The sequence below is a fragment of the Micromonospora sp. DT62 genome (genome assembly GCF_049847285.1).
Taxonomy (GTDB): Bacteria; Actinomycetota; Actinomycetes; order Mycobacteriales; family Micromonosporaceae; genus Micromonospora; species Micromonospora reichwaldensis.
Window position 1 is genome coordinate 55,970 of record NZ_JBNCOB010000027.1, and the last position, 43,956, is coordinate 99,925.

General features: G+C 75.3%; 45 protein-coding genes and 2 pseudogenes (1 of these 47 running past the window's edge). 22 read left to right on the forward strand and 25 right to left on the reverse strand.

Going from position 1 to position 43,956, the window contains the following annotated elements; genetic code table 11:
- Nucleotides 1-908, reverse strand: the 5' portion of a protein-coding gene (locus tag ACPXCB_RS26550) for an ABC transporter substrate-binding protein (RefSeq protein ID WP_425878423.1). It extends 700 nt beyond the left edge of the window; only the first 908 of its 1,608 coding nucleotides appear in the window; the start codon lies at nucleotides 906-908; its stop codon lies beyond the left edge, outside the window.
- Between the two features lie 301 nt (nucleotides 909-1,209).
- Here ACPXCB_RS26550 and ACPXCB_RS26555 point away from each other — a divergent pair, with 301 nt between their 5' ends.
- The gene (locus tag ACPXCB_RS26555) at nucleotides 1,210-1,746 is read left to right on the forward strand and encodes a helix-turn-helix domain-containing protein (RefSeq protein ID WP_425878424.1); all 537 of its coding nucleotides are present in this window, start codon (nucleotides 1,210-1,212) and stop codon (nucleotides 1,744-1,746) included.
- Between the two features lie 360 nt (nucleotides 1,747-2,106).
- Here the strand turns inward: ACPXCB_RS26555 and ACPXCB_RS26560 are convergent, their stop codons facing one another.
- From ACPXCB_RS26560 to ACPXCB_RS26580, 5 genes are all read right to left on the reverse strand, one after another.
- Nucleotides 2,107-3,210 (reverse strand): magnesium and cobalt transport protein CorA, encoded by a 1,104-nt coding sequence (locus ACPXCB_RS26560; protein ID WP_425878426.1) that lies wholly within the window; start codon nucleotides 3,208-3,210, stop codon nucleotides 2,107-2,109.
- A 64-nt stretch (nucleotides 3,211-3,274) separates the two neighbouring features.
- Nucleotides 3,275-3,895: a class F sortase gene (locus tag ACPXCB_RS26565; RefSeq protein WP_425878428.1), complete on the reverse strand. Its 621-nt coding sequence runs from the start codon at nucleotides 3,893-3,895 to the stop codon at nucleotides 3,275-3,277.
- A 112-nt stretch (nucleotides 3,896-4,007) separates the two neighbouring features.
- A complete protein-coding gene (locus ACPXCB_RS26570) occupies nucleotides 4,008-4,496 on the reverse strand; it encodes a hypothetical protein (protein WP_357580070.1) in 489 nt (162 codons plus the stop codon).
- Between the two features lie 413 nt (nucleotides 4,497-4,909).
- Entirely contained in the window at nucleotides 4,910-5,749 is an 840-nt protein-coding gene (locus tag ACPXCB_RS26575; RefSeq protein WP_425878430.1) for an ArsR/SmtB family transcription factor, read from the reverse strand.
- A 111-nt stretch (nucleotides 5,750-5,860) separates the two neighbouring features.
- A complete protein-coding gene (locus ACPXCB_RS26580; RefSeq protein WP_425878432.1) occupies nucleotides 5,861-6,178 on the reverse strand; it encodes a hypothetical protein in 318 nt (105 codons plus the stop codon).
- Between the two features lie 77 nt (nucleotides 6,179-6,255).
- Here ACPXCB_RS26580 and ACPXCB_RS26585 point away from each other — a divergent pair, with 77 nt between their 5' ends.
- Complete coding sequence (locus tag ACPXCB_RS26585) at nucleotides 6,256-6,792, forward strand: GNAT family N-acetyltransferase (RefSeq protein WP_425878434.1); 537 nt, start codon at nucleotides 6,256-6,258, stop codon at nucleotides 6,790-6,792.
- Here the strand turns inward: ACPXCB_RS26585 and ACPXCB_RS26590 are convergent.
- A complete protein-coding gene (locus tag ACPXCB_RS26590) occupies nucleotides 6,765-7,907 on the reverse strand; it encodes a hypothetical protein (protein ID WP_425878436.1) in 1,143 nt (380 codons plus the stop codon). The two genes, ACPXCB_RS26585 and ACPXCB_RS26590, sit on opposite strands and share 28 nt — an antisense overlap.
- Before the next feature lie 170 nt (nucleotides 7,908-8,077).
- Here ACPXCB_RS26590 and ACPXCB_RS26595 point away from each other — a divergent pair, with 170 nt between their 5' ends.
- Together ACPXCB_RS26595 and rnhA are read left to right on the forward strand one after the other, a co-directional pair.
- Nucleotides 8,078-9,325: a lycopene cyclase family protein gene (locus tag ACPXCB_RS26595; RefSeq protein ID WP_425878438.1), complete on the forward strand. Its 1,248-nt coding sequence runs from the start codon at nucleotides 8,078-8,080 to the stop codon at nucleotides 9,323-9,325.
- A gap of 103 nt (nucleotides 9,326-9,428) precedes the next feature.
- Nucleotides 9,429-9,908 carry a ribonuclease HI gene (gene rnhA / locus ACPXCB_RS26600; protein WP_425878440.1) on the forward strand — a complete coding sequence of 160 codons (480 nt, stop codon included), beginning with the start codon at nucleotides 9,429-9,431 and terminating at the stop codon, nucleotides 9,906-9,908.
- A 29-nt stretch (nucleotides 9,909-9,937) separates the two neighbouring features.
- Here the strand turns inward: rnhA and ACPXCB_RS26605 are convergent, their stop codons facing one another.
- The 4 genes from ACPXCB_RS26605 to ACPXCB_RS26620 all read right to left on the reverse strand — a co-directional run bounded on the left by ACPXCB_RS26605 (nucleotide 9,938) and on the right by ACPXCB_RS26620 (nucleotide 12,742).
- A complete protein-coding gene (locus ACPXCB_RS26605) occupies nucleotides 9,938-10,168 on the reverse strand; it encodes a hypothetical protein (RefSeq protein WP_121398427.1) in 231 nt (76 codons plus the stop codon).
- Nucleotides 10,169-10,217: 49 nt separating this feature from the next.
- A complete protein-coding gene (locus tag ACPXCB_RS26610; protein ID WP_425878442.1) occupies nucleotides 10,218-10,454 on the reverse strand; it encodes a preprotein translocase YidC in 237 nt (78 codons plus the stop codon).
- 408 nt (nucleotides 10,455-10,862) lie between these two features.
- Nucleotides 10,863-11,753, reverse strand: coding sequence for a pentapeptide repeat-containing protein (locus tag ACPXCB_RS26615; protein WP_425878488.1), 891 nt, complete (start codon nucleotides 11,751-11,753; stop codon nucleotides 10,863-10,865).
- A 257-nt stretch (nucleotides 11,754-12,010) separates the two neighbouring features.
- Nucleotides 12,011-12,742, reverse strand: coding sequence for an SDR family oxidoreductase (locus ACPXCB_RS26620; protein WP_425878444.1), 732 nt, complete (start codon nucleotides 12,740-12,742; stop codon nucleotides 12,011-12,013).
- 10 nt (nucleotides 12,743-12,752) lie between these two features.
- On the opposite strand from ACPXCB_RS26620, the pseudogene ACPXCB_RS26625 reads away from it, so the two are divergent.
- From ACPXCB_RS26625 to ACPXCB_RS26635, 3 genes and pseudogenes are all read left to right on the forward strand, one after another.
- Nucleotides 12,753-13,052, forward strand: a pseudogene (locus ACPXCB_RS26625) (sugar ABC transporter permease); the annotation flags it as partial.
- Nucleotides 13,053-13,139: 87 nt separating this feature from the next.
- Nucleotides 13,140-13,754, forward strand: a complete 615-nt coding sequence (locus ACPXCB_RS26630; protein WP_425878490.1) for a GNAT family N-acetyltransferase — start codon at nucleotides 13,140-13,142, stop codon at nucleotides 13,752-13,754.
- 28 nt (nucleotides 13,755-13,782) lie between these two features.
- Complete coding sequence (locus ACPXCB_RS26635) at nucleotides 13,783-15,201, forward strand: RtcB family protein (RefSeq protein ID WP_425878445.1); 1,419 nt, start codon at nucleotides 13,783-13,785, stop codon at nucleotides 15,199-15,201.
- A 25-nt stretch (nucleotides 15,202-15,226) separates the two neighbouring features.
- On the opposite strand, the pseudogene ACPXCB_RS26640 reads toward ACPXCB_RS26635, so the two are convergent.
- Nucleotides 15,227-15,490: pseudogene (locus ACPXCB_RS26640) on the reverse strand (archease); the annotation flags it as partial.
- A gap of 73 nt (nucleotides 15,491-15,563) precedes the next feature.
- On the reverse strand, nucleotides 15,564-17,165 hold the full coding sequence (locus tag ACPXCB_RS26645) for an LLM class flavin-dependent oxidoreductase (RefSeq protein WP_425878447.1): 1,602 nt from the start codon (nucleotides 17,163-17,165) through the stop codon (nucleotides 15,564-15,566).
- Between the two features lie 163 nt (nucleotides 17,166-17,328).
- On the opposite strand from ACPXCB_RS26645, the gene ACPXCB_RS26650 reads away from it, so the two are divergent.
- From ACPXCB_RS26650 to ygiD, 3 genes are all read left to right on the forward strand, one after another.
- Nucleotides 17,329-17,931: an MBL fold metallo-hydrolase gene (locus ACPXCB_RS26650; RefSeq protein WP_425878448.1), complete on the forward strand. Its 603-nt coding sequence runs from the start codon at nucleotides 17,329-17,331 to the stop codon at nucleotides 17,929-17,931.
- A gap of 78 nt (nucleotides 17,932-18,009) precedes the next feature.
- On the forward strand, nucleotides 18,010-18,228 hold the full coding sequence (locus ACPXCB_RS26655) for a hypothetical protein (RefSeq protein ID WP_089000245.1): 219 nt from the start codon (nucleotides 18,010-18,012) through the stop codon (nucleotides 18,226-18,228).
- A gap of 108 nt (nucleotides 18,229-18,336) precedes the next feature.
- Nucleotides 18,337-19,206 carry a 4,5-DOPA dioxygenase extradiol gene (gene ygiD / locus ACPXCB_RS26660; RefSeq protein ID WP_425878449.1) on the forward strand — a complete coding sequence of 290 codons (870 nt, stop codon included), beginning with the start codon at nucleotides 18,337-18,339 and terminating at the stop codon, nucleotides 19,204-19,206.
- A gap of 120 nt (nucleotides 19,207-19,326) precedes the next feature.
- Here ygiD and ACPXCB_RS26665 read toward each other — a convergent pair whose 3' ends face one another.
- A complete protein-coding gene (locus tag ACPXCB_RS26665; RefSeq protein ID WP_425878451.1) occupies nucleotides 19,327-19,812 on the reverse strand; it encodes an SRPBCC family protein in 486 nt (161 codons plus the stop codon).
- Nucleotides 19,809-20,171 carry an ArsR/SmtB family transcription factor gene (locus ACPXCB_RS26670; protein ID WP_425878453.1) on the reverse strand — a complete coding sequence of 121 codons (363 nt, stop codon included), beginning with the start codon at nucleotides 20,169-20,171 and terminating at the stop codon, nucleotides 19,809-19,811. The genes ACPXCB_RS26665 and ACPXCB_RS26670 overlap by 4 nt, the downstream gene beginning before the upstream one ends.
- A 90-nt stretch (nucleotides 20,172-20,261) precedes the next feature.
- On the opposite strand from ACPXCB_RS26670, the gene ACPXCB_RS26675 reads away from it, so the two are divergent.
- Both ACPXCB_RS26675 and ACPXCB_RS26680 read left to right on the forward strand, forming a co-directional pair.
- Nucleotides 20,262-20,573, forward strand: coding sequence for a hypothetical protein (locus ACPXCB_RS26675; protein ID WP_151453671.1), 312 nt, complete (start codon nucleotides 20,262-20,264; stop codon nucleotides 20,571-20,573).
- 206 nt (nucleotides 20,574-20,779) lie between these two features.
- Nucleotides 20,780-21,811: an extracellular catalytic domain type 2 short-chain-length polyhydroxyalkanoate depolymerase gene (locus ACPXCB_RS26680; protein WP_425878455.1), complete on the forward strand. Its 1,032-nt coding sequence runs from the start codon at nucleotides 20,780-20,782 to the stop codon at nucleotides 21,809-21,811.
- A 45-nt stretch (nucleotides 21,812-21,856) separates the two neighbouring features.
- Here ACPXCB_RS26680 and ACPXCB_RS26685 read toward each other — a convergent pair whose 3' ends face one another.
- The 8 genes from ACPXCB_RS26685 to ACPXCB_RS26720 form a co-directional block, all read right to left on the reverse strand.
- Entirely contained in the window at nucleotides 21,857-24,232 is a 2,376-nt protein-coding gene (locus ACPXCB_RS26685; protein ID WP_425878457.1) for a hypothetical protein, read from the reverse strand.
- The gene (locus ACPXCB_RS26690; RefSeq protein WP_425878458.1) at nucleotides 24,229-25,992 is read right to left on the reverse strand and encodes an ABC transporter permease subunit; all 1,764 of its coding nucleotides are present in this window, start codon (nucleotides 25,990-25,992) and stop codon (nucleotides 24,229-24,231) included. The genes ACPXCB_RS26685 and ACPXCB_RS26690 overlap by 4 nt, the downstream gene beginning before the upstream one ends.
- Nucleotides 25,989-27,287, reverse strand: coding sequence for an extracellular solute-binding protein (locus ACPXCB_RS26695; RefSeq protein WP_425878460.1), 1,299 nt, complete (start codon nucleotides 27,285-27,287; stop codon nucleotides 25,989-25,991). Before ACPXCB_RS26695 ends, ACPXCB_RS26690 begins: the two co-directional genes overlap by 4 nt.
- Complete coding sequence (locus tag ACPXCB_RS26700; RefSeq protein ID WP_425878462.1) at nucleotides 27,284-27,892, reverse strand: ATP-binding cassette domain-containing protein; 609 nt, start codon at nucleotides 27,890-27,892, stop codon at nucleotides 27,284-27,286. Before ACPXCB_RS26700 ends, ACPXCB_RS26695 begins: the two co-directional genes overlap by 4 nt.
- Before the next feature lie 111 nt (nucleotides 27,893-28,003).
- The gene (locus tag ACPXCB_RS26705) at nucleotides 28,004-28,642 is read right to left on the reverse strand and encodes a flavin reductase family protein (RefSeq protein WP_132239687.1); all 639 of its coding nucleotides are present in this window, start codon (nucleotides 28,640-28,642) and stop codon (nucleotides 28,004-28,006) included.
- A 125-nt stretch (nucleotides 28,643-28,767) separates the two neighbouring features.
- Nucleotides 28,768-29,073, reverse strand: coding sequence for a DUF2470 domain-containing protein (locus ACPXCB_RS26710; protein ID WP_425878464.1), 306 nt, complete (start codon nucleotides 29,071-29,073; stop codon nucleotides 28,768-28,770).
- Nucleotides 29,070-29,741: a heme oxygenase (biliverdin-producing) gene (locus tag ACPXCB_RS26715; protein WP_425878466.1), complete on the reverse strand. Its 672-nt coding sequence runs from the start codon at nucleotides 29,739-29,741 to the stop codon at nucleotides 29,070-29,072. Before ACPXCB_RS26715 ends, ACPXCB_RS26710 begins: the two co-directional genes overlap by 4 nt.
- Before the next feature lie 121 nt (nucleotides 29,742-29,862).
- The gene (locus ACPXCB_RS26720; RefSeq protein ID WP_425878467.1) at nucleotides 29,863-30,525 is read right to left on the reverse strand and encodes a TetR/AcrR family transcriptional regulator; all 663 of its coding nucleotides are present in this window, start codon (nucleotides 30,523-30,525) and stop codon (nucleotides 29,863-29,865) included.
- Nucleotides 30,526-30,635: 110 nt separating this feature from the next.
- On the opposite strand from ACPXCB_RS26720, the gene ACPXCB_RS26725 reads away from it, so the two are divergent.
- The 6 genes from ACPXCB_RS26725 to ACPXCB_RS26750 all read left to right on the forward strand — a co-directional run bounded on the left by ACPXCB_RS26725 (nucleotide 30,636) and on the right by ACPXCB_RS26750 (nucleotide 37,058).
- Nucleotides 30,636-32,120 (forward strand): flavin-containing monooxygenase, encoded by a 1,485-nt coding sequence (locus ACPXCB_RS26725; protein ID WP_425878469.1) that lies wholly within the window; start codon nucleotides 30,636-30,638, stop codon nucleotides 32,118-32,120.
- Nucleotides 32,113-33,039 carry an SDR family NAD(P)-dependent oxidoreductase gene (locus tag ACPXCB_RS26730; RefSeq protein ID WP_425878471.1) on the forward strand — a complete coding sequence of 309 codons (927 nt, stop codon included), beginning with the start codon at nucleotides 32,113-32,115 and terminating at the stop codon, nucleotides 33,037-33,039. Before ACPXCB_RS26725 ends, ACPXCB_RS26730 begins: the two co-directional genes overlap by 8 nt.
- A complete protein-coding gene (locus ACPXCB_RS26735) occupies nucleotides 33,036-33,899 on the forward strand; it encodes an alpha/beta fold hydrolase (protein WP_425878473.1) in 864 nt (287 codons plus the stop codon). Before ACPXCB_RS26730 ends, ACPXCB_RS26735 begins: the two co-directional genes overlap by 4 nt.
- A gap of 30 nt (nucleotides 33,900-33,929) precedes the next feature.
- Nucleotides 33,930-35,036, forward strand: coding sequence for a CapA family protein (locus tag ACPXCB_RS26740; protein WP_425878475.1), 1,107 nt, complete (start codon nucleotides 33,930-33,932; stop codon nucleotides 35,034-35,036).
- Nucleotides 35,037-35,103: 67 nt separating this feature from the next.
- Nucleotides 35,104-35,766, forward strand: coding sequence for a GntR family transcriptional regulator (locus tag ACPXCB_RS26745; protein ID WP_425878477.1), 663 nt, complete (start codon nucleotides 35,104-35,106; stop codon nucleotides 35,764-35,766).
- A 2-nt stretch (nucleotides 35,767-35,768) separates the two neighbouring features.
- Nucleotides 35,769-37,058, forward strand: a complete 1,290-nt coding sequence (locus ACPXCB_RS26750) for an MFS transporter (RefSeq protein WP_425878478.1) — start codon at nucleotides 35,769-35,771, stop codon at nucleotides 37,056-37,058.
- Between the two features lie 119 nt (nucleotides 37,059-37,177).
- On the opposite strand, the gene ACPXCB_RS26755 is transcribed toward ACPXCB_RS26750, so the two are convergent.
- On the reverse strand, nucleotides 37,178-37,597 hold the full coding sequence (locus ACPXCB_RS26755; RefSeq protein ID WP_151453683.1) for a hypothetical protein: 420 nt from the start codon (nucleotides 37,595-37,597) through the stop codon (nucleotides 37,178-37,180).
- 186 nt (nucleotides 37,598-37,783) lie between these two features.
- Between ACPXCB_RS26755 and ACPXCB_RS26760 the strand changes: the two genes are divergently transcribed.
- Nucleotides 37,784-38,869 (forward strand): S-(hydroxymethyl)mycothiol dehydrogenase, encoded by a 1,086-nt coding sequence (locus tag ACPXCB_RS26760; protein WP_425878479.1) that lies wholly within the window; start codon nucleotides 37,784-37,786, stop codon nucleotides 38,867-38,869.
- Nucleotides 38,869-39,498: an MBL fold metallo-hydrolase gene (locus tag ACPXCB_RS26765; RefSeq protein WP_132239708.1), complete on the forward strand. Its 630-nt coding sequence runs from the start codon at nucleotides 38,869-38,871 to the stop codon at nucleotides 39,496-39,498. The genes ACPXCB_RS26760 and ACPXCB_RS26765 overlap by 1 nt, the downstream gene beginning before the upstream one ends.
- Before the next feature lie 136 nt (nucleotides 39,499-39,634).
- Here the strand turns inward: ACPXCB_RS26765 and ACPXCB_RS26770 are convergent, their stop codons facing one another.
- Entirely contained in the window at nucleotides 39,635-40,579 is a 945-nt protein-coding gene (locus ACPXCB_RS26770; RefSeq protein WP_425878481.1) for an anti-sigma factor RsbA family regulatory protein, read from the reverse strand.
- A gap of 362 nt (nucleotides 40,580-40,941) precedes the next feature.
- Here ACPXCB_RS26770 and ACPXCB_RS26775 point away from each other — a divergent pair, with 362 nt between their 5' ends.
- Together ACPXCB_RS26775 and ACPXCB_RS26780 are read left to right on the forward strand one after the other, a co-directional pair.
- Complete coding sequence (locus ACPXCB_RS26775; protein WP_425878483.1) at nucleotides 40,942-42,072, forward strand: DUF3626 domain-containing protein; 1,131 nt, start codon at nucleotides 40,942-40,944, stop codon at nucleotides 42,070-42,072.
- A gap of 220 nt (nucleotides 42,073-42,292) precedes the next feature.
- Nucleotides 42,293-43,000, forward strand: coding sequence for a hypothetical protein (locus ACPXCB_RS26780; RefSeq protein WP_425878485.1), 708 nt, complete (start codon nucleotides 42,293-42,295; stop codon nucleotides 42,998-43,000).
- Nucleotides 43,001-43,956: the final 956 nt, after the last annotated feature.

Genomic DNA, 43,956 nt, shown 5'->3' on the forward strand with positions numbered 1-43,956 from the left:
GGCGACACGGCCGGGTCGGCGTTGAGGAAGAGGAAGTAGACGGTGTCCTGCATGGCGGAGGTCTTCAGGCTGCCCGGCAGCCCCTCCAGCAGCTTGCCGGAGATGTCCAGCGCGATCTCGGAGCCGCTGGCCCGCTGCATGGTCAGCTTCTGGGTCTGCACGTCCATGTTGCGCAGCACGACGCGGCTGAACTCGGGCTTGTCGCCCCAGTAGTTGGGGTTGGCCTCCAGCACCACCTGCGCCGACGGGTCGTACGACTTGAGCACGTACGGGCCGCTGCCGACGGAGTTCGTGTCGAGGTACTGCTGCGCGGTGTCGCTCTTGGCGGCGTCGGCGGCGTCGGTCGCGCCGTGCTCCTTGGCGACCTTGGAGTTCACCACGCCGGTGGAGGGCATCGCGAGCACCACGGGGATGTTCGGGTCGGCGGTGGCCGAGGTGACCACCACGGTCCGCTCGTCGGTCTTGGCGAACGTGAGGCCGCTGACCATGACGGCCGGGCTGGCCTTGACGTTCTTCAGCCGGTTGAGGGAGAAGACCACGTCGTCGGCGGTCAGCGCGGTGCCGTCGGAGAACTTCACGCCCTCGCGCAGCTTGAAGGTGAAGGTCTTGGCGTCGGGCGACGCCTCGAACGACTCGGCCAGCGCCGGGACCGGCTTGCTCACGTCCGAGCCCTCGAAGGTCAGCAGGGTGTCGTAGAGCGAGTGCACGGCGGTGAGGCCGGTCGCCTCGTAGATCCGGCCGGGATCGAGGGTCTTGAGGACGAACGAGGTGTTGACGGTGAGGGTCTTGGCCGAACCGCCGTCACCGCTTCCTCCGCTGCCGCCCGCGCTGCACGCGGTGCTGGAGGCTATGGCCAGCGCCGCCAGAGCGATCGCTCCGACGCGGAGCCGGCGAGGGGACACCGACATGCTGTTCCTACCTTCGTATGGGCCGGCCCGCGCGGGACGGGCTCTGGGGGCTGTCACACCCGGTGACGTCGGTGACGCCGCAGCCGGGCCGTTGGTGCAACCGTGGCGGCTTCGCGGGTCTGCGCCGTTGTGCCGTCATGGGGTTGGATGTACCCGGACGGGACGCGTGTCCGGTTCGTGTCTCAATGCCGCTTGTCTAGTAGCGCCAAACGCATTTACCTTATGTTCGACCACCCTAGACAGCGCGTATAGTCACGTCAAACATTTCTAGCCACACTGTTTTAGGAACGAGGAAAGACGCATGCTCGGTGACCAGCTCCGCGACCTGCGCCAGCAGCACTCCCTCACGCTGCGCCAGCTCGCGGCAGCGGCCGACGTGTCGCCCGCCCTGCTCAGCCAGATCGAGAACGGCGCCACGGACCCCAGCCTGGCCACCCTGCGTAAGCTCGCCAAGGTCTTCGACACCTCCATCGCGGCGCTGTTCTCCGAGCCGGACGCCCCGCTGGTACACATCAGCCGGCCCGGCTCGCGGTCCCGGCTCGCCGCGCCTCCCGGGCAGATCGCCTACGACCGGCTCACGCCGGGGCGGGGCGACCTGGAGGTGCTCGAAGCCGAGCTGGCGCCCGGCGACGCCAGCTCCACCGAGCCGTGGGCGCACCCCTCCACCGAGTGCGCGATCGCCGTCACCGGTGAGGTCGTCGCGGAGATCGGCGGCGAGAGCTACGTGCTGAGGACCGGCGAGGCGATCACCTTCGACTCCCGGCTGCCCCACCTCTACCGCAACGCCAGCGACCAGCGGGCCCGGCTCATCATCGCGGTCACCCCGCCGACCCCCTGACCCACCCGGCACGTCACCCGGCCCGCGTACCCGCACCTGGGCGGTACGACGGCGCCCGTCGGAAGAACCCGCAGCGGACCGTGACAGCGTCGACTTGCGCGGCGTGCCGGCCGGTCACGTCCGCGCGCCGCTGCGTTCACCGCGCAGGCGTCGGTCAAGTCCGTCCCCCTGCGCGCCCTCGCGGTCGGCGACGCGCCGCCCGAGGCGCCCTGACCGACGATCCGGCGATGTCGACGCTGCTGCGCAACGTCTTCGACCGGATGCTGGCGTCGGCCCCGGCCGTTCGGGCCACCGAGGTCCCGATGCCGCGCACCAGCCCCGCGCCCGCGATCCCGGAGCCGTCCACGACGGAGCAGGCGCTCAGAGCCAACCCGAGCGGCGGAAGAGGCGGTGCAGGGCGAACGCGGTCAGCGCCATCAGGCCGAGCACGGTGGGATAGCCGTAGCGCCAGTGCAGCCCCGGCATGTTGGTGAAGTTCATGCCGTAGATCCCGGCGATGCCGGTCTGGGTGGCGGCGATGGCGGCCCACGCGGCGATCTTGCGCATGTCGTTGTTCTGCTCCACCGCGAGCTGCGCCAACCGGGACTGCACGATCGAGTTCAGCAGCTCGTCGTAGGCGGCGACCCGGTCCACCGCCCGGGTCAGCCGGGCGTCCACGTCGACGAACCACCGGTGCAGGCCGCGCGGCGGGTTGTCGGGCCGCTGGTCGAGCAGGGAGCGCAGCGGCGCCTGCAGGGGCTGCACTGCCCGCTTGAACTCGACCAGCTCCCGCTTGAGTTGGTAGATGTGCTGGATGTCGGCCGAGCGGTCGCGGGCGAAGACCGCCTCCTCGACGCGTTCCAGGTCCCGCTCGACGTGCCCGGCGACCTCCAGGTAGAGGTCGACCATCCGGTCGCAGACCGCGTACGCGACCGCCCACGGGCCCTGCGCGAGCACCGCGGGGCGCTGCTCGACGTCGGCGCGCACGCAGGTGAGCGCACCCGCGGCGCCGTGCCGCACCGTGACGGCGAAGCGGTCGCCGACCAGCACCATCACGTCGCCGGTGTCGACCACCTCGGAGGTGTCGGTCAGTTCGGCGTGCTCGACGTAACGGGCGGTGCGCAGGACCAGCAGGGTCACGTCGCCCTCGCGGCGCACCGTGGGGCGGTGGCCGTCGGCGAGGGCCTGCTCGACGGTGAGGTCGTCGAGCCCGAAGGCGCGGCCGACGGCCGCCATCACCACCGGATCGGGCTCGTGCAGACCCAGCCAGACGAAGGTGTCGCGGCCGCGACGGCTGCGGGCGTACGCGTCGGCGTAGTGCGGGCGGCCGGGCTCGCGCCGCCCGCCGACGTAGACGGCACAGTCGACCACGGCGTCGGGATTGGAGCGACGGGGCTCCGGCGCGCGCTGCCCGGGCAGCGGTCGGCCGAGCAGCCGGTCGAACACGGCCGACAGCCTGACCCGCTCCTTCGCCCGCCGAACCACCCGTTCCCCTCCGCCGCGCCGGCATCCGCGCGGACACCGTACTCGGGTCCGGCGGGTCCGGGGGTCACGGCACCCGGGTGGCGAACACGACGACGTTGTCGACGTAGTTGCCGGTGTCCCGGTCGAACCGGCCGCCGCAGGTGATCAGCCGCAGGCCGGTCGCGTCGCTGGGCCCGTAGACCAGGTCGGTGGGGAAGCGGTCCTTCGGGTACGACCCGACGCCGTCGACGGCGAAGTTGGCGACGCTGGCGTCGGCGCGGGTGATCCGCACGGTGTCGCCGGGTCGCAGCCGGCCGAGGTCGAAGAAGACGGCGGGACCGGCGGCGGAGTCGACGTGCCCGACGATCACGGCGTTGCCGGTCTCGCCGGGGCTGACACCGTGCCGGTACCAGCCGGCCAGGGTGGGCCGGTCCAGCGGCGGCACCTCCAGGTGCCCGTCGGCGTCGGCGCCCACCGGGACGATCCGTGCCCGCACGTCGATGGCCGGGATCCGCACGTCGACCGGCGCGGCCCGGTGCAGCGGCGGCACCGACGGCGCGGAGCGGGCCGGTGCGGGGGTGTCGGCGGCCTCCGGCCGGGGCGGGCGGGGCGGGGCCGTCGCCAGTCCGGCGGCGACCAGGCCGAGCCCGGTCGTGGCGAGCAGGACGACGACCGTGACCGCCCAGCCGGGCCTGCGCCAGGACACGATCCCACCTCCGTACGCGTGCGCCCGGGTGCCCGCTCCGGTGGGTTCACCGGTGCGGGCACCCGTGGCAGGGATGGACGGCTTGCAGGAGTGGACGGCACGGGGCCGTCGGTCAGAGCGTGGCCGCCGCCATGTGGCGCCGGCGGCGGGCCAGGACCAGGGCGCCGCCCGCGGCGGAGCCGAGCAGGGCGCCGCCGGCCGCCAACGCGCCGGTCCCGTCGGTGTCGCCGCGCCCGCCGGCCTGGGCCCCGCCGATCGGGGTGACGGTGAACGTGGCGCTGCCGGCCGCGCTGCCGTCGCCGCAGGTCGCGGTCACGGTGTAGGTGCCCAGGGTGAAGCCGGCGGTGAAGAGTTCGGCGCTCAGCCCGCCGCCGGCCGCCGCAGTGGTGGACCGGACGTTCTGGTCGCGGTCGGGGCCGGTGACGCGGAAGATCGCGTCGCCGGACTTCGGGTTGCAGGTCGTCGCGGTGAGCACGACCGTCCCGCCGACCGGCGTGGTGGCCGGTGACACGACGGTGTCGGCCAGCGCCGCGCCGGGGAGCAGGAGCGTGCCGAGACCCACGCCGAGCGCCGCCGATACGAGAACTGTCTTTGCCTTCATACGCGTCTTCCCTCACTTTTCGTCCGCTGACTGCGTGGGACGTCGTTCGGGTGGCCAACTCCGTGACTAGCACCGGTGTGACCAACCCTAGGAGGGTTGGGACCCCGATCCGGTGAAAATGAGAAATCCTCGTTGCCGTCACGTGTCCACCCGGGAGGCGGAGGGAGCAGCGGAAATGCCGGCACGGCCCACCCGCGAGGGTTGGCCGTGCCGATGTCACCGGGGGTCGTGCTGTCGCGGCTGGGCCGTCCCGGCCCCACTCGGGAGCGGTGCCCCGCGGCGGGCGCGTACGCGCCCGGCCCGCCGCGTTGGCCCGGTCCTGGCCGGTTTGCTCCGGGGACGGGAAGCGCCGCCGTTCCGGTCGCCCGGCAGCGGGGTCCGCCGGTGCCGGCCACGTGCCGGGACGGGGCGGGTCAGCCCTGCGTGGTGGCGCTCCCGGGGCGCGGCTCGGGCAGCGGCTCCCCGGTCTCCAGCAGCGACTTGAGGCTGGCCAGCAGCTCCGGCCAGCCGCCACTGCCGTCGAGTTGGCCGCTGACGGCCCGGTACATCTCGCTGCCCGGGGAGAAGTCCTCGTGGGTGACGGTCAACTTGACGCACTCGCCGTACGGGGCGATGTCGAAGGTGACCCGGGACCTCCGTTCGCCGAGCCGGGCCGCCAACTCCTCGTCGGACCAGCCGAAGTGTGCGGCGTGCTCCGGCTGGAAGCCGTGCCAGCTGTAGGAGAGTCGGCGGAACGGCTCGGCGACCAGGACGCGCTGGCCGAGGTCGCGGAACTCGCCGCCCGGCTCGTCCTGCCACAGCACGGGGGAGCCGACCCGCCAGTCGGAGCGCAGCGCGACGCCGCCCCAGTAGCGGCGGGTGAACGCCGGCTCGGTCAGCGCGGCCCAGAGCCTCTCGGGGGTGGTGTTGACGTAGGTGGTGTAGACGAAGGTGGGACTGTCCATCGGCTCCCGCTCCAGAGCTGTCCGTAGGTCGGCGAGTGCGCGCACCCGCTCGCGGTCGTAGCGGTCGATCCATCGTTCGGCGACGGCGTTGATCGGGACGGGGTTGAGGTAGTGCAGCTTCTCCCGGCCGCATCGCACGGTGGTCACCAGGTTGGCCGCCGCCAGCACCGCCAGGTGCTTGCTGACCGACTGCCGGGTCATGTCGAGCCCGGCGCACAGCTCGCGCAGGCTCTGCCCGTCGCGCCGGTTGAGGTCGTCGAGGAGCCGGCGCCGACTCGCGTCGGCCAGCGCCCGGAACACGTCGTCCACCCTGCCCACCTCGCACACGCAGCCGTCCGGCTGCCTGTCAGGTTAGGCAACCGGACGGCTGCATGTCCAGCGTGTCGCCGCATCCACCCGTCAAGGGGGCGGCGGGAGCGGTCAGGCCGGGCGGCCGGCGTCGTCGTGCAGCAGCCCCACCAGCGCGGAGAGGCCCTCCTCGCCGTGGCCCCGGGCGACCGCCTCGTCCAGCAGGTCACGTACCGGTCGCATCAGCGCGGCGTCGACCCCCACGTCCCGGCAGGCTGCCAGCAGGTTGCCGAAGCCGGCGGCCTGCATCCGTAGGGAGGACCCGTCGGCGTCGTGCTCGCCCGAGTCGACGGCCGCCGCCATGGCGGGCAGCTCCCCGAGCATGGCGGTCAGCCGCCCGGTCACCATCGGCGCGAACTGGCCCGCCGGCGTACCGGTCGCGCGGATCATCGCCGTGGCGTCCGGGACTGACCGGCCGACGCGAATCCCGCGTGCCCCGGCGGCTGCCCGGCGCATAGGGTCGCGCCGTGACGGAGATCAGGACCGAACGGCTGCTGCTGCGCGACTGGCGGGAGTCCGACCTCTCGCCGTGGGCCGCGATGAACGCCGATCCGGAGGTGCGCGAGCACCTCGGCCCGCTGCTCACCGCCGAGCAGGCCACCGCCTCGGCGCGCTCGTTCCAGGCCGACCTCGACCGGCTCGGCTACGGCTTCTGGGCCGTCGAGGTCCGCGACGGCGGCGCGTTCGTCGGCTTCGCCGGGCTGGACCGGGTCGACGAGGGTGTGCCGGTCACCGGCGTGGAGGCGGGCTGGCGGCTCGCCCGCTCCGCCTGGGGCCACGGCTACGCCACCGAGGCGGCCCGGGCCGTCCTGCGGTACGGCTTCGACACCGTCGGGCTGCCGGAGATCCTGGCCATCACCACCGCGACCAACCTGCGCTCGCAGGCGGTGATGCGTCGCCTGGGCATGACCACCGATCCGGCCGACGACTTCGACGACCCGGAGGTCGCCTCCGGTCCGCTGCGCCGGCAGGTCGTCTACCGCAAGCGGGCCGGGGACCGCTGAGCGTCGGGCGTCGCGGCGTCGGGGTCGGTCACCCAGCCGGCGAGCAGCACCAGCCCGGAGGGCCGGTGCACGGCGAGGAAGCCGAAGGGGCGGTCGACGTCGAGGCGTACCCGTCGCTTGCGCGCGGTGACCGGCCGCGGCGCCGAGCCCGCCCGCGTGGAGACGGCGGTGACCGCGGCCGCGCGGAACCCTGTCGCGCCGAACGTCGCCGTCACGCTCTGCCGTGCCTGCGAGACGGCCAGCAGCGGAGCGATGCCGGGAAAGTGGTCGCCGTCGCCGACGGCGGTGGCGAGGCCGAACAGCGCGGCCCGCGCCAGCAGGTCGTGGTCGGCGCGGACGGTGAAGCCCACGGTGCGGACGAGCAGCTCGGGCCGGTCGTCGTGGGCGTCCACGACCTGCTCGGCGACGCCGGGGCCGGCGGCGACGGGCAGCGCGGGCGGTGCGCCGATCGCGGCGATCGCGGCCGGCAGCACCTGCGCCGCCCCGCGCCCCGGCGCGCCCAGGGCGAGCGCCACGTCGACGTCCTCGGCGCCGCGTACGGTCAGCAGGCTCAGCGGGCCGGCGGCGGTGTCGACGGCCCGCAGCGCGTCGAGGTCGTGGCCGACCCGGCTCAGCCCGGCCAGCCGGCGACCGCGCCACGGCCCGGCGGCCGGCTGCTGCCAGTCGTCGCGGAACGGCTCGGCCCACCCGGTCCGCAGCGACAGCACGCTGGCCAGGACCAGCGCCGTCGTCGGGGTGACCCGCACCGGCATCTCGGGGACCAGGCCGTCGGTGTGCGTGCCGGCCCACTCGTCGAGGGCAGCCCGGTCGCGCGCCGGATCACCGGTCAACTCCCCGCGCATGGCCGCTGGCACCTCCCGCAGCCACCGGTCGGTCAGCGGCAGGTCCCGCCGCGCCCAGGCGGCGAGCGCGAGCCGGGTGGTGGGGGAGCGGTCCAGGTCGCAGCGGGTCGCCTCGGGCGCGACCGCCAGCAGCTCGTCGCGGGCCGGACCGGCGGCGTAGCGGGCGAGCAGCGCCAGCAGCGGGTGGACGCCGGCGCCGGAGAGGACCGTCTGGCCGTCGTCCAGGCCGGAGGCCCACCGGGCGGTCAGCGCGTTGGTGGCGTCGGTGCTCATGGGGTGGGCGTCCTCCGGAGGGCGACGTGACCGTCGCCCGGGGGCGACCGCTGGCACCCTACCGCCGCCCACTACCGCCGCCCGCCGCCTGTCGCCCGGATGCGCGCGGCCCGGGGTGGCGGGGCCGGTCGGTGGCCGGACCGCCCGGACGGTGTGGCAGCGTGGGCGGCGTGAACACCTCCGCAGCGCTGGACGTCGACCTGGCGCTGGTCGGCGGCGGCGGCGCCGCGTCGCTGGTCCTCGCGGCCCTGGACCGGCACGGCGTGCGGGACCTCCGGGTCGCCGTCGTCGACCCGGTCCACCGGCGCGGCCAGGACCGGACCTGGGCGTTCTGGGACCGTCCCGGCAGCGACCTGGACCCGCTGCTGGCCGCAAGCTGGGACCAGGTCGAGGTGGCGACGCCCGACGGCCGTCGCGTCCTCGATCTGGCCCCCCTGCGGTACGCCATGCTGCGCTCCGGCCCGGTCTACGCCCGGGCTGCCGAGGCCGAGCGGCGGCTGGGCGTGCGACGGATCGTCGCGCCCGTCGACGCCCTGTACGACGACGGCGGGCACGTCACGGTACGCGTCGGCGGCGGGTCGGCCGTCCGCGCGTCCTGGGTGCTGGACTCCCGGCCCCGGCCGCCCCGGCGACCCGGGCGCACCAACTGGCTCCAGCACTTCCGGGGCTGGTGGCTGGAGTCCGCCGTGCCGGTCTTCGACCCGGCCCGGGCCGTCCTGATGGACTTCCGCACCCCGCAGCCCGCCCGGGGCGTGTCGTTCGGGTACGTCCTGCCGGTGAGCGACCGGTACGCCCTGGTGGAGTACACCGAGTTCGGCCCGGACCTGCTCACCGACGCCGGCTACGACGCGGCGCTGGCCGGCTACCGGGACCTGCTCGGCCTCGACCCGACCCGGTTGACCGTCCGCGAGGTGGAGAACGGGGTGATCCCGATGACCGACGGCCCGTTCGAGGCCCGACCCTCGCCCCGGGTGGTCCGCCTCGGCACGGCCGGCGGCGCCACCCGACCTTCCACCGGCTTCACCTTCTCCGCCATGCACCGCCAGGCCGAGCAGGTCGCCCGCGCCCTCGCGGCCGGCCGCCCGCCGATGCCCGCTCCCGCGTACCCCCGTCGGCACCGCTGGATGGACGCGGTCGCGCTCCGGGCGCTGGACGCCGGCGGCGTCGGCGGGCCCGACTTCTTCGGCCGGCTCTTCGACCGCAATCCCGCCGAGCGGGTGCTGCGGTTCCTCGACGGCGCGACCACCCCGGCGGAGGAGGTGGCGCTGATGGGCACCACCCGGCTGCGGCCGATGGTCGCCGCCACCGCCGGCGACGCCGCGGCCCGGCTCCGCGACCGCCTCGACCCGACCCGGCGGGCGGCGACCTGGACGGTCCCGCGACCGGTGGTCGGCGACCGGGCCGACGCCGACGGCTGAGCCGCCTCAGCCGGCGCGGTGGGACGTTCGGGAGGTCGTCCGCGCCGCGCCGCGCCGCCGCCCGACGGCGGGGGAGGCGGTGCGGATTCGGTAGGTTGCCGGCATGGTGGACGAGACGGCCGGCAGGGTCGTGCAGATCTGGACCGACGGCGCGTGCAGCGGCAACCCCGGCCCCGGCGGGTGGGGCGTGGTGCTGCGCTACGGCGCGCACGAGCGGGAACTGTGCGGCGGCGAGGCGACCCCGACCACCAACAACCGGATGGAGCTGATGGCGGCCATCCAGGCCCTGGAGAGCCTCACCCGGTCGGTCACCGTCGAGTTGCACACCGACAGCACGTACGTGCGCAACGGCATCACCAGCTGGCTGGCCTCGTGGAAGCGCAACGGCTGGCGGACCGCCGCGAAGCAGCCGGTCAAGAACGCCGACCTGTGGCAGCGGTTGGAGGCCGCGTGCGCCCGGCACGAGGTCACCTGGCTGTGGGTGAAGGGGCACAACGGCCACCCGGAGAACGAGCGCGCCGACGCGCTGGCCAACCGGGGCATGACCGAGGCGCGCGCGTCGACGGTGCCCGCCGGTCGCTGATCGGACCGGCGGGCGGGCCGGCGCTCAGGTCACTCGGTGCGGCTCGGGTCGGTGGTGCCGGAGACGGCGTCCACGTCGTAGCCGGCGCGGCTGACCTCCCGGGCCGACCGCCGGTCCTCGGCCGGCAGGTCGGCGAAGTCGTCGCCGGTGTCGTCGGTGCTGCGCAGGGACTCGCCCGGCGGACGCAGCGACGCCTGCATGGCGGTGGCGCCGTCCGGCTCGTCGGTGGCGGCCCGGTCGGTACGGTTCTGATCGGTCATGCCGCTCTCCTGCCCCCGTGGTCTGCCCGCAAACGTGCCTCGGCGGCGCTCAGCGAGCCGCGTCCGGGTGGCCCGGCATGCCGGACCCGCCGCTGGAACTGCCCGAGGCGCCGCCCGCCATGCCCGACCCGTCGTCCTCGGTGACGATGTCGGGCGTCGTCGTCGTGTCGTCCGGCGCCGGGACGTCGGTGTCCGCCTCGACCTGGACCAGCCGGGCCTGGCCGGCCTCGTCCTCGGCGTGCGCCGGGTCGACCGGCAGCTCCCCGTCGCGTGCCCGATACCCCACCGCTGCCTCCCCGTCCCGTCGCGCCGACGCCGTTCCGCCGATGCCGTGTCCGCCCCCGGCTACCCGCAGCCCCCCACCCAAAACCCGCCCGCCCCGAGCCCCCGCGCCCCGCCTGCCCGGCCCCGCGCCGTTCCGCTCCGCCCCGCCCCCGCGCCGCGCCGTGCGCGCTGCCCCACCCCGCCCTGGCCGGGCGATCATGCAGTTGTGGTGCCCGTTATGGCGGGGTTGACGCCGGTTTGTGAAGCACGACAACTGCATGATCGCGAGGAGCAGGGGGCGGGGGAGCGTGGCGCGAGGTGCCGGGTCAGGGAGCCGGGGGGTGGTGAGGGAGTGGCGGGAGAGGGAGCGTGGGGGTGGGGCGGGAGGGAAAGCGCGGGGTGGGGCGGGGAGGGAGTGTGGGGGTGGAGGTCAGCGGGGGCATGGTGGGCGGGTGGCGCGGGTGGCGCGGGTGGGGGAGCGGGGTGGGCGGGGCAGCGGGGTGAGCGACAGCGGTGACCAGTGCCCGGGGCGCGTCCGGGCGGGCGGCAGGGCGGTGTGCCGGTCGCCCCGGGCCGCGTCGAGCTGGGACTGGTGCAGGAACAGGGCGCCCGAGAGATCCGCGCCCCGCAGGTCGGCCCCGCGCAGGTCGGCGCCGGTGAGGTCGGCCAGGCCGAGGTCGACGCCGCGCAGGTCGGCGCCGATCAGCAGCGCCCCGCGCAGGTTCGCCCGGCGCAGGTCGGTCCGGCGCAGGTCGACGCCGAACAGGTGGGCGCCCCGCCGGTCCACGCCGGGCCGGCCGCCCCGGGCCCGGGCCGCGTCCCCGGCGCGGGACAGCAGCGGGTTGACCCGCCCCCGGTACGCGTCCACGTCGAGGCCCAGCAGCGTGTCGGCGGCCTCCCGGGTCAGCCGCCCGGTCTCGTCGAGCGCGACGGACAACTCGTCGCGCAGCGGCTGCGGCGGGCGCGTCGCGAGCGCCTCGGTCAGGTACCAGAGCAGCTCGTGCAGGGGCCGCATCACCGCGAACGTGTCGAACATGCGCGCTGCGGTCTCCGGCGCGTCGCGCCAGTCCCGCCCGCCGAAGGTGACCTGGGCCACCCGCTGTCCGGCGCCGAAGCAGTCGAAGACGGTGCAGCCGGGGAAACCCCGGTCGCGCAGGTCGGCGTGGATGCCGCAGCGCGAGTCGCCCCCCAGGTTGGGGCAGGGCCGCCCGGCGGGCTTGTCGATGGCGAAGTCGGCCGACGCGGAGAAGGCCGGCGCGACGCAGCAGAGCCCGAAGCACCGGGCGCAGTCGGCGCGCAGCCCGTCCGCCGGCGACGTCACCCCGGGAGTTTCCGACACGCTGACCGTTCTCCTGCCGATCGGGGGGATCCCGCCGGCGGCCTCGCGGGCGAGGCTCCCATTGTCCCGCCGCCGCGACGGTCACCGGGCCCCGGGGTGCCGAGCTGTGCCCGCCGGGCGGGCGGGGCCGTGCAAGGGCACCCCGCCGCGGCGGCGCCTCACCCCCGTACCGAGCGCCAGTCGTGCGACTCCAGCGCGTTGGCCTGCGGGCCCATCATCAGCATTCCGCCGTCCACCGGCTAGGACGCGCCGGTGACGTACGCGGCGGCGGGCGAGGCGAGCAGCGCGACCACGGCGGCCACCTCCCGCGCGTCGCCGGGCCGCCCGACCGGCACCCCGGGACGCTCCTCGGTGAACGGGTCGACGTCCTCCTGGCCGGTCATCGGTGTGGCGATCTCGCCCGGGGCGACCGCGTTGACGGTGATCCCGTCCGCCGCCAGCTCCTGCGCCATCACCTTGGTCAGCAGACCGAGCCCGCCCTTGGCGGCGCAGTACGCGGCCGAGCCGACCCGGGGCGCGTGCTCGTGCACGCTGGTGATGTTGACGATCCGTCCGCCCAGCCCCGCGGCCCGCATCCGCCGGGCGGCCCGCTGCCCGCACAGGAACGGCCCGTCGAGGTCGACGGAGAGCACCTCGCGCCACTGCTCCCAGCCGGTGTCGACGAAGGGCGTGGACGCCCCGGTACCGGCGTTGTTGACGAGCACGCCGAGACCGCCGAGCCGGTCGGCCAGCTCGTCGACGACCGCGTCGGCGCCCGGCAGCCGGGTCAGGTCCAGCGCGGCGACCTCGCAGCGCCGGCCGGCGGCGCGTACCTCGGCGGCGGTCCGCTCGGCGCCGTCGGCGTCGCGGTACCAGGTGACGCCGACGTCGAAGCCGGCCTCCGCGAGGGCGACGGCGCAGGCCCGGCCGATGCCGGAGTCCGCGCCGGTGACGATGGCGATCCTCGGATAGTTCTCGTAACGCGATGGCATGCGGGCGCACTACCCGTTGTTCCGCCGGGTCACGCTGCCGCTGATGGCGCCCGTGCTGGGGCTGCTGGCGGTGCGCGACGCCATCCAGAGCCTGCACTTCTCCTTCGTGCCGGCCTTCGTGGTGACCGACGGCGGTCCACCCCCGTACGCCACCACCTACCTGTCGCTCTTCGTCTACCGCACCGGCTTCGAGTACCTGCGCTACGGCTACGCCGCCGCCGCGACCCTGGTGATGATCCTGCTGACCGTGGCGGCGGTGCTGGTGCAGTGGCGGCTGATCCGTCGCTACCGCGCGTTCTACCGGCTCTGAGCACCGATAATCCCGGGCGTCGGCCCCGGGAGCCGTGGCATGATCGCGCACTGCGCCGGCCGGGCGGCGGCGCGCGAGGAGGACGGGATGGAGTTCGACGTACGCCGGATCGGCCCGGAGTCGACAGCCGAGGCGGCCGACGTGCTCGCCGACGCCTTCGACGGGTACCCGTGGATGGCCTGGACGGTGGCCGCCGACCGGCACCGCGAGCGGCTGGCGGCGATGTTCGCCGGCACCGTCGCCGCCGTCGGGCTGCCCTACGGCGACGTCTGGGCGGCGGTGGACGCCGACGGCCGGCCGGCGGCGGTGGCGGTCTGGCTGCCCCCGGACCGGACGGTGCCGGACGAGGTCTGGGCCGGTGTCGCGGTCCGCAACGCCGAACTGGCCGGCGACCGGCACCCGGCGCTGCGCGCCGCCGACGCGGCCTGCGCCTCCCTGCGGCCGGCCGAGCCGGCGTTCCTGCTCGCCACCGTCGGCGTGCGCCGGACCGCCCAGGGCCGGGGGCTGGGGGCCCGGGTGCTGCGGCCGGGCCTGGTCGAGGCCGACCGGGCCGGCCTGCCGGCGGTGCTGGAGACCTCGTCGGAGCCGAACGTGCGCTTCTACCGGCGGCTGGGCTTCGCGGTCACCGGCCAGGCCCGGGTGCCCGACGGCGGGCCCGACGTCTGGGCGATGCGGCGGCCGGCGGCCGGCGAGCGGGTGTAAGGGCCGTCCGCCCGGGTAGCCGCCGGGAATGGAGCTGGTCGAGGAGTCGCCGTACCGCTTCCGGATCGACCGGCACGACCCGATGCGGGTGCCGGGGGTGGTGTTCGCGTCCCGGTCCCTGCTGCCCGACGCCGGTGAGGACAGGTCGCTGGAGCAGGTCGCGAACGTGGCCACGCTGCCCGGCATCGTCGACGCCTCGTACGCCATGCCCGACGTGCACTGGGGCTACGGGTTCCCGATCGGCGGGGTGGCCGCCACCGACGTCGCGAACGGCGGCGTGGTCTCGCCCGGCGGGGTGGGCTTCGACATCTCCTGCGGCGTCCGGCTGCTCGCCGCCGACCTCGACCGCGACGGGCTGCGGCCCCGCCTCGACGCGCTGATGGACGGGCTGGGCGAGGCCACCCCGCGTGGCATGGGCAGGGGCGCGGTGTGGCACCTGTCGAATCGCGCGGAACTCGACGCGGTGCTGCGCGGAGGCTCCCGCTACGCCGTCGAGCGCGGCTTCGGCGTCGAGCGGGACCTGGACCGCTGCGAGGACGCCGGGGCCGTCGGTGACGCCGATCCGGCGCGGGTCAGCGAGCGGGCGATCGAGCGCGGCGCGCGCCAGGTCGGCAGCCTCGGCTCCGGCAACCACTTCCTGGAGGTGCAGGCCGTCGAGGAGGTGTACGACGACACCGCCGCCACCGCCTTCGGGCTGCGCCCCGGCCAGGTCTGCGTGATGGTCCACTGCGGCTCCCGGGGGCTGGGCCACCAGGTCTGCACCGACCACGTGCGGCAGATGGAGAAGGTGATGGCCCGCCACGGCATCGAGGTGCCGGACCGCCAGCTCGCCTGCGCCCCGGTCTCCTCCGCCGAGGGCCGCGCCTACCTGGGCGCGATGGCCGCCGCCGCCAACTACGCCCGGGCGAACCGGCAACTGCTGGCTGACGCCGCCCGGAAGGTCTTCGCCCGGGTCACCGGCAGCCGGCTCGACCTGGTCTACGACATCTCGCACAACCTCGCGAAGATCGAGACGCACGGCGTCGACGGCGAGCGCCGCGCGCTGTGCGTGCACCGCAAGGGGGCCACCCGCGCGCTGCCGCCCGGCCACGACGACCTGCCCGACGACCTGCGGGACGTGGGCCAGCCGGTGCTGATCCCCGGCTCCATGGGCACCGGCTCGTACGTGCTCACCGGCGTGCCGGGGTCGCCGGCCTTCGCGTCCACCTGCCACGGGGCCGGCCGGGTGCAGAGCCGCAAGCAGGCCGTGCGGTCGGAGCGCGGGCTGGACCCGCGTGCCCAGTTGGAGGCGCGGGACATCGCGGTGCGCGGGGCGTCCCGACGCGGCCTGGCCGAGGAGATGCCGGCGGCGTACAAGGACGTCTCGGCGGTGGTGGCCGCCGCCGAGGGGGCCGGACTGTGCCGGAAGGTGGCCCGGCTGGTCCCGCTCGGCGTGGTGAAGGGCTGAGCGGGCGGTGCGAGGTGGGGGCCGGGCGCGGCGGCAGCTCACCCGCCGTCTCCATCCGGAAGATCACCTCGTCGAGTACGCCCACCAGCAGGTCCGCGTCGTCGTCCCCGGCGGGTGCGCGGAACTCACGCGACGGGCCCGGGGCCGCCCCGGCGGGGTCCACGAACGTCCCGACCAGCGCGGCGACCGCCTCGGCGACGCACTCCTCCCGGCTCGGCGCCCACGCCTCGATGCGGACGTCGGCAGTGTGCGGCAGGCGGCGGTGCCCCCGCCCGGACGGTCGCGGCATGCCCCGATCCTCCGGCACGGCGGGTGGCGGCGGGCTCGGTTCCGATCCGCCGGCACGCCGTGCGACGGCGGGTTCAGTTCAGGCCGAGCCGGGCGATGGGCTCGACGAGTTCGCGTTCCTCGTAGGCGAGGTGGGACAGCAGGGTGTCGCTGAGCAGGTCGACCGCCGCGCGCAGCTCGGCCATCCCGTCGGCGACGGAGACGAACGCGACCAGCGCCCGGTCGACGCGTTCCAGCACGTCGTGGATGGCGTGGTGCTCCTGCTCCAGCCGGTCCAGCACCGGGGCGAGGCGGTCGTCGCCCCGGCGCAGGTGCGGGAAGATCCCCCGGTCCTCCAGCGTGTGGTGGGTGGTGACGACCCGGCAGTACGACTCGCAGTAGGTGCCCAGGGTCCACTTGTTCTGCCGGATGGTCATGGTGTTGATGTGGGAGCGGGCCGTGCCCGCGTCGACCAGCCCGCCGCCCACCTGCTCCACCAGGTCGTACAGCCGGGTCAGCTCGGCGCGCAGCCCGTCGTGCACGTCGATCAGGTGCTGGGCGCCGGCCTGGTCGTGTGGCGGGTAGGTGCGCGCCGGGTCGGGCGCGGGGCCGGTGGGGCGCGTGGCCTCGTCCCAGACCCGGATCGCGCTGCGGCGCACGCCGTCGTCGGGCGTCGGGACGACGGCGAAGGACCCCGCGCCGGCGGGCGGGCGGGGAGCGGTCGACGGCGGCGCCCCGGCGCCCCCGGGTGTCGCCCGCGCCTCGACGGCTTCGGGCGTCGCCAGGATCACGGCGGCAGCGGCGCCGGCCGCGCGCTCGCCGGCCACGAGTTCGCGTACGGCGGGGGCGACCTCGGCGGCGAAGCGCCGCAGGTCCTCCGGGTCGTCGCTGCCCAGGATGAAGGTGCTGATCCCGTCGCTGAGCGCGAGGTCGGCCAGTTCCTCGGCCCACTGCTCGGCGGGGCCGTCCAGCGGTCCCCGGCCGACGGGGGCGAATCGGCCGGTGACGTTGAGCAGGCGGCGCACGTCGGCCGGATCGCGGCCGGCCTCCCGCGCGGCGTCGTCGATGATCGTGTTGCCCCTGCCCAGGTCGCCGGGTTGCAGGTAGCCCAGCGACGGCAGCCACCCGTCGGCCCGGCTCCCGGTCAACGCCAGCATCCGCGGCTTGTACGCGCCGAGCCAGATGCCCACGTCGTGGGCGGGCGCGGGGCCCCGCTTCGCGCCCACCACCCGGTGGAACTCGCCGTCGACCCGGACGCCGCCACGCGCCTCGACGTCCCAGACCTGGCGGATGACGTCGATCGCCTCGGTCAGGGCCCGCACGCCCTGCCCGGGGGAGAGCCGGCGCCCGCCCATCGCCTCGATGGCCTCCCAGAACGCGCCCGCGCCCAGGCCGAGCTCCACCCGGCCACCGCTGAGCAGGTCGAGACTCGCCACGCTGCGGGCCAGGACGGCCGGCGGGCGCAGCGGCAGGTTCGTCACGTTGGCGGCCAGCCGCACCGTGCCGGTCCGGGCCGCCACGAAGCTCATCAGCGTCCACGTGTCGAGGAACGCGGGCTGGTACGGGTGGTCCTGGAAGGTGACCAGGTCGAACCCGACCTGCTCGGCCAGCACGGCGAGGCCCACCACCCGCCCGGGCTCGGCGTTGCCGGGCGTCAGGAACGCCCCGAAGGCCAGCGGGTGGCCGTAGTCGCCCATCTCGGTACTCCCTTCCGACCCGCAGCCTCTCACGCGGCTCGGGGTGGTCCCCGAGCCGTCCGGCGGAACCGGCCAGGAAGGCGGGCCGGCACCACCCTCCGGCACGGCCCGTGCCGCCCGCCGCCGGGCACACGGAGCGCTGCCACCGGCGTACGGTCGCCGGATGCGGCTGACGAAGTTCACCCACTCCTGCGTCCGGCTGGAGCACGACGGCGGCGTGCTGGTCATCGACCCCGGCACCTGGAGCGAGCCGCGGGCCCTGGCCGGCGCGGACGCCGTGCTGGTCACCCACGAGCACACCGACCACGTCGACGTGCTCCGGCTGGCGGGTCTCGGCGTGCCGGTCTTCGCCCCGCAGGGCGCCGTCCTGCCCGACCTGGCGCCGCTGTCCGTGACCATGGTCGGCGCCGGCCAGCGGTTCACCGCCGCCGGGCTCACCGTGACCGCGCTCGGTGGTCGGCACGCCACCATCCACGGTGACCAGCCCGACTGCGCCAACCTGGGCTACCTCGTCGGCGACGCGGTCTACCACCCGGGCGACTCGCTGCACCGGCCGGACCGGCCGGTCGAGACGCTGCTGGTCCCGGCGCAGGCATCCTGGCTGAAGCTCACCGAGGCGATCGACTTCGCCCATGCCGTCGGGGCCGAGCGGGTGTTCCCGATCCACGACGCCCAGCTCAACGAGCGCGGCCTGACCAGCGTGAACGGCTGGTTCGCCGAGACCGTGCCCGGCTACCGTCACCTGGCGCCGGGGGAGTCCGCCTGACCGGCTGACCCCGCCCGGCGACGATCTCCACCGCCACCGGCCGTGACGTCTGCGGACCAACTGCTATACGGTCGCTGGGTGAGGGTCGAAGAACACTGGTGGAACGGTGACACGTCGCAACGCGGGCGTCGGGACGTGTACATCCGCACCGATGGGCAGCGTTGGGACGTACAGGTACGAATCGGCGGCGAGTCCGGCCGCTCCCGGGTGCAGGAATGCCCTGGCCGGACGTCCGCGGTCATCCTCGCCGGTGCATGGCGTGGCAATCACCCCGCCTGGCGCGAGGTGTCCGACTGACGGCGATCGCCGGCCGCGACCGGTGACAACCGGTCGCGGCCGGCGTTGACCGGGCCGCTCCCCGCGACAACGGTTACGCTCGCATCACCGTGACCCGGGGAGAGCAGCATGAGCAGTGAGACCGTCCCGGCGGTGATGCCGGCCGCGTTCATCGGCCACGGCAGCCCGATGAACGCGCTGGAACTCAACCGTTACACGCAGGCGTGGCGCGCCTTCGGGCGGGCGGTCCCGCGGCCCCGGGCGATCCTGGTCGTGTCGGCCCACTGGTACATCGGCGCCACCGCCGTCACCGCGATGCCCCGGCCGAGGACGATCCACGACTTCTACGGCTTCCCGCCGGAGCTGTTCGACGTCAGTTACCCGGCGCCGGGCCTGCCGGAGCTGGCGGAGGAGATCGCCGACGTGGTCCACCCCACCTGGGTCGGGGCGGACGTCGACTCGTGGGGGATCGACCACGGCACCTGGTCGGTGCTCACCCACGCGTTTCCCGACGCGGACGTCCCGGTCGTCCAGTTGAGCATCAACGCGTTCAAGGACCTGGACTACCACCTGGACCTGGGCGCGCGGCTCGCCCCGTTGCGCGAGCGCGGGGTGCTCGTCGTGACCAGCGGCAACGTGGTGCACAACCTGCGGGGGGTGGACCCGCGCATGGTCGACGAGGGCTTCGACTGGGCGCGGCGGTTCGACGAGGCGGCGAAGGACGTCATGCTCGGCGAGCCGACCGAGGCGGCCACGCTGGACGCCCACCGTGACTTCGGCCGGGCCGTACCGACGCCGGACCACTTCATCCCGCTGCTCTACCTCGCCGGCCTGGCCGGCGCCGCCGGCAACGGCGCGGAGGTGCTGGTGGACGGGTACGCGTACGGGTCGCTGTCGATGACCGCCTACACCGTGGGGTCGTCCTGCCGCACGGAGTCCCCGCTGGCCGGCGCACCCGCCCTGCCGGCCGGCGTGCCGGCCGACTCCGCCAACATCTGACGGCCGCCGTCGCTGTGGGTCACCGCCTGGCGGTTCGCGCGGCCGGCCCCGGCGGGGGGCGACGGGACGCGGAATCAGCCGGCCGGTCCGCACGGCGGGGGCATCCCGTCGCCGCGTCCGTCACAGGCCCTTGACGACCTCGACCAGCTGGTCCAGCGCGGCGCTCCAGCCCTCGGCGAAGCCCATCTCCTCGTGCGACTTCTTCGCCGCGGCGTCGGCGTGGATCGCCGTGGCCGTGTACTTCGTGCCGTTGCCGGTGGGCTCGAGCTTGATGATCGCGGTGAACGGGAAATCGTCGCTGACCACCTGGGGGCGGAAGCCGGGGCCCAGCCCCGAGGTGAAGATCAGCGTCGAGCCCTCCTCGACGACCAGGATGCAGCCGGTGCTCGGGTACTCCTCGCCCTCGGGCGAGCGCATCACCGTGTTGAACCTGCCGCCGGGCTGGAGGTCGATCTCGCAGGACGAGGTCGACCAGGGCCGCGGGGCGAACCACTGCACGATCAGCTCGGGTGTGGTCCAGGCCTTCCAGACCAGCTCGGGCGCGACGTCGACGGTGCGCTCCAGGACGAGGTCGAGATTCGGGTTCACGCTCGGGTAGGCGGTCATGTCTGCTGCTCCTTGAGGTCGTGGAGAAACGAGTCGAGCTGGTCGAGGCGCCGGGACCATGTCGCGCGCTGACCGGCGAGCCAGGTGTCGACGTGTTCGAGCGGCTGGGGGGCGAGCCGGTAGGTCCGCACGCGCCCCTTCTTCTCCGACGTCACCAGGCCGGCGCGCTCGAGGACGCCCAGGTGCTGGGTGAACGACGGCAGTGCCATGTCAAACGGACGAGCGAGCTCGCTGGTTGTCGCGGGCCCTCGGCCGAGCAGCTCGACGACCCGGCGGCGGGTCGGGTCCGACAGCGCGTGGAACACGCCGTCCAGCGTCCCGTCGTCGCTTCCGGTCCCGCCGCCCAATTGCTTAGGCATGGACCTAAGTATGCTCACGCCAGACGCTTAGGTCAAGTCCTAAGTGAAAGCGGCTGGTCCCGATCCTTCCGAGTCGGTCATGCTGAGGGCATGACCGACGTCGGCGCCCCGGAACCGCTCACCCTCAACGTGTACTGCCGGCTCACGGTGGCCGTGACCGACCCACAGGTGCTCACCGACCACGCGGTGGCCGACCTGCGGGCCGCGGACATCGACTGGGCGGCGGAGGAGGACGACCTCGAGACGGCGGTGGCGGACCTGCGCAACGACGTCGTGGTGTCGCTGGCGTCGCTCGTGGACATCAGCCGCATGGTCGAGGGGCTGCCGGGCGTGGCGGCGAAGGGCGGGCTGTGCTGGGCCGAGCCCGGCCCGCCCCGCGAGGCCGTGTGGCGCGCCGAGTGAGGGTCGCCGCTGGCGACCCCGCGCGCAGCGGACCGCAGCCGGGCGGTGGCACCACCTGAGCGCCGGGCGGGGCGGCCCCTGTGTCGGTCTCGGACATTCCGGCGTCGCCCGAGGTGTCGACGGCACTCATGTCCACTGTGCACTGCGTCACGTTAGCGTCTGCGCACGCCGGCACCACCGCCGCCGCTCCCGGACAGGAGAGCGCCATGACCGCACCGCTGAAGGCCACCGCCGCCCTCGTCACCGCCCTGCTGCTCGTCCTCACGACCGCGGCCCCCGCCCAGGCCGCCACCCCGGCCACCAAGGCCCCGGTCGCCGGGACCCTGCGCCCCCACAACGTCTCCGGCGTGTACGTCGCCGGCGTCTCCTCCGGTGGCTACCTGGCCACCCAGCTGCACGTCGCCTACTCGTCCCGGATCCGGGGCGCGGCGGTCTTCGCCGCGGGGCCGTACTACTGCGCGCAGAACAACGTCGCCCAGGCGCTCGGCGGCTGCGGCGACAACGTGTACCCGACGAACGTGTCCGCCCTCCAGGCGTACACCCGGACGTGGGCCTCCTACGGCTGGGTCGACCCGGTGGGCAACCTGTCCGGCGATCCCGTGTACGTCTTCCACGGCACCAACGACACCGTCGTCAAGAAGTCCGTCACCGACGACCTGGTCCGGTACTACCAGCACTTCGGTGCCAGCGTGCAGTACGACAGCGGCTCCCCGGCCGGCCACGCCTGGGTCACCCCGTACGGGACCCTGGGGTGCACCGCCACCGCCTCGCCGTTCCTCGACAACTGCGGCACCGACCCGCAGAGCGCCCTGCTGAGCAAGCTCCTCGGCAGCGTGCGGGCGCCGAACACCGGCCCGCTGGGCGGCACCCTGATCCGGTTCAGCCAGCACACGTACGCCGTCAACGGCTGGGCTCCCGGGCTGAGCATGGGCGCCGACGGTTTCGCCTACGTGCCGGCGTCCTGCGCCGCCGGACAGTCGTGCCGGCTGCTCGTCGCCCTGCACGGCTGCCTGCAGGGCCACGGCGCGGTCGGCACCGCCTTCGTGGACCGGGCGAACCTCAACCAGTACGCCGACACCAACAACCTGATCGTGCTCTATCCGCAGGCCGGCACCGCCGCCACGAACCCGAACGGCTGCTGGGACTGGTGGGGCTACCTGGGCGCGACCAACTACCCGATCAAGGGCGGCGCCCAACTGGAGACGATCATGAACATGGTGCGCCGGCTGGACGGCTGAGCCCGCCGACCACACGTGGGCGGGGCCCTCGGCGGGGGACCCCGCTCAGGCCGGCGCGTCGCTGCCCACCAGGCGTGCGTCGGCCGCCGCCTGACCGTCGACGTCCCCCGCCTCCTCGCACACGCCCGCCGCGTCCGCCCAGTGCCGCCGGGCCTCGTCGGCGTCGTCGAGGGCCGCCGCCGCGTCGCCCAGGTGCAGCAGGGTCCGCCCCAGGCCGGCCGTCGGCCGCCCGTCGCGCAGCCGCAGGCTCTCCGCCAGCAACTCGTACGCCTGCCGCGCCTGGGCCGGGGTGGTGGACAACAGCGCGGCACCCGCGTTGAGCAGCGCGGCGGCCCGGTTGGTCGGATCGGCCACGGACTCGTACTCCCGCAGCGCCGCCCGCCACGACTGCGCCGCGTCGAGGTGTTCGCCGAGCCCGGCGTGCACCAGCACCAGGTTGGTCAGCGCCGCCGCGTAGCCCCGGGCGTCGCCGAGCGCGCGGAAGGCGTTCGCCGCGCGGACCAGGTGGCCGTGGGCGACATCCAGCTCCCCCCGGGCCAGCCGGGCGGCGCCCAGGCCCAGATCGGTCAGCGCGTGCCCGGCCCGGTCCGCCGCGGAGCGGTGCCGCCGCGACAGCTCCAGGTGCTCCACCGCGTCGTCGAACTGCCCCAGGTCCAGCAGCACCAGGCCCAGGTTCATCCGCGCCTGGGCGGTGCCGCGCCGGCCCCGCTCCGCCACCGCCAGGCTGAGCGCCGTCGCCGCTGCCTGCGGGTCGCCCCGGCGGCGGCGCAGCACCCCCAGTTCGTTGTGCGCCCAGCCGGCGATCTCCGGCCGGTCGTCGGCCGTGGGCGTGGCGAGCACCGTGCGGCAGACCTCCGCCCACTCGTCGAGGCGCTCGGCGTGCGCGAGCCAGCCGCACAGGGCCACCGCCAGGCGGAACCACCAGCGGCGAACCCGGCGCGGCAGGGTCTCCGCCGCGCCCGCCGGCACCCTGACCACGGCCAGCAGCAGCTCCTGGTGCAGGTCGAACCAGCCGTACGGGTCGTCGTCCAGCGCCAGCGTCGGCTCCCGGTCCGGCGGCGAGCCGACCACGGCGAGGCTCGCGGCGTGCCGCTCGGCCCGCCGGGCCAGGTGCCGGGTGAGCCGGGCCTGCGCGGCGACCCGCCGCCGCGCCGGCTCCGCGTCGCGTAGGTGCATGCGGGCGTACGGGGCCAGCAGCGGGCGCACCTCGTAGCGGTCACCGGGCGCGCCGGTGACGAACCCACCGGCGGCCAGCTCGTGCAGCAGGGCGGCCACCCGGTCCGGGCGGCGGCCGGCCAGCGCCCCGATCGTCGGCCGGTCCAGCGGCACCGGGCTGAGCGACATCAGCCGCCACAACCGTCCTGCCTCGCCGCCCAGCGCGTGGTACGCGGTGTCCCGCGCGGTCACCAACAGGGTCGCCGGGGAGGCGGCGACGTGCTGGTGCGGGGGCGTGTCGACGGCGCGGCGCAGCGCGTCGAGCACGTCGGTGTGCCGCCACCCGTGCTGCGCCGTACGCCGGCCGAGCTCCGCGACCGTGCGGGGCTGCCGCCCGCAGAGTTCGACGAGGTCGCGTACCGCCGGGTCGGTGCGCGGGTCCGGGCGGTGCGGCCGGGCGACGGGTGCGGCGGCGCCGGCGGCGGCGAACAGCTCGACGGCGTCGTCGGCGTCCGGCTCGGCGAGCCCGTGCGCCACCACCCCGTCCACCGCGGCCAGCGCTCCCGTGCCGGCCAGCAGCAGGCGGCACGTCCGCGCGGTCGGCGGCAGCAGCGGGCGGACCTGGGCCGGGTCGTCCACGTTGTCCAGCACCACGAGGACCGCCCGGCCGTCGAGCTGGCCGCTCAGCTCGTCGACGGCGTCGGCGAGGTCGTCGGCGCGTCCCGACGCCGGCGGCCGGGTGCCGAGGATCCGGGCCAGCGCGGTCAGCACCTGCCGGGCGTCGTGCCGCCGGCCGCCCCGGCGCAGGTCCAGGTAGTACTGGCCGTCCGGGAAGTCGTCCCGGCACAGGTTGGCGGCCTGGATCGCGCAGGCCGACGTGCCGACGGCCCGCCGGCCGACCACCGCGACCGCGTGCTCCTTCTCCAGCAGGTCGATGATCGCGTCGACGTGCCCGGCCCGCCCGGTGAACCCGGCCGGCCACGGCAGGGTGGGCGCGCCGGCGACGGGCGGCGGTTCGGTGTCGTCCGGCGTCGCGGCCTGCTGCCGCTGGCGGCGCCATTCCACGATCATCGCGGCGGCGAGGCCGAGCACGATCACCCCGGCGCTCGCCGAGCCGAGCTGGGCGACGGACAGCTCGGAGAGCAGGTTGCCGGTGACGTTGCCGAGCACCGCGCTGACCGTGCCGCCGACCACGCCGCCGATCGCGAGCAGCAGGCTCAGCCGCCGGGGCCGCCGCGAGCGGCGGGCCGGTCCGGGCCCCGTCACCGCACGCCCCCGGCGACCAGGCCGGCGACGAGCTGGCGGCGGGCCAGCACCACCAGCAGCACCGGCAGGATGGAGGCGATGACCGAGCCGGCGGCGAGCGCCCCGCTGTTGGCCGCGAAGCCCCGGGTCTGGCCGGCGAGGAACAGCCCCAGCGGCAGCGCGCCCGGACCGCTGAACAGCAGACCCACCACCAGGTCGTTCCACACCTGCACGAACTCCAGCACCGCGACCGCCACCACAGCCGGGCGGTTGTGCCGGGCGAGCAGCCGCAGGGTGCCCCACCAGTGCCGCCCGCCCACCCGGGCCGCCCGCACCTGCTCGGCGGGCAAATCCGCGAACGCGTTGCGCAGCACCAACACGGCGAACGGCACGCCCAGCGCGACGTGCACCAGCGCCAGGCCACGCGCCGTGCCGGAGGAGAGCGCCACGCCGAGCACCTCGTTGACCGGCCCGGCGATCACCTGCACCGGCACGATGCTGGCGGCCATCAGCAGCAGTCCGGTGGCCTGGGCGGGTGGCCCGGTCAGCCAGGCCAGCGGGTACGCGGCGAGCAGCGCGACGCCCAGCACCACGGCGGTGACCACGGTCGCCAGCACCAGCGTGAAGCCCAGCGTGCGCCACAGCTCCGCGCCGGTCAGCAGGTCCCGGTAGGAGTCGAGGCCGGGCGGGCTCCACCACCAGCCCCGGGCCGCCGCGTCCACCGTCGAGTGCAGCGAGGTGGCGAGCAGCACCCCGAGCGGCACCAGCCAGGCGACCGCCGCGCCCGCCATCAGCAGCCGGGTCGTCCGGCGTGGCGCGGGCGCCAACGGTTCGGGCGCGACGGGCACCGGGTCCCGGGGCGGCGGCCACGCCTGCCGCACGAACAGCGCGGCGACCAGCATGCCGGCGGCCACCGCCACCAGCCACACCACGCCGAGCGCGGCGCCCTCGCCGGTGGTGGCGCCGTTGGAGGTCTGCCAGACCCGCAGCGCGAGTACCGACGCCTCGTCGCGCACCGAGCCCGGCGTCATCACCAGGATCAGGTCGAACGTCCGGGCGGTGCCGAGCGCCGCCAGGGTGAACACCACCGCCACGGTGCGCAGCAGCAGTGGCCGCCACTGCGCGTCCCAGAGCACGTCGCGGCGGTTGCCGCCGTAGGCGCGCACCGCGTCGGCGAGGCTGGGCGGCACCGCGTCGAGGGCGGCCCGGAACACCAGCACGGCCAGCCCGACCCACGCCCACACGAACGCCGACATCAGCGCCACCGTGACCAGCCCGGGGCCGAGCAGTTGCGGGGCGTCGGCCGCCGGCCGGCCGGTCAGCGTCGCCGCGACCAGCGTGGCCAGGCCGCGTTCCGGGTCCGGGTCGTACATCAGCCGGAAGGTGACCCCGGTGACCACCAGCGGCAGCGCGGTGGGCACCACCAGGATGAGGCGGACCAGCCCGCCCTCCTGCGAGCGGCGCGAGGCGGCGGCGAGCAGGTAGCCCAGGACGGTGACCACCGCCGGCACCAGCAGCGCCCAGAGCAGCGTGCGTCCCACCACGGCGCCGGTGCCGGGCGCGGCCAGCGCGGTGCGGAAGTGCTCCGCGCCCACCCACCGGCCGTCGGTGGTGACGCTGGCGTGCAGCGTACGCAGCACGGGCCACGCCACCAGCCCGCCGAGCAGCAGCAGGGCGGGCAGCAGCAGCGCCGAGGTGGCCCCCGCCGCAGGGTAGGCCCGCCCGCGCCGGGGCGGCCCGACGTCGTCGAGGACCGCCAGCTCGCCCAGGACCCGGCTCATCGGCCGCCGCCGGCCGACCGGGCCGCCGCCGCCAGTTGCCCGACGGCCCGGCGGGTCGCCCTGCCGGCGGGGACCCCGTCGGTGACGTCGGCGAAGAAGTCCTGCATGATCCGCCAGATGCCCACCCCGTCGGAGCCGGTGAACGGGCCCGGCAATCGGTCGGAGAGGTCGAAGCGCACCGCCTCGGCCGTGCGTAGCTCGGCGGCGAGGCGGCGGCGGACGGGATCGCGGTAGTCGTCCAGCGGTACGGACACGTTCGGGGAGAGGTAGCCGCCGGCGCGCAGCCACGGCTGGAAGGCGGAGCCGCCGCTGAGCCAGCGCACCAGCTCCGCCCCACGGGCCGAGCCGGCGAACGCCACGGCGGCGTCACCGCCGACGATCAGCGGGCCGTCGGCCACCCGGGCGCCCGGGAAGCGGAAGGTCTCCGACTGCTCCGGGCCCCGGCGGAACCGGCGGCTGACGTCGTCGACGAAGTCGGCTTCGAAGAGCATCGTCGCCCGCCGGTGGTGCACCACCTGGATCACCGACTCCTCGTACTGGGTGAGCAGGGCCCGGCGACCGCCGCCGGGGAACGCGCCGTCGACGCCCCACAGCTCGGCGAGCCGGTCCAGCGCCGTGTGCACCGACGGGCTCCGCCAGTCGGCCTCGCCGCGCGCCAGCGCCTCGTAGTGGCCGGGCGGGGCCACGTCGGCGAGCACGTTCTCGAACCAGTCGGTGAGCACCCACCCGTCGGCCGCGCCGACGGCCAGCGGCGCCGGACCGTCGCCCGACCGGGCCCGCGCGCCGAGCCGCCGGGTGAGCGTCACGAGCTGGTCCCAGGTGCGCGGCGGTGCGGGGAGCATCGACGGGAAGTACCAGAACAGCGACTTGTGGGCCGCCTTGACCCAGACGCCGTAGCGGCGCCCGTCGGCGGAGAGCAGGTCGGCCATGCCGGGCGGGAGGGCGTAGCTGGTGGCGGGGGTCAGCTCGCGCAGCCAGCCGCGCCGGGCGTACTCGACGACCAGCCCCGACCGGGGCAGGATCGCCACGTCGGGGCTGGTGCCGGCCAGTTGGCGGGCGCGCAGGAACGCGTCGATGTCGTTGCCGGCGCTGATCACCTGCACGTCGGCGCCGTAGTTGCCCACGACCTCGCGGAAACGGGCCAGCTCGCCGCCGCTCCACACGACCGCGACCTGGACCGCCGGCGGCGTGGCGGCGCAGCCCGCGCCGGCGGTCGCGGTGAGCGCGGCGGTGGCCCGCAGCAGGGTACGGCGGCTCAGGCGCGCCGCTGGCGCGGCCCGGCCCGCCGGCGTCACCGGCCCACCTCGGCGACGACCGGCACGTCGGCCAGCGAGCCCGGGTCGGCCGTGCACACCAGCACCGCCACCCCCGGGGTGTTCGCCGGGGTGAGCCTGCCGACCAGGTCGGTCAGCCGCCCACCGCCGGCAGGTCCGGTCGGCAGGTTGATCACCAGCACCTCGGGCAGGCAGGCCACCGCCCGGGCGAGCGCCACCCGGAACCGCTGCGCCTCCGACAGCAGGTGCGGTCGCAGCTCCAGCGTCGGGGCCAGCTCCAGCCGGTCGACCACCTTCGCCGTCCACGCGTCGGCCATCTCCCGCACCCGTTCCCGCCGGCGCTGGCCGTAGGCGATGTTGCGGCGCACGGTCAGGTGGGGCAGCAGTGCGCCGCCGGCCGGCACGTAGGCGATGCGGCGCTGCGGCGGCGGCAGGGCGGTCACCTCCCGGTCGCCGACCAGGACCCGGCCGGCGACCGGCGCGGCCAACCCGCTGACCACCCGGGCGACGGCGGTGCCGATCGGCGGGGCGGCGACCAGGGCGGCCGTGGCGCCGGCGGCGACGTCGAGGGTCACCGCGGCGGCGCCGGGCACGGCGACGAGTTCGCACAGTCGTAACGTCGCCATCACCTCCGGTGACCCGGGCAGTCGATCCCAGGGTCGCACAATCCGGCGACGACCGGCGCCCCACCACCATCCCCTGTGGAGTGCCGCGTGATCGGCCACACCGCCCGCCGGTCAGCGCGACGCCGCGCCGAGCCGGTGGGGCATCTGCCAGCCCTCCGCGAGCCGGGACGGGTGCACGTGGTGCCCGCCGCCGAAGAACTCGCAGAACTTCATGATCAACGGATCCCAGCGCAGCGGGTCCACGTGGCTCGTCCCGGGGATGACCAGGTCCTGCTCGACGTACGCGCGCAGCACCTCGACCTGGAAGGCGGTGGCCCGCACGTCGTCTCCCGCCAACGGGTGGGCCGCGACCACCCGGCACTCCAGTTGGATCGGGCACTCCGCGACCCGGGGCGCCCCGACCAGCGCCGACGGCTGGGCGGTCAGCCCGGCCAGGGTGAACTTGTCCGGCTCGTAGCGGTAGCCCTGGCGTGCCTTCTGCTCCGGCACGTCCGGGCGGCCGGTGGTCAGCGCGATCCGGTCGACCGCGTCGACCATCGCCGAGGAGGGCAGGTTGAGCACGCACTCGCCCTCGCGCAGCAGGTTCGACGTCGTCCGGCCGCTGTCGCCGAGCCCGAGCATCGCCTGCCGGCCCAGCCACCACGCCGACGACATCGGCGCGAGATTCGCCGTGCCGTCGGGGTTGCGGGAGGTGACCAGCACCACCGGGGTGCCGAAGTAGAGCACCTTCAGACCGGGCACGACGTGCATCCGTCCACCTTCCACCGAGGGCGCGACCGCGCGTCGCGCCGCCGGAGCCGACTATCCGGGAACCGGCCGGCCGGCGCTGGCGGCGATCGGACGTGGCGTTTGCGCCGTGCCGGCGCGACCGCCGGTCAGCCGGCCGGGCGCGGTGGGAGACCGGACCGCTGGCACGCCTCCCGGTACATCCGCACCACCTCCTGCCGGATCTGGGCGCGTTCGGTCAGCCGGTGGGCGAACGGCACCCGCACCGGGACCTCGATGTCGTCCACGGTCACGGCGAACTCCATCCCCTCGGCGTCCAGGCCGGTGGCCCGGGCCCGGGTGGCTGCCGGCTGCCCGCCGAGCGTGCGGCAGATGAGCAGCGAGTCCCCGGCGTGGTCGTCGTCCATGTGCCGGCAGACGGCGGCGACCACGTCGGCGCCGAACGGGGCGGTCACGCGGCCACCTCCGCGTCCGTGGCCGGCATGAGGTGGGACAGGGCGGCGAGGACCTCGGTGTTGTGCCGGTACGCGACGAGCACCTCGGCCCGCAGCGCGGCCCGACCCACCTCGTCGAGCGGGAGGGCGTCCAGCCTGGCCCGGTAGGCGTCCTTGTACGCCTTCGGACTGGGGATCCGGTCGAACCGGTAGAACGCCGCCCCGGCGTCCCCGGTCAGCCCGTAGTGCCGGGCGAGGGACCGTCCGATGTGCAGGCCGCCGGAGAGGTCGCCGAGGTAGCGGGTGTAGTGGTGGGCGACGAACCGTTCCGGTGAGCTGGCGCAGACCGCGCCGAGGCGCCCGGCGTAGGCGACCGTCGCCGGGGTCGGGTCGATCCGTCGGCGCCAGTCGGGCCCGAGCAGGAACTCCAGGTCCGCGGCGAGGGCGGGCAGCCGGGTCAGCGCGTCGTCGACGAACGGGCCGGCGAGCGGGTCGTGGCGCATCGCCTCGGCGGCACCCTCCAGCGCCTCGTAGATCACGTGGTGCTGCACCACCAGCGCGGCGTAGCCGGCGCGGTCCAGCTCGCCGGCCACCAGGGCGGAGACGTACCGCTGGGACTCCGCGCCCTGGTGGGCCTCGGCGCTGGCGGCCCGCAGTTCGGCGGAGAACGGGGTGCTGGTCGGGCGCAAGTCTCCTCCAGGGGGACGGAAGGCCGGGTGGGTCGCCGTCGGGAACGACCAACGGTAGCCGGGCGCGTGGGTGGGGGCACGACCTCGAGGTCGTGCCGGTACACCTTGCCGCCCGGCGCGGTCAGGCCGGCGGGGGAGCGGTGTCGCGGTAGATCGCGGCCAGCCACACGTCGCGCAGCACGTCGACCACGTCGCGCTCGGCCACCGCCGGCCCGTCGCCGGCGAAGGTGGCGTACCAGACGCGCTCGTTCATCGAGTTCAGCGCGATGGCGAGGTCGCGGGCCGGCACGCCGTCAGGGGCCGCCCCGCGCCGCCGCTCGGCCACGATCGCGGTCTCGATCGCATGCACCCAGCGCTCCAGCACCCTCGCCCAGAGCCGGCGCACCTCGGCGTTGGTGCCGCGCACCTGGGCGCAGGCCAGCACCACCGCGCGGTGCGCCCCGAACGTCTCGTGGAACCGGTCGATCAGCTCCCGCCAGCGCGCCGGCGGGTCCTCGGCCAGCCGCTCCAGCACGTTCCCGGCGGCGGCGTCGGCCTCCTCGATGACCCGGTCCAGCAGCGTCAGTAGCACCGCGTCCTTGGCCGGGAAGTAGAAGTAGAAGGTGGGCCGGGAGATGCCCGCCCCGCGCGCCAGGTCGTCGATGGAGATGTCGGCGAAGGCCCGCTGCCCCAGCAGCCGCTCGGCGGTCGCCAGGATGGCCAGCTCCCGCTCGTCGCCGACGGAGCGCGCCGCGCGCCGTCCGCGCCCGGTCGCGTTCGCGGTGGCCGTACGGGCGGGTGTCATGCCCGGTGACTCTACACCGGATCAACACTGTGTCGATCAAACTCGACAGGGTGTTGACGAGCCTCGACACCCGTGGCTAGTGTCCGGTCACACCCGCGGACGGAGACGAGATGGTCACCGAACACGTCGACGTGCTCATCGTCGGCGCCGGCCTGTCCGGCGTGGGCGCCGCCTGCCACCTGCGCCGCAACTGCCCCGAGAAGACGTACGCGGTGCTGGAGTCCCGCGACGCGATCGGCGGCACCTGGGACCTGTTCCGTTATCCCGGCGTCCGGTCGGACTCCGACATGTTCACCCTCGGCTACTCCTTCAAGCCGTGGACCGACCCAAAGGCCATCGCCGACGGCGACTCGATCCGCGACTACGTCCGCCGCACCGCCGACGAGTACGGCGTCACCGACCACATCCGCTTCCGGCACCGGGTGCTGCGGGCCGACTGGGACAGCGCAAGCGCCCGCTGGACGGTGCACGCCCAGCGCGACGACACCGGCGAGACGGTCGCGCTGACCTGTGCCTTCCTGTTCACCTGCGCCGGCTACTACCGCTACGACGCCGGGTACGCCCCGAGGTTCCCCGGCACCGAACGGTTCGCGGGGCGGATCGTGCACCCGCAGCACTGGCCCGCCGACCTCGACCACACCGGCAAGCGGGTGGTGGTGATCGGCAGCGGCGCCACCGCCGTGACCCTGGTGCCGGCGATGGCCGAGCGGGCCGCCCACGTCACCATGCTCCAGCGCTCACCCACGTACGTCCTGGCGCTGCCGTCGCGCGACGTGCTGGCCGACGCGCTGCGGCGCTGGCTGCCCGCGAAGGCCGCGTATCCGGTGGTGCGCTGGAAGAACGTCCTGCTCTCCACCGCCAACTTCCAGCTCAGCCGGCGGGCGCCCGCGTTGGTCCGGCGGTTGCTGCTGCGCGCCGCCCGGGGCCGGCTGCCGGCCGGCTACGACGTCGACCGGCACTTCTCGCCCCGCTACGACCCCTGGGACCAGCGGCTGTGCGTGGTGCCCGACGGCGACCTGTTCACCGCGGTGGCGCGGGGCAGGGCGTCGGTGGTGACCGACAACGTCGACACCTTCACCGAGCGGGGCGTGCGGCTCGGCTCCGGCGAGGAGCTGGCCGCGGACGTCGTCGTCACCGCCACCGGGCTCAACCTGCTCGCCCTCGGTGGCATGACGCTGACCGTGGACGGCGTGCAGGTGGCGCTGCCCGACACCGTCGCCTACAAGGGGATGATGCTCTCCGGGGTGCCGAACTTCGCGATGACCCTCGGCTACACCAACGCCTCGTGGACGCTGAAGGCCGACCTGGTGGCCACCTACGTCTGCCGGCTGCTGCGGCACCTGGACCGCACCGGCCAGCAGGTCGTCACCCCGCTGCCGCCGCCGGACGGCGCGCTGGAGCCGATCATCGACCTGACGGCCGGCTACGTGCTGCGCAGCGTCGACGCCCTGCCCAAGCAGGGCGCCCGGGCGCCGTGGCGGCTGCACCAGAACTATCCCCGGGACGTCCTGCTGATGCGGCACGGCCGGCTCACCGACCCCGGCGTGCGGTTCTCCCGCGCCGGCACACCGGAACGGAGGACCGTCCGTGCGTAGGTTCGTCTTCACCGGCGGCACGGCCGTGGTGACCGGCGCCGCCAGCGGGATCGGCGAGGCCCTCGTGCACGGGCTGGCCCGCCGGGGCAGCGACCTGGTGCTGGTCGACCGCGACGCCGGGCGCCTCGACGCCGTCGTCGCGGCGGTCCGCGCCGCGCACCCCGACCGGCAGCTCACCGCCTACGTGGTCGACCTGGCCGACGCCGCCGCGACCGCCCGGGTGGCCGAGGAGATCCGCCGGCGGCACCCGGCGCTGCGGCTGCTGGTCAACAACGCGGGGGTGGCGCTGGGCGGCCGGTTCGACCAGGTCAGCCTGGACGAGTTCAGCTGGGTCGTCGACGTCAACTTCCGGGCCGTGGCGCAGCTGACCCACGCGCTGCTGCCCACCCTGCGGGTCGAGCCGGGCGCGCACCTGGTCAACGTCTCCAGCCTCTTCGGGATCATCGCCCCGGCCGGGCAGACCGCCTACTCGGCCAGCAAGTTCGCCGTCCGCGGCTTCACCGAGGCGCTGCGCCAGGAGCTGGCCGGCGAGGGGATCGGGGTGACCTGCGTGCATCCGGGCGGCATCCGTACCCGGATCGCGCAGAACGCCCGGGTGGGCGCCGGCGTGCCCGCCGAGGAGTTCGAGACCGGCCGCCGGCAGTTCGAGAAGCTGCTGACCATCGACCCCGCCCGGGCCGCCGAGGTGATCCTGCGCGGCGTGCACCGCCGCCGGGGCCGGGTGCTGATCGGCTGGTCGGCGAAGCTGCCCGACCTGCTGGCCCGGGTGGCACCCGTGTCGTACCAGCGGGTCCTGGCCTTCGCGCTCGACCGCGTCGCGGGCGACGCCACCCGCCGGCTCACCACCGGGTCGCCCGCCCCGGCGCAGCCGCAGCCCGAGGCGGCCCCGCCGGCCGACCCGGCCGGGAAGCCCGCGTGAGCGCCCCGGTCGGACGCCGGCACGTGAGCGTGGACGGCCGGCGGGTGTGCCACCGCGTCGACGGCGACGGACCGCCGGTGCTGCTGCTGCACGGCATCGGCCGCACCCTGCGCGACTTCACCGAGCTGCACGAACTGCTCGCCGGGCGGTTCCGGGTGCACAGCGTCGACCTGCCCGGCTACGGCGGTTCCCTGCCGATGGCCCGCCCCTGCACCCTGCCGGCGCTGGGTGAGTTCGCCGCCCACTACCTCGACGCCGTCGGCGTCGAGGAGCCGGCGCACGTGGTCGGCAACTCGCTCGGCGGCGCGGTCGCCATGCGCCTCGCGGCGTCCGAGCCGGCCCGGGTGGCCAGCCTGACGCTGGTCAACAGCGCCGGATTCGGCCGGGAGGTGACCATCGCGCTGCGGCTGCTGGCGCTGCGCCCGCTGGGCCGGCTGCTGCTGCGGCCCACCCGCTGGGCCGCCCGCCGCGCCGAGCTGTCGCTCTTCCACGACCCGGCCCTCGCCACCGCCGAGCGCGTCGCTCACGCCCTGGCGGTCGCCCGCCAGCCGTACGCCGCCCGGGTGATGCTGGAGACCGCGCGCAGCCTCGGCACCTTCCGGGGCGTCAGCCCGCAGTGGCGCGAGGACCTGCTGGCCGAGGTGGAACGGCTCGACGTGCCCACCCTGGTCGTCTGGGGCGACCGGGACCTGATCCTGCCGGCGGCGCACCTCGACGCCGCCCGGTCCCGGCTGCCGCGCGCCCGCACCCACCTGTTCGCCGACTGCGGGCACATGCCGCAGATCGAGTGCGCCGAGGAGTTCCACCGCCTGCTCGTCGACTTCTGGGCCGAGGCCGGCGCAGACGCCGCCGGCAGGTGAGCCGGCGGCGCGACGGGGAAAGCGGGCCGGGTGCCCGAGCTGACCCTCTTCCTCGGCGGCGACGTGATGACCGGCCGGGGCGTGGACGCGATCCTGCCCGCGCCGGGCCCGCCCGAGCTGCGCGAACCGGCGGTACGCGACGCCCGCGACTACGTCGACCTCGCCCGGGTCGCCAACGGGCCGGTCCCGCGCCCGGCGCCGCCGGCCTGGCCGTGGGGCGAGGCGCTGGACCTGCTCGACGAGCTGCGGCCCGACGCCCGCGTGGTCAACCTGGAGACCGCGGTGACCGGCCGTGGCGAGCACGCACCGGCCAAGGCGATCCACTACCGGATGCACCCGGGGAACCTGTCCTGCCTCGCCGCGGCCCGGCTCGACGTCTGCGCCCTGGCCAACAACCACAGCCTCGACTTCGGCCCGGTCGGGCTCACCGACACCCTCGACGCGCTGGCCGACGCCGGCATCGCCACCGCCGGCGCCGGCCGGGACGCGGCGTCGGCCTGGCGACCCGCCCGGGTGCCGCTCGGTCAGGGCGGCCGGCTGCTCGTCTGGTCGGTGGCCGTACCGTCCAGCGGGGTGCCCCCGCCCTGGGCAGCCACCGCCGGGTCGCCCGGGGTGGCGTACCTGCCGGAGGTCTCGGTCGCCTCGGCGGACGCGCTGGCCGGACGGATCGCCGCCGTGGCCGAGCCGGGGGACCGGGTGCTGGTCTCCGTGCACTGGGGCACCAACTGGGGGTACGAGGTGCCGCCCGCGCACGTCGACTTCGCCCACCGGCTGGTCGACGCCGGCGTGGACGTGGTGCACGGCCACTCGTCGCACCATGCCCGCCCCGTCGAGGTGTACCGCGACCGGCTCATCCTCTACGGCTGCGGCGACCTGGTCGACGACTACGAGGGCATCGGCGGGCGGGAGGCGTACCGCCCGGAGCTGCGGCTGCTCTGGCTGCCGACCCTCGACGCGGCCACCGGGGCGCTGCGGCGCCTGCGGGCCGCCCCGGTACGGATGCGCCGGATGCGGCTGGAGCGGGCCGCGCCCGACGAGGCCGGCTGGCTGGCGGGGCTGCTCGGCGGCTTCGGCCCACCGTTCGCGCGCAGGTTCGCCGTCGACGGTGACGGGCTGCTGACGCTCCACCCGCGCTGATGGTGGCCCGCGCCACCCCCGGCGGGGGCGCGGGGCGCGGGGCGGAGGCGGGGCCCACCATAGATACATGACGCATCCCTCCCCGTCGGGCCGGACGGTCGCGCCCTCGGCCGCCGAACGCGCCTACCGGCACCTCAAGCGCGAGATCCTGGAGCAGATCCACCCGGGCGGGTCGCTGGTCAGCGAGGGGGAGATCGCCGAGGCCACCGGGGTCTCCCGCACCCCGGTCCGGGAGGCGCTGCTCCGCCTGGAGGCGGAGGGACTGGTCCGGCTCTATCCCAAGCGGGGCGCCCTGATCCGCCCGGTCTCCGCCCGCGAGATCACCGACGTGATCGAGGCGCGGCGGCTGGTCGAGCTGCACGCCGCCGAGCGGGTCTGGCCCCGGCGCGCGGCGCTGCGGGGCGACCTCGCGGCCCGGCTGGCCGAGATGCGCGACGCGCACGCCGCCGGCGACCTGGCCGCGCTGATGCAGGCCGACCGGGCGTTCCACGCCACCGTCGTGGACGCCGCCGGCAACGAGATCCTCGCCGAGCTGTACCAGCGGCTGCGCGACCGGCAGCTGCGGATGGGGGAGGCCAGCTTCCGGCTCTCGCCCGGCTGGGCCGAGACGGCGCTGACCGAGCACGCCGACCAGCTCGCTGCCCTCGACTCCGACGACCCCGGGCGCTGGCTCGCCGCCGTCGCCGCGCACATCGACAACGCGGCGGCCGTGCTGCGCACCCTGCGGTGAGGGTGCTGACCGCGCCGCTCGCCCCGCTCCGCTCGGCGGGCGGTCTCGTCTGGGGCGTGGCCGTGTCCGCGTACGTGGCCGCCGTGTTCCACCGCAGCTCGCTCGGCGTCACCGGCGTCGACGCGGCACACCGCTTCGAGGTCAACGCCTCGGCGCTGGCCACCTTCTCCGTCGCCCAGCTCGCCGTGTACGCGGCGATGCAGGTGCCGGTCGGCGTGCTGCTCGACCGCTTCGGGTCCCGCCGGCTGCTCATCGCCGGCGGCGCGCTGATGGTCGCCGGCCAGCTCTGCTTCGCCGTGGCCACCGACGTGCCCCTGGCGATCGCCGCCCGCGTGCTGATCGGGCTGGGCGACGCCATGACGTTCATCAGCGTGCTGCGCATCGTGGCGCTGTGGTTCCCGGGGCGGCGCTACGCGATGATGACCCAGCTCACCGGCACGCTCGGCCAGCTCGGGGCGATCCTCGGCGCCGTACCGCTGGTGGCTCTGCTGCACTCGGCGGGCTGGACCCCCGCCTTCCTCACCGCCGGGGCGGTCGGGGCGACCGTGCTGCTGATGGTCGTCGTCGCCGTCCGGGACACCCCGGGCGGGCCGGTCCCGGCCGGCGCGGCGCCCACCCTCACCGACGTCCGCCGGGAACTCGCCGCCGCGTGGGCCCAGCCGGGCACCCGGCTGGGGCTCTGGACGCACTTCGTCACCCAGTTCTCCGGCGCCGTGTTCGCCCTGCTCTGGGGGTACCCGTTCCTGGTGCAGGGGCAGGGACTCAGCCCGACCACGGCGGCGTCGCTGCTCACCCTGATGACCGCCGCCATGCTGCTGACCGGGCCGGTGGTCGCGCACCTCTGCGCCCGGCACCCGTTCCACCGCTCGGTGCTGGTCTTCGCGATCACCGGCGCCACCGCCGTGGTCTGGGCCGTCGTGCTGGTCTGGCCGGGACGCGCGCCGGGCTGGCTGCTGGTCACGCTGGTGCTGGTGCTCGCGGTCAACGGCCCGGCCTCCCTCATCGGCTTCGACTACGCGCGCAGCTTCAACCCGGTCAACCGGATCGGCAGCGCCACCGGGGTCGTCAACGTCGGCGGCTTCGTCGCCTCGATCGTGCTGGTGCTGGCCGTCGGCGTGGTGCTCGACCTGGCCACCCCGGCCGGTCGGGCCACCCCGGACCTGGCCGCCTTCCGGTGGGCCTTCGCCGTGCAGTACGTCCTCTGGGCGCTCGGCGCGGTCCAGGTGCTGCGCTACCGCAACGCGGCCCGCCGCGAGCTCGCCGCGCGGACACCCGCCGTGACGGCGACCTGACCCGCCACACCGGCCGCGTGACGCCCACCGCACTGCCGGGGCGGGCGTGCGCTGCGGCGCGGGCGTGGTCTCCGGCGCGTCGCGGCCCGTGAGGTGGAGAAGGCCGACGGCGCGGGACCTCAGCGCCGCCGGCGGCCGTGGGTGAGGTCGTCCAGCACCAGGGTCAGGCCGGCCCCGAGCAGCCAGACGTCCTTGGCCAGGCCGATGCCCTGCTGGGTGGGCCGCAGGCTGCCCGCCTCGCGCATTCCCGGCGTCCTCAGGTAGAGCTGCACGAGGCCCGCGCCGAACGCGGCCAGCCCCAGACCGGCCAGCGCCGACGGGACGAACGGCGCGAGCAGCGCGGCGCCCAGGGCGATCTCGGCCCGGGAGAGCAGCCGGGCGAACCGGTCCGGATCGAGCTTGCCGAGCTGCGGGACGGCGCCGACGGCCATCCCGTGCATGCCCTGCGCGGCCTCGCCCTCCAGCGACCGCTTGCCCATCCCCGAGTTGAGGACGAACGCGCCGATGCTGACCCGCAGCGGCAGATGGCTGATCCTCATGGCGCACTCCCGTCCGAGCGTCGAACCGTGCCCCCGCCTACCCCTCGCCGCCCGCGATAACCGCCCGACGGCCCCGGTCGTCCGCGACGATCGGGAGTAGGTTCGGCCCGAGGGACGTGATCGAGGTGCCGCGTCAGCGCACCGACGGACGGCGGCGCGACGCGTCGGCGTGGAGCAGGAGGAAGCGTGAGCCAGGAGGTCAGGGGAGTCATCTCCCGCAGCAAGGGCGCGCCGGTCGAGGTGACCACCATCGTGCTGCCCGACCCGGGGCCGGGCGAGGCGATCGTACGGATCCAGTCCTGCGGGGTCTGCCACACCGACCTGCACTACCGGGAGGGCGGCATCAACGACGACTACCCGTTCCTGCTCGGCCACGAGGCCGCCGGCGTCGTCGAGCAGGTCGGGCCGGGCGTCGACGGCGTCGCGCCGGGCGACTTCGTGGTGCTCAACTGGCGCGCCGTCTGCGGGGAGTGCCGGGCCTGCCGCCGGGGCCGCCCGTGGTACTGCTTCGCCACCCACAACGCGGCGCAGAAGATGACCCTCACCGACGGCACCGAGCTCACGCCCGCGCTGGGCATCGGCGCCTTCGCGGAGAAGACCCTGGTCCACGCCGGTCAGTGCACCAAGGTCGACCCGGCGGCCCGGCCCGCTGCCGTCGGACTGCTCGGCTGCGGCGTGATGGCCGGTCTCGGAGCCGCCATGAACACCGGCGGGGTCACCCGGGGCGACTCGGTGGCCGTGATCGGCTGCGGCGGCGTCGGCGACGCGGCGGTGGCCGGCGCCGTGCTGGCCGGTGCGACGACGATCGTCGCGGTGGACACCGACCCCCGCAAGCTCGACTGGGCCCGCAAGTTCGGGGCCACGCACACCGTCAACGCCCGCGACGACGACCCGGTCGAGGCGATCCGCGCCGCCACCGGCGGCTTCGGCGCCGACGTGGTGATCGACGCGGTCGGCCGCCCCGAGACCTGGAAGCAGGCCTTCTACGCCCGCGACCTGGCCGGCACCGTCGTACTGGTCGGCGTGCCGACCCCGGAGATGACCGTCGACGTGCCGCTGCTCGACGTCTTCGGCCGTGGCGGCGCGCTCAAGTCGAGCTGGTACGGCGACTGCCTGCCCAGCCGCGACTTCCCCATGCTCACCGAGCTCTACCTGCAGGGCCGGCTCGACCTGGACGCCTTCGTCACCGAGGAGATCGCCCTGGACCAGGTCGAGGAGGCGTTCGCCCGGATGCACCGGGGCGACGTGCTGCGCTCGGTGGTGGTCCTCTGATGGCGGCCCGCGTCGACCACGCCGTCACCTCCGGCACGTTCTCCCTGGACGGTCAGACCTTCGACGTGGACAACAACGTGTGGGTGGTCGGTGACGACGCCGAGTGCGTCGTCGTCGACGCCCCGCACGACGTCGACGCGATCCTGGCCGCCGTCGGCGACCGGCGGGTCCGGGCGATCCTCGCCACCCACGCGCACGACGACCACGTCCGGGTCGCCCCGGCGCTGGCCCGGGCCACCGGCGCCCCGGTGCTGCTGCACCCCGCCGACCGGGTGCTGTGGGACATGGTGCACCCCGACGAGGCGCCGGGCGGGGAGCTGCGCGACGGGCAGACCGTCGAGGTGGCCGGCACCGCGCTGACCGTGCTGCACACGCCCGGCCACAGCCCCGGCGCGTGCAGCTTCCACGCGCCGCAGCTCGGCGTCGTGTTCACCGGCGACACGCTCTTCGCCGGCGGGCCGGGGGCGACGGGACGCTCGTACAGCGACTTCGGCACGATCGTCGCCTCGATCCGGGACCGGCTGCTCACGCTCCCGCCCGAGACGGTCGTGCACACCGGGCACGGGGAGAGCACCACCGTCGGCGCGGAGGCTCCCCACCTCGACGAGTGGCTGGCCCGCGGGCACTGACCCCCGCGCCCCGCCAGCAGCGGCCCCGGCAGCCGCTCAGCGACTGTCCGGGGCCGCTGCGCGGCCGGCGCCGCCGCGTGCGGTCCCGCCGACGCACTCCCGGTCACCCTCCGGGGTGACGCCGTCGAGCGCAGGGTCACGCCGGGTGCCGCACGTACATCCGGACGGTCGTCCCGGCGGCGGTGGTGTGCACGCGGACCAGGTCGCACAGCGCCTGCACGATCACCAGCCCTCGGCCGCCGATGCCGTTCGCGGCCGGGGTCAGTCGCCCGGCCAGCGGGTCGGCCAGCCAGCCGTCGTCGCGGATCTCGCAGACCAGGTGCTCGGCGGTACGCCACACGCGCAGCACGCCGGTGCCGCCGGCGTGCGCGACGCTGTTCGTCGCCAGCTCGGTCACCGCGATCTGCAGATCGGCCAGCCGGTCCTCGTCCAGCCCCACGGCCGCGCCGTGCCCGGCCACGAACCGGCGCACGGCGGACAGCGTGTCGACCTCGTAGACCAGCGCCGAAACGGGCGCCGTCGGGCTCGCCAGGGGCTCGTTGTAGCGGGCGACCACGTCCGCCGGGGCGTACCGGGCACTCGGCCGTCGCCCGGTGTCGTCGACGAGGATCGGGTGCGTGGCGTACGCGTCGGCCAGCACGTCGGCGTCGAGCCCGGCGGTGTCGTACGGGCAGAGGATGGTCGCCTCGCGGCCGGCGAACGCCATGTTGATCAGCGCCTCGTGCTGGGCGCACGCCGGATACTCCGTGGCGCTGCGCCCGGCCCAGATCGGCTCGCCGATGATCCGCGCGCGGCGGCCGGCGTGCTGGTCGATGAACGCCTGCAACACCCAGGGGATGATCCGTCCCGGGTTCCGGCCGGCTTCCGACATGTCCGCCCAGCGCACCGCGTCCGTGGGGCCGACGGCGGCGCGGACCAGCCGCAGGTTCGCGCCGGGCATCGCGACCAGCACCGGCTCACCGGCGGCGAGACCGTCGGTGATGAACGGCACCGTGCCCGCGAGCAGACCCTCCCGATCGTGGTAGAAGAGCCCCTCGTGCACGAAGGCACCCGCCGCCTGCGCGTGCCGCGCCCCGGTCACGCCGGCTGTCCCGGGGCGGCGGCGAACCCGGTCCCGCGCCGCCGCCGGTGGTGGCGGCACCGGGCGACCAACCGGTGGGGCACCTGCTCGACCACCGCACCACCAGTCATCCGTCGCCTTCCGCTTCGGGCCCCACTGTAATCGCCGGTCCCGGTGCCGGCCCACCGGGTGAACGCCGCCGCCCATCAGGCCCGGCACGGGCCGGGCACCACCCACCCACGGCCGTGGCCCGGGTCACGATCGCTCGTCCGGTGGCGACCCTCCGGGTGGCCTTCGAGGGCGGGCGGCAGCCGCGTCGCGTCGCCCGCCGACACCCGAAAACGGGGTGCGCGCCGACCCGTCCGTGGGGGAGATTCGTCGCCGTGCGACCCACCACCGAACCGGCCGCGACGCACGCGGCGCCGGCACTCACCCCCGCCCAACGCGCCGCCCTGGCGCACGTACGCGAGGCGGCGCTGCGCGAGCGTCCCGCCGCCCTGGCCGCCATCGCCCGGGCGCTCGCAGGCTCGGGCGTCGCGCACGGGCCGGAGCACCTGATCGCTGCGGTCGGCGCGAACGGGCGGCTCACCCTGAACTTCCACCCGGACCGGCTGCTCGCCGACGGGCGTACGGTCGCCGACGCCCTCACCGCCGAGGGCGTCTACCGCAGCCAGTTCGAGACCGGCATCTCCAACGGCGGCCTGACGGCCTTCCCCGGCGGCGACCGGGACCGCTGGGAGGAGACGCTCTTCGGCGGCGCCTACCAGACGGCCGGCGTACGCCCCGCCGACCGGCCGAAGTACGGCGGCCTGAACCTGCTCGACCACCCGGACGGCGCGTGCCCCCGGTTCGGCTCCTGCCACCTGCGGCTGCGTCCGCAGGTGCTGGCGCGGGCCACGTTCTGCTTCGGCGACAGCCACTTCGGGCCCCGCGACCTGGGCACCGTGGACGTCTTCGAACCGGTGCTGGCGGCCCTGCTGGCCGCGACCGACGGCACCGGGGTCAGCCTCGGCGTGCCGGGCGACGTGGTGACCCTGACCCGGGCGCTGCTGCGCCGGCGCGAGGACGCCGCCTGGGCCCCCGGCGCGGCGGGCCGCGCGCTCGACGACTACATCGAGGCGCAGGTCCACGGCGAGCTGAGCCTCGCCCGGGACGTGGCGGCGATGGTCGTCGACCCGTCCTTCCGGGGCACCGAGACCGGGGCGACGCTCGCCGCGCTCGCCCGGCGGCACGGCTTCGCCCTGCGCTGGCACGCCGGGTTCGCGCTGCCCGTCGACCGGATCGACGCGGAGTTCCGGGGGCCGGCCATCCCGCCGCTGGCCGCCCGGGTGCACGCCGAGTTCGCCCGGCCGGGCGAACTGGTCGACGCCGCCCTGATCGGCCGCGCGGCGGTCTCGGTGATCACGGAGCCGTCCCGCTGGGCCGACCGTGGGCCGACGGAGGTCACCCTCCAACACCTCAAGCAGCTCTGGCACGTCCTCGTACGCTTCGGCGCCCCCACCCGCGCCACCTAGGACGACCGGACCCCATAGTGACCGCGCGTGCCTGCCCGTCACGAGTGTCCAGTGACCCGGGTCGCAGCCGACCGGCACCCGCTCATATCCGGAATGACCGACAGGGCGGGCTGGTTGTGTCCCCCGTACCGCCGGAACCGAAACCCCGTCCGGCGCGGAAGTTTCCCCCGAAGGAGTGCTCATCCAGGGAGCGCTTCGCCTGACCGAAAGGGCAACCATCGTGAAGTACGACTTCACTCGATGGCTCCCGGCCATCGCGAAGGACTCGACGGACTCGAACCGCAGGATCGCGCTGAGCGCGGTGGGAGTCGTCGCCCTCGGCGGCCTGGCCCTCGGGCCGACGGCCGTGGCCGCGCCGGTCACCACCGCGCCCCACGAGGGCGCCGTGGCGGCGATCGAGCAGGCCACCGGCAAGGGCAGGCCGGGCGCGGCCGACGAGTCGGCCCTGACCACGGGCGGTACCACCACCAAGCCGTCCGCCGACAAGCCCAGCCGCGAGGAGCTGGTCCCGCACGGCGTGCAGGGCGCCCAGTCGCGCATCCCGCTCGACGACGCGCAGCTCGCCAACGCCAAGGCCATCATCGAGGAGGCCAAGGAGACCGGCGTGGGGGAGCGGGGCGCCGTCATCGGGATCGCCACCTCGCTCCAGGAGTCGAAGCTCTACAACCTCGGCCACCTGGGCGCGTACAACGACCACGACTCGCAGGGCCTGTTCCAGCAGCGTCCGTCGTCGGGTTGGGGTTCGCCCGACCAGATCACCGACCCCGAGTACGCCTCGCAGGCGTTCTTCAGCGCGCTCAAGAACGTGGGCGGCTGGCAGGACCTGCCGCTGACCTCCGCCGCGCAGACGGTGCAGGTCTCGGCCTACCCCTTCGCGTACGCGCAGTGGGAGGAGCAGGCGGCGGACATCGTCTCCCAGCTCTGGTGACACCCGCGTGACCACCGGCCGGTCCCCGTCTCGGGGGCCGGCCGGTCGCGTCCCCGCCGACGCCGCCCCCCGCATGCTGTCCGCTGTCGCGTCCACATGCCGACGACGCCCCGCATTCGGACAGCTGTCGCGTCCGTGCCAACGCCGTCCAAATCCGGACCGCTGTCGCTTCCATGCCCGCCGCCGCCCGGGTCTGAACCGCGGTCCCACCCACAGCCGGCGCAGCGTGCTCGTCGTCGTGGATCAGCCGGGGCCCTGTCGAGCTGCCCCGTTCACGAGACCACCTCTCAGCCCAAGCTCGCGCCGCCGTCCGGGGTCATCGGTGGAACACCATGGGTGTCACCGGGGCCGGGAAACACCCATGGTGTTCCACCGGTGACCGGTCGCCGACGTCCCTGCTCGCGAATCCGTCCGCTGCGCCTCCGGCCGGCCCCTCATCGCCGCCACCCCGTGGCCCGCCGTGGACCGGCCGCGGATCTTGGAAGGAACGGGCCCTGCCAGGGGCCCGCATCTGCCAAGGCCTCCCGCAGCCGCCGATGAGGCGTCCGCGCGCGGCGTCCGGTTCAGGCCCCGGCGTCCGGATGGGGGCTTTCGTTGCATGGTGCGTGCCCAATCGGGCGCGCTCGCTGCGGCCCGGTCTGTGGTCGTCGGGTCGCCGGATGATGGGATGTCCGAGTTGGGGGTGTGACCGGGGGCATCGTGGGGGCGGAATCGTGGCCGGGGCGGGGTCGTTACACCCTGCGTACGACCGAGCACAGGCCACGCCCGCCGAGGTCACGCCGCCCCGATCGGATGGCAGGCCCGGGGCCCCCGGAATGATGGCGGGCCGGCGGTGGTTACACATGGTCCGGCCGACGTGAGGGCGTCCCCCGCCCCGCGAGACAGCCCGGCCCCCTTCCGGCCCCGCACGGGTCGGACATCCGGCCGGCACGGCCGATCTGATCTTTCCTCTGGTC

Excerpts from the sequence above, each read along its gene's own strand:
- ACPXCB_RS26605 (WP_121398427.1), bottom strand. The coding sequence starts at position 10,168 with ATGACCGATCAGAACCGTACCGACCGGGCCGCCACCGACGAGCCGGAC.
- ACPXCB_RS26725 (WP_425878469.1), top strand. The coding sequence starts at position 30,636 with ATGGTCACCGAACACGTCGACGTGCTCATCGTCGGCGCCGGCCTGTCC.
- ACPXCB_RS26675 (WP_151453671.1), top strand. The coding sequence starts at position 20,262 with ATGACCGACGTCGGCGCCCCGGAACCGCTCACCCTCAACGTGTACTGC.
- ACPXCB_RS26630 (WP_425878490.1), top strand. The coding sequence starts at position 13,140 with ATGGAGTTCGACGTACGCCGGATCGGCCCGGAGTCGACAGCCGAGGCG.
- ACPXCB_RS26570 (WP_357580070.1), bottom strand. The coding sequence starts at position 4,496 with ATGAAGGCAAAGACAGTTCTCGTATCGGCGGCGCTCGGCGTGGGTCTC.
- ACPXCB_RS26690 (WP_425878458.1), bottom strand. The coding sequence starts at position 25,992 with ATGAGCCGGGTCCTGGGCGAGCTGGCGGTCCTCGACGACGTCGGGCCG.
- ACPXCB_RS26645 (WP_425878447.1), bottom strand. The coding sequence starts at position 17,165 with ATGGGCGACTACGGCCACCCGCTGGCCTTCGGGGCGTTCCTGACGCCC.
- ACPXCB_RS26705 (WP_132239687.1), bottom strand. The coding sequence starts at position 28,642 with ATGCACGTCGTGCCCGGTCTGAAGGTGCTCTACTTCGGCACCCCGGTG.
- ACPXCB_RS26755 (WP_151453683.1), bottom strand. The coding sequence starts at position 37,597 with ATGAGGATCAGCCATCTGCCGCTGCGGGTCAGCATCGGCGCGTTCGTC.
- ACPXCB_RS26765 (WP_132239708.1), top strand. The coding sequence starts at position 38,869 with ATGGCGGCCCGCGTCGACCACGCCGTCACCTCCGGCACGTTCTCCCTG.
- rnhA (WP_425878440.1), top strand. The coding sequence starts at position 9,429 with ATGGTGGACGAGACGGCCGGCAGGGTCGTGCAGATCTGGACCGACGGC.
- ACPXCB_RS26650 (WP_425878448.1), top strand. The coding sequence starts at position 17,329 with ATGCGGCTGACGAAGTTCACCCACTCCTGCGTCCGGCTGGAGCACGAC.
- ACPXCB_RS26720 (WP_425878467.1), bottom strand. The coding sequence starts at position 30,525 with ATGACACCCGCCCGTACGGCCACCGCGAACGCGACCGGGCGCGGACGG.
- ACPXCB_RS26590 (WP_425878436.1), bottom strand. The coding sequence starts at position 7,907 with ATGAGCACCGACGCCACCAACGCGCTGACCGCCCGGTGGGCCTCCGGC.
- ACPXCB_RS26670 (WP_425878453.1), bottom strand. The coding sequence starts at position 20,171 with ATGCCTAAGCAATTGGGCGGCGGGACCGGAAGCGACGACGGGACGCTG.
- ACPXCB_RS26680 (WP_425878455.1), top strand. The coding sequence starts at position 20,780 with ATGACCGCACCGCTGAAGGCCACCGCCGCCCTCGTCACCGCCCTGCTG.
- ACPXCB_RS26665 (WP_425878451.1), bottom strand. The coding sequence starts at position 19,812 with ATGACCGCCTACCCGAGCGTGAACCCGAATCTCGACCTCGTCCTGGAG.
- ACPXCB_RS26635 (WP_425878445.1), top strand. The coding sequence starts at position 13,783 with ATGGAGCTGGTCGAGGAGTCGCCGTACCGCTTCCGGATCGACCGGCAC.
- ACPXCB_RS26580 (WP_425878432.1), bottom strand. The coding sequence starts at position 6,178 with ATGATCCGCGCGACCGGTACGCCGGCGGGCCAGTTCGCGCCGATGGTG.
- ACPXCB_RS26620 (WP_425878444.1), bottom strand. The coding sequence starts at position 12,742 with ATGCCATCGCGTTACGAGAACTATCCGAGGATCGCCATCGTCACCGGC.
- ACPXCB_RS26700 (WP_425878462.1), bottom strand. The coding sequence starts at position 27,892 with ATGGCGACGTTACGACTGTGCGAACTCGTCGCCGTGCCCGGCGCCGCC.
- ACPXCB_RS26555 (WP_425878424.1), top strand. The coding sequence starts at position 1,210 with ATGCTCGGTGACCAGCTCCGCGACCTGCGCCAGCAGCACTCCCTCACG.
- ACPXCB_RS26745 (WP_425878477.1), top strand. The coding sequence starts at position 35,104 with ATGACGCATCCCTCCCCGTCGGGCCGGACGGTCGCGCCCTCGGCCGCC.
- ygiD (WP_425878449.1), top strand. The coding sequence starts at position 18,337 with ATGAGCAGTGAGACCGTCCCGGCGGTGATGCCGGCCGCGTTCATCGGC.